Source organism: Paractinoplanes lichenicola, from assembly GCF_016785085.1.
In the GTDB taxonomy this organism is placed as follows: domain Bacteria; phylum Actinomycetota; class Actinomycetes; order Mycobacteriales; family Micromonosporaceae; genus Actinoplanes; species Actinoplanes lichenicola.
This window is the reverse complement of record NZ_JAENHO010000021.1, coordinates 57672-109985: the sequence shown is the minus strand read 5'-3', so window position 1 is coordinate 109985 and position 52314 is coordinate 57672. Positions and strand designations below refer to the sequence as shown.

Genomic DNA, 52314 nt, shown 5'->3' with positions numbered 1-52314 from the left:
TCAAACTCGGTTCTGCGGCCATCGCAGGTCTCTCCTTCGTGATCTTCAAGCAATCCGAAGGATCTGCGATGGCCGCTCTCGCGCGCCGGGAAAGCCCAGCTCATACACCACTTCGGTGGACGTGACCAACATGACCCGCCGGAGCGGGGCCGGCCGGGCCAGCAGCGTCTGGCACCCAGCCGACAGCCCCAACCCAGTAAGTAAGCACTCACAACCCCCACAACTTCGTAAGTGAGTACTCACAAACATGACCCGCCGGAACGGGGCCGGCCAGGCCAGCCGCGACTGACCCCCAGCCGATAGCCCCCAACCCAGTAAGTAAGCACTCACAACCCCCACGACTCCGTAAGTGAGTACTCACAAACATGACCCGCCGGAACGAGGCCGACCGGGCCAGCCGCGACTGACCCCCAGCCGATAGCCCCAACCCAGTAAGTAAGCACTCACAACCCCCACGACTCCGTAAGTGAGTACTCACAAACACTCGGCGGTTGGCAGGCGGGGCGCGGGACTCGGGGCGCGGGACTCGGGACTCGGGGCGCGGGACTCGGGACTCGGGGCGCGGGACTCGGGACTCGGGGCGCGGGACTCGGGGCGCGGGGCGCGGGACTCGGGGCGCGGGGCTCGGGGCGCGGGGCGCGGGACTCGGGACTCGGGGCGCGGGGCTCGGGGCGCGGGGCGCGGGACTCGGGGCGCGGGGCGCGGGACTCGGGGCGCGGGGCTCGGGGCGCGGGGCGCGGGACTCGGGGCTCGGGGCGCGGGGCTCGGGGCGCGGGGCTCGGGGCGCGGGGCTCGAACCTGAACCTGCGTCAGGCGCCGGTGCCCGGGTCCGAGTCAGTCGGGGTGCCGCGGTCGGGGTCGGGCCGAGTGTCGGAATTGGGCTCGGGTGGCGCGACCGAACCAGGCACTGCCGGCGGAGGTTCGGGTGAGGCCGGCGGCGTGGGCGGGGTGAACGGCGCGGCCGGTGGCGGGAAGGGCGAAGGTGCGGCCCAGGCGGCGGGATAGGGGTAGGGGTATGGGTATGGGTACGAGGTGGTGGGTGGGGGATACATCGGGGCGGGGGCGTACGGGCCTGCGGCCGGGTAGTACGGGGCGGGCGGGGTGGCGTACGGGAAAGCGGGCCGAAGGGGGCGGCGCTCGGGCTCGCCGCGGCGGAACCAGCGGGCGGCCGGGGACGTCGCGAGCAGGACCACCACGGCGACCGCCAGCAGCAGGATCAGGACGAAGCCGACGGCGGTGATGATGTCGTAGGCGAGGGACCAGCCGCCGTCGTCCAGGTTGTAGACGGTGTCGGAGAAGGCGAAGTCGTCGCCGGTGAAGTCCGGGTCGTCCTCGTAGACCGACGGGTCCTCGAACGGGATCGCAATCATGGCGAATGCGAAGACGCCGAGCAGGCCCAGCAAGCAGGACAGCAGCATCAGCAGCGCCGGCGCGCCCACCCCGACCCAGGTCAACACCCGGCCGACGTTGCTGCCGCGGCGCACGAAGATCGCGCTCACGCCGAGCCAGACGGCCAGCACGAACATCGGTACGGCGACGAACAGCAGGCCCGCGATGTTGTCCTCGCGTTCCCAGCTAATCGACGTCATGTCGGGGGTGCTGGTCGTGCGGACAGCTTCGTCGATCAGGCCGTTGTAGTGGACGGTGTCGGCGATCGACACCGCGACCACGAGCACCAGGGTCGCGACCAGGGCGACCTGGAGCCAGAAGGCGACGGTGACCACCGTGGGCCGGGCGGGTGGAGGGGTGGGTGCCGAAGTCACGAGCGCACGGTACGGCCCTCGCGACGCTGGCGGCAGAGCCGGACGGTCAGTTGATCTGCGACTGCATCTGCTTGACGGCCGCGGTGACGGTGTCGGCCGGGATGGCGAAGCCGACGCCGATGCTGCCCGTCGAGGACTCGCTGGCGGTGGCGATGGCGACGTTGATGCCGACGACGTGGCCGGACAGGTCGACCAGCGCGCCGCCGGAGTTGCCCTGGTTGATGGCGGCGTCGGTCTGCAGCAGGCCGGTCAGCTGCTCGCTGCCGGAGCCGGTGGCCGACTCGGTGGCCGTGCTGATGCTGCGGTCGAGGGCGGAGACGATGCCCGACGTGACCGTGTTCTCGAGGCCGAGCGGCGCGCCGAAGGCCAGCACGGTGTCACCCACGGCGACGCTGTCGTCGGTGCCGAACGTGACCGGGGTCAGGCCGGTGAGCCCGGTCGCCTGCACCAGGGCCAGGTCGTGAGCAGTGTCGGTGGCGACCACCCGGGCCGGTACGGTCTGGCCGGTCGACAGGCGCACGCTCACCGTGCCGTCGCTCTCGATGACGTGGTTGTTGGTCAGCACCAGGCCGTCCGAGCTGAGCACCACGCCCGAGCCGAGCGACGACGACTGGTTGCCGTCGACGAGCACGGTCACCACGCTCGGCTGCACCTGCTTGACGACGGCGGCGAGGTCGTCGCCCTCGGTGACCGTGGCGGCCGCGGTCGAGCTCGTCGTGGCGGTGGTCGCGGTGGCAGCGTGGTCGACTAGGTAGCGCTCGGCAACCACTCCCCCGGCGGTGCCGCCGGCGGCGATCAACGCGAGCACGGCGGCCCCACCGGCCACACGGCGCGGCCACCGGCGGTCACCCGGCGAAGCCGGTACGAACGGGGGCGCGGGCGGCGGGGGCGGCGTCACGTAGTCGTAGTGGCCGTAACCCTGGGAGTGGTCGGGCCGGGTCATCAGGTCGGTCATGGCGACGCCTCACTTCATTGGCTGATGAGCCAACAGTGACCCCGAACCTTGTCGGCTACCGGTGAGACGTCTGTGGGTTCGCTGTACGCCGCCGCTCACTCGTCCGGGTCGGGTCGCCACCCGTCGGTGGGCGCGCCGGGGCATGTGCGGGGGCGGCGCGCCTACGGTCGTCGCGTGCGTATTCGGCCTGTTTTCTCCGCTTCCCTGACTGCCGCGGCTCTGTTCGGGGTGCTGACCGGCTGCTCCGACCCCGAGCCGCCCACCCCGGTAGCGCCGGCGCCGCCACCGGCCATCGTCGAGGAGTCGCCGTCGCCTCTGACCTCCGTACGAGAAAGGGAACCGCAAGCCTCCGTACGGGAAAGGGAACCGCATGCCTCCGTACGGGAAACGGAACCGCAAGCGAAGGCACCCACCCGGACCACAGCGCGGGACATCGACGCGTTTGTCGCGTTGATGCGGGAGAAGCTGCCGGAGGTGGTGGTCGATCGACGGGACGAGGAGGTCGCCGCGCTCGGTGAGCAGACGTGCGCCGAGCTCAAGCGGGGGCGCAAGGACACCGCGGTGATCGCCGGGATGACCGATCAGGGATTCACGACTCCCGATGCGAAGACGGTGCTGACGCTGGCCAGGACGTCGGCCTGCCCGACCTGAGCCCCACCGCGGGGTCGGCCGAAAGTCGGATCGGGGCTCAGGGTTACGAGACGCCGGTCCGATGTTGTTCACAGGCCGCCGCCCGATGCTGGAGACACCCCCACAATCCAGCAGGAGGCACGAGATGTCCGCACGAGGATTCCTCTCAGTGGTCGGCACCGCGGTCGGCGGCGTGATCGGCCTGGGCACTCCCCCGCCGCCCGACCCCGAGTGCGTGCGCGAGCTGCTCGCCGAGCTCGACATGCTGCCCGGCGCGGGCGACGAGGAGCTGACCGAGGCCGTACGGGCGTTTCAGGCTCGCACCGGTCTCGTCGAGGACGGCGTCGCGGGGCCGCACACGGTGCACTTGTTGACCCGCTACGCGGCGCAGCGCCGGTTCTACCTCGCGGCGTAGCCTTGCCCGGATGACGGCCGGCGACCTCATCACCTACTACGACGACCGGACCGGTGAGCGTTTCGGCCTCACCGCGGGCGAGCTCGGCGGCTGGACGGCGGCGACATCCGCGCTGCTCACCGAGGGTTGCGGGCTCGGACCGGGCGACACCGCGGCGGTGCTGCTGCCGCCGCACTGGCAGACCGCGGCCGTGCTGCTCGGCGCGTGGTCGGCCGGCATCGAGTTGTCGATCCGCGGCTGGGCGACGGCCGGCCTCACTCCCGCGGGTGACCCGCTCGACGTCACGTTCGTGGAGCGACGCCGCATCGGCAACTGGCTCGACGAGGTGCCCAGCGGCCGGCACCAGTTCGTGCTCGGCCTGGCGCCGCACGGCGAGGCGACCGGCGACGTGCCGGACGGCTATCGCGACTACACCAGTGCGCTGCGGCCCCATCTGGGTGTGCACCCGCCGCGGCATCAGTTCCAGGAGCACCTGCCGGCGGTGACCGACGGCACCAGCTATCGGGAGTACGCGCAGATCGCGGCCGCTCTCGCCGAGCGCAACGGCATCCGGGCCGGCGATCGGGTGCTGATCGACACGACGTCGCAGGAGCAGCCGCTGATCTGGCTGCTGGGCCCGCTGTCGGTGGGCGCGTCGATCGTGCTCTGCGCCAACCTCGACGCCACCCGTCTCGACCAGCGGATCGCCCACGAAGGCGTCACAAAAGTCCTCTAGCCGCTTCGCCACCGGTCGCCACGCCGCCGGTCGCCACGCCGCCGGTCGCCACGCCGCCGGTCGCCAGTCGTTTTCAGCTGCGTCAGCTGCGTCAGCCGCCTCAGTCGTCGAAGCTCACCGTCACCTTCTCCGACACCGGCGTCGACTGGCAGGTCAGGACAAATCCGGCATCGACCTCGGCTTGCTCCAGGGCGAAGTTGCGCCGCATGGTCACCTCGCCCTCGACGACCCGGGCCCGGCAGGTGCCGCAGACCCCACCCTTGCAGGCGAACGGCAGGTCGGGGCGGCTGCGCTGGGCGCCGTCGAGCACGGTGTCGCCCGTCGTCACCGTCACGGTGGTCGAGCGGCCGTCGAGCAGCACCGTCACCTCGCTGCCCTCGCGAGGACCAAGATCATCCCGTACGGGTTCCGGTGGCGCCTCGTCGACCCAGAAGAGCTCGCGGTGGATCCGCTCGGGCGCCACCCCGGCCTCGGCCAGCACCTCGGTGGCGTCCATGACCATCCCGTACGGGCCGCACAGCCACCAGTGGTCGACGGCCGGCACGTCGAGCAGCACCGGAAGCAGGGTGCGCAGCTTCGGTCCGTCGAGCCGGCCGCTGAGCAGGTCGACCTCGCGCGCCTCGCGGGAGAGCAGATGCACCAGCTCGAGCCGGGACGGGTGCCGGTCCTTGAGGTCGGCCAGCTCCTCGGCGAACATCACCGTGTCGGCCCGCCGGTTGCCGTAGAGCACCGCGACCTGGGCGGCCGGGTTGCGCAGCAGCGAGACCGCGATCGACAGCACCGGCGTGATCCCCGAGCCGGCCGCGACCATCACGTGCCGGCCGCCGGCCTCGACGTCGGGCGTGAACGTGCCCGAGGGCGGGGCGACCTCGACCGCGTCGCCGACCCGCACGTCGTGCACGAGCCAGCCCGAGACCACACCGCCGGGCACCTCGCGGACGCCGATGCGCGGGCGGTCGCCGGCCGGGGCGCAGATCGAATACGACCGTCGTTCGTCCCGATCGTCGCCGGGCCGCCGCACGGTCAGCGACTGGCCGGGCCGGAACGCGTAGACGCTTGCCAGGTCGCCGGGGACGTCGAAGGTCACGGCGACGGCGTCGGGACAGAGCCGCTCGACCTCGGCCACCCGCAGCGCGTGGAAGTCCCGCACGTCAGATCTCCTTCACGTGCTCGAAGGGCTCCCGGCAGGCCGGGCAGCGCCGCAGCTCACGGCAGGCGGTCGCACCGAACGCGGCAAGCCGCTCGGTGCTCGGCTCGCCACAGCGTGGGCAGGCGACCTGGTCGTCCCGGATGCCGAGGGTGAGCGGGATCGGCCCCGATCGCCGGGGCGCGGGGCCGGGCGGGGCGATGCCGGCCGCCGCCAGCTTGGCCTTGCCCTCGGCCGAGATCCAGTCGGTGGTCCACGCCGGGGCGAGCGAGGTCCGTACGCTCGTGCGCTCGTATCCGGCGCGGTGCAGCGCCCGCCGCAGGTCGGACTCGATGGCCTCCAGAGCCGGGCAGCCCGAATAGGTGGGGGTGATGGTGACCTCGACGCCGTCGCCGGTCTCGCGCACCTCGCGCAGGATGCCCAGGTCGGCCAGCGTGAGGAAGGGCAGCTCGGGGTCGGTGACCGCCGCCGCCACCTCGGCCGCGCTGATCACCAGACACCGCCGGGGGTCGCGCGGGCCAGGCCCTGCAGCTCGTCGAGGATCTCGGTCAGCTCCTCGCCGTGCACGCCGTCGCGGCCCGCTGTGGCGCCGGGCGTCGATTCCGGGCTGCGCAGGGTGGCCACGCGCAACACCTCGTCGAAGACGGCGTCGCACTCCTCGCGCAGCCCGGCCGGGTCGACGCCCACGCGCAGCTCGACCTCGTGCGCGGCGAACAGCTCGCCGGTCAGCGGCCACACCGCGTCGACCGCCTCCTGCATGCGCCGGTGTGACAGCTCGGTGCCGTCGCCCAGGCGCACGACCCAACCGGCCGCGTAGTCGCGGTGGTAGGCGACCTCCTTGACCCCCTTGGCCCCGATCGCGGCCAGCACCGGATCGGGGTTCGCGGCCAGCCGGTCGAGCAGCGCCAGGCGCCACGTCGCGAAGACGAGCAGCCGGGCGATCAGGTGGGCGAAGTCGGCGTCGGTGCGCTCGGCCAGCCGCACGTGCCGGAAGTCTTCCGGCCCGCGGAGGTAGGCCAGGTCGTCCTCGTTCTTCTTGTCACCGGCCCCTGCCTCCGCCGCCCGGGTCAGCAGGAGGCGGGCCTGGCCGAGCAGGTCGAGCGCGATGTTGGCCAGCGCCATCTCGTCCTCGAGCTCGGGTGCGCGGGTCACCCACTGCTGCAGCCGGTGCGACATGATCAGCGCGTCGTCGCCCAGCATGAGGCAGTACGCGGCCAGGTCGGCGGGGTCGACGCCCGCGGGCAGGGCGGTCGGCACCCCGGCCAGCGGGTCGGCGAAACCCGTCCCGTACGCCCAGCGGGCGTCGTCGTCGTGATCGGTGAGGGCCTGATAGGCATCGTCGAAGGACATGGCGGCCTCAGATGTGCGGGACCGAGTCGGGAATGGCGTAATACGTCGGGTGGCGGTAGACCTTGTCGCCGCTGGGCGCGAAGAACGCGTCCTTCTCGTCCGGGCCGGAGGCCACCACGTCGTCAGAGCGCACCACCCAGATGCTCACGCCCTCGTTGCGCCGCGTGTAGAGATCGCGCGCGTGATGCACCGCCATCTCGTGGTCGGCGGCCCGCAGGGACCCCACATGCACGTGGTTGAGGCCGCGCTTGGCCCGCACGAACACCTCGAACAGCGGCCACTCGTGCCGGACCTCGCCGCTCATGCGCGCACCTCCCGTGTCTTGGCCGCGTGGGCCGCGGCCGCTTCCCGCACCCAGGCGCCGTCCTCGTCGGCCCGCCGCCGGTGGGCGATCCGCTCGGCGTTCATCGGGCCGTCGCCCGCGATCACGCGCTTGAGCTCCGACCAGTCGATCGCGCCGAAGTCGTAGTGCCCGCGGTCGGCGTTCCACCGCAGGTCGTCGTCGGGCAGCCGGACCCCGAGCGCGTCGGCCTGGGGCACGCTCATGTCGACGAACCGCTGCCGGAGCTCGTCGTTGGTGTGCCGCTTGATCTTCCAGGCCATCGACCGGGCCGTGTTGGGCGAGTCGCCGTCGGGCGGGCCGAACATCATCAGCGACGGCCACCACCAGCGATTGACCGCGTCCTGCACCATCTCGCGCTGGGCCTCGGTGCCGCGCATCATCGTCATCAGCAGCTCGTAGCCCTGCCGCTGATGGAACGACTCCTCCTTGCAGATCCGGATCATCGCCCGCGCGTACGGCCCGTACGAGCTGCGGCAGAGCGGCACCTGGTTGCAGATCGCGGCCCCGTCGACGAGCCAGCCGATCACCCCGACGTCGGCGAACGTCAGCGTCGGATAGTTGAAGATCGACGAGTACTTCTGGCGGCCCTCGATGAGCCGGCGGGTCAGGTCGCCCCGGTCGGCGCCCAGCGTCTCGGCCGCCGAATACAGATAGAGCCCGTGGCCGGCCTCGTCCTGCACCTTGGCCAGCAGGATCGCCTTGCGCCGCAACGACGGGGCCCGGGTGATCCAGGCCCCCTCGGGCTGCATCCCGATGATCTCGGAGTGGGCGTGCTGCGCGATCTGCCGGATCATCGTCGCGCGATAGCCGTCGGGCATCCAGTCGCGGGGCTCGATCCGCTGATCCTTCTCGATCGTCGCGGTAAATGCCTGCTCACCACTCATGACGCCTCCCAGCTGAAGAAGCCCTGACCCGCCTTGCGGCCCAGCTCGCCGCGGGCCACCTTGTCGCGCAGCAGCCGCGGCGGGGCGAAACGCTCCCCCAGCTCGCGGTGCAGATGCTCGGCGATGGCCAGCCGCACGTCGAGCCCGACCAGGTCGGTGGAGCGCAGCGGGCCCATCGGGTGGCGATAGCCCAGTTCCATCGCCCGGTCGATCGAGGCGGCGTCGGCCACGCCCTCCTCGAGCATGCGGATCGCCTCGAGGCCGAGCAGCACCCCGAGCCGGCTGGTGGCGAACCCAGGCGAATCCCGGACGACGACCTCGCTCTTGCCGAGCCCGGCCACCCACGAGCGGGCCGCCTCGCGCGCGGCATCACCGGTGAGCGAGCTGGTGACGATCTCGACGAGCTTGCTGGCCGGCACCGGGTTGAAGAAGTGCATGCCCACGAAGCGCTCGGGCCGTCGCAGCCCGTCGGCCAGGCCGGTGATCGACAGCGAACTGGTGTTGCTGGCCAGCACCGTCTGCTCGCCCAGGACCCGCTCGGCCGCCGCCAGCACCTTGACCTTGAGGGCGGCGTCCTCCGGCACGGCCTCGACCACCAGATCGGTGTCGGGGCTCAGCCCGCTCACGTCGTCGACCAGCCGCAGCCGTTCGAGCACCGCGTCGGCGGATTCGTCGAGAACGCCCTTCTCCGCGGCCCGCAGCAGGCCCATGGCCACCCTGTCGCGGGCCGCCGCGGCCGCCGCGGGATCGCGCTCGACCAGGCCCACCATCGAGCCCGCGACGGCGAAGACCTGCGCGATCCCCGCCCCCATCCGCCCGCCGCCGATCACGGCGACGAGCTTCGGCACCACCGCCACCGGCGCGCTCATGACCGACCACCGGCGAGGAAGGCGTCCATCCGCGCGCGCTTCTCGTCGGACTCGAACAGGATCGCCTGGGCCAGGTCGTCGGTCAGCGGGTGCCCGCCCCCGTCGGCGACCAGCTTGGTGAGGCGCAGAGCCAGAGCCCCCGTACGGGCCATCCGATCGAGCACGGCATGCGCGCGCTCGAGCAGCTTCTCGGCCGGCACCACCTCGGCCACCAGCCCGAACCGCAGCGCGTCGTCGGCGTCGAGCCGCCGCCCGGCCAGCAGCACCTGCTTGGCGACCGAGGCGCCGAGCAGCTCACGCAGCCGCCAGCAGGCGCCCGCCGCGGCCAGGATGCCCAGTCCCGGTTCCGGATTGCCGAAGACGGCGGCCGGCGAGGCCAGGCGCACATCGCACGCGTACGCCAGCTCGGCGCCCCCGCCCAGCGCGTAGCCGTCCACCGCGGCCACGACCGGCAGCGGCAGCTTGGCGATCCGGTCGAAGACCCCCCGGTTGATGCCCAGCAGGGCCTGCTCGCGGCCGCGGTCGCGCAGCTCGCCGATGTCGGCCCCGGCGGCGAACGTGCCCCCGGCGCCGGTGATCAGCAGCAGCCGGGGCTTCGCCTCCAGGGCCGCGCACACGTCGTGCAGCTCGCCGACCATGGCCGCGTTGATGGCGTTGCGGGCCTCGGGCCGCTGCAACGTCACCACCACGCGGTCGTCGAGCTCCTCGACGGCGAGTGTCGTCACGGCCGTTCCAGCAGCATCGCGACGCCCTGGCCGACACCGACGCACAGGGTGGCCAGGCCGCGGCGGGCGTTCTCGCGCTCCATGCGGCCCAGCAGCGTGACCGTGATGCGCGCGCCCGAGCAGCCCAGCGGGTGGCCGAGCGCGATCGCGCCGCCGTCGGCGTTGACCCGCTCCTCGTCGAGCTTGAGCCGGCGGATCACCGCGAGGGACTGCACCGCGAACGCCTCGTTGAGCTCGACCGCGTCGAGGTCGGTCGTCGCCCAGCCCACCCGGTCGAGCGCCTTCTCGGTGGCGGGCACCGGGCCCAGACCCATGAGCTGCGGCGGCACCCCGGCGCTGGCCGCGGTGACCACGCGGGCGCGCGGGGTCAGGCCGTAGCGCTCGACGGCGGCCCGGCTGGCCACGACCAGCGCGGCGGCGCCGTCGCTGAGCGGGGACGACGACCCGGCCGTGACGACGCCACCGGCTCGGAAGACCGTCTTGAGGCCGCCCAGCTTTTCCAGCGTGGAACCGCGGCGCGGGATCTCGTCGGTGCTCGCGTCGCCGACCGGCACGATCTCGCCGGCGAAGCGGCCCGCGTCGATCGCCGCGATCGCCCGGTCGTGGCTGCGCAGCGCGAACGCGTCGCTCTCGGCCCGGGTGATGCCGTCGAGCGCGGCCACCTCCTCGGCCGTCTCGCCCATGCTGAGCGTGATCCGGCGATCCTCCGGGCCGCGACCGGCGCCCTTGTCGTGCTCCTTGAACACCGGGTTGGTGAAACGCCAGCCCAGCGACGTGTCGACCACCTCGCCGGGACGGGCCCACGGGGTGCCCGGCTTCTGCATCACCCACGGCGCCCGGGTCATCGACTCGACGCCGCCGGCCACGATCAGGTCGGCCTCGCCGGCCCGGATCTGGTTGGCCGCCGACACGATCGCGGTCAGGCCGCTGGCGCAGAGCCGGTTGACCGTGTAACCCGGGACCGTGTCGGGCAGGCCCGCGAGCAGCGCCGCCATGCGGGCCACGTTGCGGTTGTCCTCCCCCGCCTGGTTCGCCGCGCCCAGCACGACCTCGTCGATCTCGTCGGCGGGCACCCCGGCGCGGGCCACCGCCTGCCGGACGACCAGCCCGGCGAGATCGTCGGGGCGCACACCGGCGAGCGCGCCGCCGTATTTGCCCTGGGGGGTGCGGACGCCGCCGACGAGGAAGGCCTCAGCCATCGTGGATCCTCCGGTGCTCAGATGTGGTGGCGGGACTGCAGGGTGAAGAACCGGCCGGTGACGAAGTGGTCGTCGCTCAGCGAGGCCGTGGCGGCCGGGTTGGCCCCCGAGCCGTGCAGGTCGCTGAACGCGGCAGTCTGATTGACGAACACGCCGCCCGTGAGGTTTTCGGCGAGGTGCACCCCCGCGTCGAGGGCCGCCTCGCGGGCCGCGGCCAGCACCTTGGGCTTGGTCGAGTGGACCAGGGCGGTGAGCGCGCCGTGGGCCCGCACCGTCTCGACCAGGATGCGCAGGCTGTGCTCGGTCGACTCGGTGGTGATCACGAACGAGACCGGACCGAACCACTCCCGCGTGTACGCCTTCTCGTCGGCGGCGTCGAGGCCGACAACCACCGGCGTACGGATTGTGGCTCCGGGGTTTTGCTCGTCGGCGACCTCGGCCGTGGGGTGGATGACGCTGCTCGCGCCGGCCGCCTCGGTGAGCCGGGCCAGCACGCCGTCGTTGACGATCGCGCCGAGCGTGCCGGCCGCGCGCGCCGGGTCGCCGAGCAGCTTGTCGAGCGCCGCGGCCAGGTCGGCCCCGAACTCCTCGACGCTGCGGTGACCGGCGTCGGTCTCGATGCCTGCCGCCGGGACCAGGATGTTTTGCGGGGTCGTGCACATCTGGCCGCTGTAGAGCGAGAGCGAGAAGGACAGGTTGCGCAGCAATCCCTTGTAGTCGTCGGTGGAGTCGACGACGACCGTGTTGAGCCCGGCCTTCTCGGTGTAGACCACGGCCTGGCGGGCGTTCGCCTCGAGCCAGTTGCCGAACTCGCTCGAGCCGGTGAAGTCGACGATGCGGACGTCGGGGTGGGTGGCCAGCGTGGCCGCGATGCCGTCGCCGGGCTGCTCGACGGCCAGGCTGACCAGGTCGGGGCTCTGGCCCGCCTCGGCCAGCACCTCGCGGCAGATCTGCACGGTGATGGCGAGCGGCAGCACGGCGCCCGGGTGCGGCTTGACGATCACCGGGTTGCCCGTGACGAGGCTGGCGAACAGGCCGGGATAGCTGTTCCACGTCGGGAAGGTGGTGCAGCCGACGACCAGGGAGACGCCGCGGCCGACGACCGTGCTGGTCTTGGTCAGGCGCAGCGGGTCGCCGCCACGCTGAGGCTTGCTCCACTCGGAGGTGGCCGGGATGCTGCTCGTGGCGGCCAGCGCGTAGGCCACCGCCTCGAGCGCGCGATCCTGCGCGTGGGGGCCACCGGCCTGGAACGCCATGACGAAGGCCTGGCCCGTGGTGTGCTGCACGGCGTGCGCGAGCTCGAAGCTGCGCGCGTTGATCCTCTTGATGATCTCGGCGGCGACCCCGGCCCGGCCCTGCGGCCCGACGGCGCGCCAGGCCGGGGTGGCGGCGCGGGCCGCGGCGATCAGGGCCAGGGGGTCGGCCTTGGGATAGCTGACGCCCAGCTCGAGACCCCACGGCGAGCGCTCGGTGGAGACGCTGCCCTCGGCGCCGGGCACCTCGATCGGGAACGGCTCGCCGAGCAGGGCCTGGAAGGCGCGCTGGCCCTCGGCGGCGGCGGTCTCGCCGTAGACCGACTTGCTGGGCGACTCGGGGAAGGCCGACCAGTAGTCGCGGGCGGTGGTCGCCTTCACGGCCTGGTCGAGCAGTTCGGCATGCGTCTCGTAGAACTCGGCGGGGGTGGTCATCCTGCGCTCCCTTGCGCTCGCGTGCCTATTTATCTACCGTCCGTTCGGTAGGTAAATCAACCCCGGGAGCGACAATGGCATCTTCTGCTGCGCCCCGCCGGCGCGGACGCCCCGGTCATGACCAGGATGCCGTGCTGGCCGTCGCGGTGCGGCTGTTCAACGAGCGCGGCTACGACTACACGAGCATGTACGACCTCGCGGTGGCGCTCGGGATCACCAAATCGAGCGTCTATCACCACATCGCCAGCAAGGAGCAGCTGCTGCAGATGGCGATGGACCGGGCACTCGACGGCCTGTTCGAGGCGGCCGACGAGGTGCGCGCGCTCGACGTCCCCGCCCTCGAACGACTCGAGCAGCTGATCCGGCGCAGCGTGATCGTGCTGTCCGACCGCTTCGAGTACGTGACGGTGCTGCTGCGCGTGCGCGGCAACACCGAGGCCGAGCAGCACGCCCTGGCCCGCCGGCGCGAGTTCGACGGGCTGGTCACCGAGCTCGTCAAGCAGGCTCAGGCCGAGGGGGACGTACGGCCCGATGTTGACCCGCCGACCGCGGCGCGCCTGCTGCTCGGCATGGTCAACTCCCTCACCGAGTGGTATCGGCCCCGGCCCGGTGGCGCCGAGGCGATCGCCGACGCGGTGACCGTGCTGGCCTTCGACGGCCTGCGCACCTGATCTTCACAACTCCTCCCCCGGCCGGGCACGCCGGGTTGCGGGAGTGCCCGGATTGGCTAGCGTGGGCGCCGATGAAGCGAAGCCTGGCCGTCGCCGCGGTCGTCCTCCTCGGCGCTTGTTCCCCCGGCGATCCCCCGGCCGCCGCGCCCGCACCCTCTTCCGCGGCGCCCGCGCCCTCCTCCGCCGCGCCTTTGCCCTCCTCCGCCGCGCCTCCACCCGCTTCCGTTGCGCCTCCGCCCGCGGACTGCGTCACCACGACCCTGGACGGGCTCGACCTGGCCGAACGCGTCGGCCAGCTGCTCATGATCGGCGTCGCGGTGAACGCGCCCAGCGGCGCCGGTGACACGCTGCGGCGCTATCACGTCGGCGGGGCCTTCCTGCGCGGCCGCAGCACGCACACCGCCGCCCAGCTCAAGTCGGACATCGCCGGCCTGCAGAAAGGCTCGGCCGTGCCGATGCTCGTGGCCGTCGACCAGGAGGGCGGCAGCGTGCAGACCCTCAAGGGCCCCGACTTCCCGCGGCTGCCGTCGGCCTTCCGGCTCGGCCCCGGCTCGCCGGCGACGCTGCGCGACACCACCCGCGCGAGCGCCCGCCGCCTGACCGGCATCGGCGTGAACCTCAACCTGGCCCCGGTCGCCGACACCGTCCCGAAGAGCATCGGCGAGGGCAACCCGCCGATCGGGGCGTTCCGCCGGGAGTTCGGCTCCGACCCGGCCCGGGTGGCCGCGGCCATCCGCACGGTCGTTCCCGCCTCGCAGGACGCCGGCGTGCTGACGACGCTCAAGCACTTCCCGGGGCTGGGCCGCGTCCGCGTCAACACCGACGTCTCGACGGGCGCGACCGACAACGTCGCGACGGTCGACGATCCTTACATGGCCCCGTTCAAGGCGGGCATCGACGCCGGTTCGGCCGCCGTGATGATCTCGTCGGCGCGCTATCCGAAGCTCGACCCCGCCGCGGTCGCCGCCTTCTCGAAGCCGATCATCACCGGCCTGCTCCGGGAGAGGATCGGCTTCGACGGCCTGGTGATCTCGGACGACCTCGGGGCGGCGCGGGCCGTCACCGGCGTCTCCCCGGCCCAGCGCGCGACCCGGTTCGTCGCCGCAGGGGGCGACATGGTGCTGACGATCGTCGCCTCCGACGCCGCCCCGATGGCCGGCGCTCTCATCAACAAGGCCGAAACCGATCAGTCCTTCCGCTCCCGGGTGGACGACGCCGCCCGCCACGTCCTGCAGACGAAGGAGAAGGCCGGCCTCCTCCGCTGCGGCTGACGGCGCCACCCGTTCCCGGTCAGGCTTTACGTAGCGCGAACACCAGGCCGATCGACTCGTCGGCGAACTGCTGGGCGCCGGGCCAGCCGGCCTCGCCCTCCGCATAGGACGTGGCCAGCACCTCGTCGGCCACCAGGGCGGCGTGCTCGGTCAGGGCCTGGGCCGTCTCGCCCTCGGCCGACCAGCGCAGCTCGATGCGGTCGGAGACCTCCAGGCCGCTCGCCTTGCGGGCCTCCTGGATCTGGCGGACCGCGTCGCGGGCGATGCCGGCCCGGCGCAGCTCAGGGGTGAGCGACAGGTCGAGCGCCACAGTGGCGCCCGAGTCGGAGGCCACGGCCCAGCCGGCCCGCGGGGTCTCGGTGATGACGACCTCGTCGGGACCCAGCGCGATCTGCTCGCCGTCGACCTCGAGCGACGCCGTGCCCGTGGCCCGCAGCGCGTCCTTCAGCTCGGCGGCGTCGGCCGCGGCGATGGCCTGCGCGACCACCTGCACCTTCTTGCCGAACCGCCGGCCCAGCGTACGGAAGTTGGCCTTGGCGGTGGTGTCGACGAAGGAACCGGCGACCGAGCCGACCTCGCCCACGTTGAGCTCCGCGGCGATCTCGGCGCGCAGGCCGGCCGGCAGGGTGTCGAAGCCGGCGGCCGAGGCGAGGGCGCGCGACAGCGGCTGGCGCACCTTCATGCCCGACTCGGCGCGGGCCGCCCGGCCCAGCTCGACCAGCCGCCGGACCAGCGCCATCTGCGTCGACAGGGCCGGGTCGACCAGCGACTCGTCGGGCTCCGGGAACGCGGCCAGGTGCACCGACTCGGGCGCCTGCGGGTCGACCTCGACGACCAGGTCGCGCCACACGCGCTCGGTCACGAACGGCGTCAGCGGCGCCATCAGCAGCGTCACCGTGCGCAGGGCCTCGTGCAGCGTGGCCAGCGCGGCCGGGTCACCGCGCCAGAACCGGCGGCGGCTGCGGCGCACGTACCAGTTGGACAGGTCGTCGACGAACGCGGCCAGCAGCCGGCCCGCCTCCTGGGTGTCAAAGCCCGCGAACGCCGCGTCGACCTTGCGAACCAGGTCGTTCAGCTCGGACAGCACCCAGCGGTCGAGCAGCGTGCGCTCGGCCGGCGCGGGGTCGGCGGCCGACGGCGTCCAGCCCGAGGACCGGCCGTAGAGCACCTGGAACGCGACGGTGTTCCAATACGTCAGCAGCGTCTTGCGGACGACCTCCTGCAGCGTGTTGTGCCCGACCCGGCGGGCCGACCAGGGCGAGCCGACGCAGGCCATGAACCAGCGGACCGCGTCGGCGCCGTGCGTGTCCATCAGCGGGATCGGCTCGAGGATGTTGCCGAGGTGCTTGGACATCTTGCGGCCGTCCTCGGCGAGGATGTGGCCCAGGCAGACGACGGTCTCGTAGGACGAACGGTCGAAGACCAGCGTGTTCACCGCCATCAGCGTGTAGAACCAGCCGCGGGTCTGGTCGATCGCCTCGGAGATGAACTGCGCGGGGAAGCGCTGCTCGAAGAGCTCCTTGTTCTTGTACGGATAGCCGAACTGGGCGAACGGCATCGAACCCGAGTCGTACCAGGCGTCGATGACCTCGGGCACGCGGGTCGCCGTCGCCGCGCACTGCGGGCAGGCGAAGGTCACCTCGTCGATGAACGGCCGGTGCGGGTCGAGCCCGGCGAGGTCGCGGCCGGCCTTCTCACCGAGCTCGGCCAGCGAGCCGATGCAGGTCAGGTGGCCCTCGGGGCAGCGCCAGATGGGCAGCGGCGTGCCCCAGTAGCGGTTGCGGGACAGCGCCCAGTCGACGTTGTTGTTGAGCCAGTCGCCGTAGCGGCCGTGCTTGACCGTCTCCGGCTGCCAGGTCGTCTTCTCGTTCTCCCGCAACAGCGCATCCCGTACGGCGGTGGTGCGCACGTACCACGACGGCTGGGCGTAGTAGATCAGCGCGGTGTGGCAGCGCCAGCAGTGCGGATACTGGTGCTCGTACGGGTCGAGGCGGAACAGCAGGCCGGTGCGCCGCAGCTCCTCGACCAGCGGCTCATTGGCCGTACGGAAGAAGAGGCCGCCCACCATCGGCAACTCGGCCTCGAACGTGCCGTCGCGCCGCACCGGATTGACCATGGGCAGCCCGTACGCCCGGCAACTGGCGAGGTCGTCCGCGCCGAAGGCCGGGGACTGGTGCACGAGGCCGGTGCCGCTGTCGGTCGTCACGTAGTTCGCCAGGATGACGATGTGCGCGTCGGGCACCTCGACCAGCTGGAAGGGCGGCTTGTACGTCCAGCGTTCGAGCTCGGCGCCGGTGAACGTCTCGCCGGTGGCCGTCCAGCCCTCGCCCAGCACCTGGCTCGCGAGCGGCTCGGCGAGCACCAGCCGCTCGTCGCCGTCGGTCATCACCACGTACGAGACGGTGGGGTTGACTGCGACGGCCGTGTTCGAGACCAAGGTCCACGGCGTGGTCGTCCAGACCAGCAGCGACGTGGTGCCGGCGAGCGGGCCCGAGGTGAGGGGGAACCGGACGTAGACGGCGGGGTCGACGTCGGTCTCGTAGCCCTGGGCGAGCTCGTGGTCGGAGAGCGTCGTCTGGTCGCGCGGGCACCAGGGGGCGACGCGGAAGTCCTCGACCAGCAGGCCCTTGTCGAAGATCTGCTGCAGCGACCACCAGACCGACTCGATGTAGTCCGGATCCATCGTGCGATACGCGTCGGCCATGTCGACCCAGTAGCCCATGCGCTCGGTGAGCTCGGCGAACGCGTCGGTGTGGCGGGTGACGGAGGCGCGGCAGCGGGCGTTGAACTCGGCCACCCCGTACGCCTCGATGTCCTGCTTGCCGCTGAAGCCGAGCTCCTTCTCCACCGCGAGCTCGACCGGGAGCCCGTGGCAGTCCCACCCGGCCTTGCGGGCGACGTGGAAGCCCTTCATCGTGCGATAGCGCGGGAAGACGTCTTTGAAGACGCGCGCCTCGATGTGGTGGGCCCCGGGCATGCCGTTGGCGGTGGGCGGGCCCTCGTAGAAGACCCACTCCGGGCGGCCCGCGGACTGCTCGAGGCTGCGCGCGAAGATCTTGTTGTCCTGCCAGAAGCGCAGGACGTCGTGGTCGAGGGCGGGCAGGTCGACCTGCGCGGGCACCGGGCGATACAAGGCATTCCTCCGTCGGACGTGTCGTGTCATACGTCATCAACAGAGGGACGAGTTTTACCCCGCGGTACCACCCTCTTTGACCGCGGCGGTCGTGCCCGCGGCCCACTCGAAGTGGATTGCTGCCGGTTCTACTCGGCCCTGCGGCCTTTCCTCCGGCGGCTCCGGGGTGATCTTCGGGCCGCGCACACCCCCGGGCTTCCACCGTCCCCGGGTCTCTCCTGGCTGCGTGCGGTCCTACTCGTCCCCATCAGTGCCCTGCGCCGATGATGCTACCGGGCTCGGCCGGCGGGCTGCCATGAGGTTTTCCGCAGTGCTTCCGCGGATCACCAGACGGGGGACCAGAACCATCTCGCTCGCCGTCGTGCGGCCGCCGTCGAGGCGCGAGACCGCGGCCCGCACGGCGTCGCGGGCCTGGGCCGGGGCGTCCTGGTTGACCGAGGTCAGGTCGATGTGGGCCAGCCGGGCCAGGCTGCTGTCGTCGTAGCCGACCACCGAGACGTCGCCGGGCACGTCGACGCCGGCCCGGAGCAGCGCGTCCATCAGGCCCACGGCGAGCCGGTCGTTGGAGGTGACGACCGCGGTCGGCCGGTCGGGGGCGGCGGCGAGCAGCCGGCCCACCCGTACGCCGCCCTCCTCGGTGTGATCGCCGTGGAGCACCGCCGCCTCGAGCCCGGCCCGGCGCATCGCCCGCCGATATCCGCGCCGCCGGGCGGAGGCCACCGCACCCCGCCCACCGTCGACGAACGCGATCCGGGTGTGTCCGAGATCGATCAGGTGGTCGAGCGCGGCGTCGACCCCCACGTCGTCGGCCGGGCGCACCACGTCGACGTCGAGCCCGCGCGCCATGCGGCCGACCACGACACAGGGCACCTGGGCCGCCAGCGCGGCCAGGGCGGCATCGGGCGCGTCGGGGCCGAGCAGGATGAGGGCCTCGCACCGGAAGTCGAGCAGGGTCTCGAGGGCGCGGGCCTCGTCGCGGGCCCGGGTGAGCGTGGAGAGCACCACCTCGTAGCCGGCCTGATCGGCCTCGACCTGGATCTCCTCGACCAGCTCGGCGTGGAACGGGTTGCGCACGTCGAGCAGCACGCCCAGCAGGTGGCGCCGGCGGCGGGCGAGCAGGCTGGCCGTGCGATCAGCGCGATAGCCCAGCTCGGCCGCGGCGGCCAGCACCCGCTCGCGGGTCTCGGCGCTCGGGCCGGGGGCGCCGCGCAGCACGAGCGAGACCGAGGCGGGCGAGACGCCGACGCGGGCCGCCACGTCGGACAGCCGCGGTCGCTGATCCACTATTTCACTCCTTGCACACGACTTGACACCCAGCGAGATCAACATCGATATTACAGGCGTCCTTAAAGCGCTTTAAAGAGGTGCCCATGACAGTCGGAGTCGCAGTCATCGGCGCGGGCATGGTCGGCCGCGCTCACGCCAACGCCTATCGCCAGGCCGCCACCGTCTTCGGCCTGGACCAGCCCGCCCCGCGCCTGGTCGCGATCGCCGACCTGCACGAGCCGTTCGCCGCCGACGCCGCCGCGCGCTACGGCTACGAGCGCGCCGAGACCGACTGGCGCGCCGTCGTCGACGCGCCCGACGTCCACGCGGTCAGCGTCGCCGTGGCCAACAGCCTGCATCGCGAGATCGTCGAGGCCGCGCTGGCCGCGGGCAAACACGTGCTCTGCGAGAAGCCGCTGGCCCCGAACGTGGCCGACGGCGAGGCGATGGTGGCCGCGGCCGCCGCCGCTCCCGGCCAGGTCGGCGCGACCGGGTTCACGTTCCGCCGCTCCCCCGCCCTCAATGCGCTCAAGGAGCAGGTCGAGGGTGCGCTCGGCCCGGTCCGCCACTTCGTCGGCAACTACTGGTGCGACTACGGCTTCGACCCGCAGCGCCCGATGAGCTGGCGTTATCAGGGCGGCCCGGGCTCGGGCGTGCTGGCCGACATCGGCAGCCACATGACCGACCTGGCCGAGTTCTTCTGCGGCGACACCACCGACGTCCACGGCACGACCATGGCCACCCTGATCAAGGATCGGCCCAAGCCCATCGGGGTCGCCGTGGGCCACGCCGGTGGCGTCCAGCTCAGCGACGAGCGCGCCCCCGTGGAGAACGAAGACGTCTGCACGTTCACCGCCGGCTATGCGAGCGGCGCGGTCGGCACGTTCTCGCTGTCGCGGGTCGCGTTCGGCCACGCCAACACCCTGCGCGTCGACCTCTTCTGCGAGAACGGCACGGCCTCGTTCGACCTGACCCGCCCGGCCGAGTTCAGCATCATCGACGGCGGTCCCGACATCGCGGTCAACGGCGCCCGCACGGTCCTCATCGGCCCCTGGCATCCGTACGTCGCGCGGGGCCTGCCCATGGATTTCCCCACCGTCGGCCACGGGCAGAACGACTTCTTCGTCTATCAGGCCCGCGCGTTCCTCGACCAGATCGCCGGCGTCAAGGGGCTGCCACCCTGCCCCGACCTGGCCCACGGCCTGCACAACTTGCGCGTCCTCGAGGCGGTCGTGTCCGCCGCCCAATCCTGAAAGGACCCCGCCCATGCGCCTCGGTGCCTACACCGCCTGCCTGCACGACCGCCCCCTCGACGAGACCCTCAAGATCCTCGGCGAGATGGGCCTGACCAGTGCCGAGATCAACACCGGTGGCTTCATCGCCGCGCCCCACATCCCGATCGACGACCTGCTGGCCAGCGCGGGCGCCCGCGAGGAATACCTGGGCCGCTACACCCAGGCCGGCATCACGCTGACCGGGCTCAACTGCAACGGCAACCCGCTCAACCCCGACCCGCTGGTCGGCCCGCGTCACGCGGAAGACCTGCGCCGCAGCATCGAACTGGCCGCCCAGCTCGGGGTCAAGCGCGTGGTCACCATGTCGGGCCTGCCCGGCGGCGAACCCGGCGCCACGGTGGCGAACTGGGTGGTCAACCCGTGGGACAGCCAGTGGCTCGACGTGCTCGACTACCAGTGGCAGCAGGTCGCCGTCCCGTTCTGGCGCGACATCCAGGCCCGGGCGGCCGACGCCGACGTCAAGGTCTGCATCGAGATGCACCCGCACAATCTGGTGTTCAACCCGCCCACGTTGCTGCGCCTGATCGAGCAGACGAACGCCACGCACGTGGGCGCCGAGATGGACCCGAGCCACCTGTTCTGGCAGGGCATGGATCCGGTGGCCGCCATCGAGTTCCTGGGCGACCGGGTCTTCCACGCCGCCGCGAAAGACACGCGCATCAACGAGGCCAACGCGCGCCGCTTCGGGGTTCTCGACGACCGCTTCTCCCGTACGCCGGAGGATCAGAACCCGCTCAACCTCGGCGGCCGCAACACGCTCAACCAGTGGCCGTCCGAGCCGGCGTGGCAGTTCGTCGCCGTGGGCCGCGGGCACGGCGACGAGTTCTGGGTGCCGTTCCTGCAGGCGTTGCACCGCATCGACCCCGACATGGCCGTCAACATCGAGCATGAGGACACCGAGCTCGACCAGATCGAGGGCCTGCGACAGGCCGCCGAAAACCTGATCGCCGCAGGCCGCAAGGCAGGCATCTGACACACGGGACCCCGCCCCGCGAGGGTCGGCGGGACGGGGTCCGATGAGAGATCAAGCGCGACACCGAGTTGGCTCAGCGCTGACGGCTGCGGCTTGTGCGCGGCTCTTGCTCAGCGCAGCGCTCGGCTTTGCGCAGCGCTGCGCTCGACTCTTGCTTAGCGCGGCACTCGGCTCTTTGCTCGGCGCGGCGCTCGGCTCTTGGTCAGCGCAGCGCTCGGCGGCCGCGGCGGCCGGCCGTGCCTGCGACGATGGCCACACCCACGGCGGCCACGACCACCTGGATGACGAGTTCCAGCACGCTGAATCCGGAGGTGTTGACCCCAGCGGCACGGGCGATCACGGTGCCCAGCAGGGCCGCGACGACACCGATGAGCATCGTCAGCCAGATCGGGATGTTCTGCCGGCCGGGCACGACCAACCGGCCCAGCGCTCCGACGATCAGACCCACGATGAGCGCGGTGATGATTCCGGTGACGGTCATGTGACTTGCTCCCTCGAATCGACGTTGCCTCATCAATCCCCAGGGGCTCCGCCGGCTACCCATGACAATTGTGTGTCAACTGACCAACGCGTAATTCGTCACCCCTTCATCCCGCCCCTTCTCCCTATCCGCTCCTTACCTTCTCCTGACTCGTGCCGCTCTTCGGGCCGTTCGTCGGTCAGCTCGGGAGGGCGAGCAGACTCTCGGCGGTGTCGACGATCGTGTCCTCGATCGGGCGGGTCTTCCAGCCCAGCAGTCGTTCGGCTTTGGCCGAGGACGCGTCGAGGTTGCGGCCGATCAGCGCGCGCAGGTTCCGCATCTGCGGATTGACCTTGGCCAGCCCGCGCGCCACCAGCAGCGGCATCTCCCGGGTCGGCACCTTGGCCGCGCGCTCGCCGAGCCGGTCGCGCAGCACGGCGGCGACCTCGCGCAACCACAAACTGTGCCCCGCGGTGGCGATGAACCGTTCACCCGCCGCGGCCGGCTCGGTCATGGCGAGCAGGTGCAGCGCGGCCACGTCACGGACGTCGACGTAGCCGGTCGCGAACGGCAGCAGGGCCGGCATCGAACCGTCGAGCATCTGCGCGATCGCGTTGAGCGAAGGCGAGTAGTCGGGCCCGAGCACCGGACCGAGCACGGCGGTGGGGTTGACCGTGGCCAGTTCGAGGCCGCTGCCCGCTGCGTAATCCCAGGCGGCGCGCTCGGCCAGGGTCTTCGATTTCTGGTACGGCGCGATGTCGGCGTCGACGTTCGTCCAGTCCCGCTCGGTGAACGGGGTGTCCCGCCGGTCATGCCCGTACGCGATGGCGCCGATCGCGGAGGTCAGCACCACCCGCCGCACGCCCGCCGCCCGGGCCGCCCGCAAGACTCGCAAGGCACCGTCGACGGCCGGCCGAACCATCTCGTCGTCGCTGCGCGGCACCTGAGTCAACGTGGGCGAGGCGACGTGCAGCACGTAGTCGCAGCCGTCGACCGCCTCCCGCCAGCCCTCGTCGCTCCGCAAGTCGGCACGAAACACCCGCAGCCTGTCAGCACTCTCGGCCCCGCCGTGCCCCGGCATGTCGCTGGGCCCCGTGCTGCTCCGTCGAAGCGATTCGCGCAGCTGTGGTTCGCGGGCCAGATCGCGCACCGTCGTGCGGACCGAGTGCCCCGCGTCGAGCAGGGCCAGCATGCACCAGCCGGCGATGTAGCCTGTGCCGCCGGTCACCAATACGTTCGCCATCGTCTTCTCCCAGCCGTTCGGTCGTCTCCGCTCGAAGTTAACGGAGACCTCTCCGCTTGCGCAACGGCTATCCGGAGATTTCTCCACTTGCACGTCATGGTGATCCGGAGATATCTCCGCTAATGTCGTGAGGTACCCGTCCGGCAGGGGAGACATGGTTCGCTCAGACGCCCGCGAGAACCGCGCTCGCATCCTCGCGGCCGCCCGCGAGGCGTTCACCGAGGACGGCGACACCTCGATGAACCAGATCGCCCAGCGGGCCGGGGTCGGCCCCGGCACCCTCTACCGCAACTATCCCAACCGCGAAGCCCTCATCCTCGACATCTACCAAGAGGAGATCGACAAACTGGCCGACACGGTCACCGCCCTGCTCGAAGCCCAGACCCCGCTGGAGGCACTCCGCCTCTGGACCCTCGATCTGGTCGACGCCATGCGCAAGAAGCACGGCCTCGGCGGCGCCCTCAGCGCGACCGCCCACGCATCGATCACCGAACGCTCCTACGGCCCGGTCATCACCGCGATCACCCACCTGCTCGACGCCGGCAAGCAAAACAACACAATCCGCCCCGACGCCGAACCCGCCGACTTCCTCCAACTCACCGGAGCCCTCTGGCGCGCCGCCCCCGACCGCACAGAGCCGATTCTCACTCTGATCCTGGACGGCCTGAGCTCTCACTCCACTCGCTGATCACCCGTCACGTGGACAGGTTCGTGCCGGATCGTTCGCCGCGATGGTCGTCAACGGCGCCGAGGGGCGACCAGGCAGAAGGCAAAGAGTGGATAGGGAGAAGGGGCGAGAGCGACCAGGTAGAAGGTCAAGAGTGGGCGGAAAAAGGGGGCGGGGCGTCAGAGGGCGGTGCGGGCGGCGTCGAGGAATGCTCTATGCGGCTCCTCGATTGCGTTGGCCACGGTGCGGCCTTCGGGTAGGCCCTCCCAGACGGCGCCGTTGAGCACGAGGAAGTAGGCGCGCGCGGCGTCGTGGACCGGCGGGGGGAACAGGACGCGGATCATGCGTTCCTCGACCCAGAAGCGGTTCATCACGGCCTGGGTGGGCGTGTGCCACTCATCGCCCTCCACCCAATCCGGCGGGCGGCTGAAGGCGCATCGTTCCGCGTCCGCGGCGACGGTGATGAAGCGTTCCAGCAGGGCCAGGCGCTCGGCCCGACGCGCCTCGGTCCGTACGGCCTCCTGTTTGGACTGTTCCAGCCGAGCTGCCGTCTGCTGAGTGGTGCGCTGCACCAGAAACGACAGCCCGCCGCCCAGGGCGACCCCGCCCAGCGACGTCAACGCCGCCCACGCTTCCCCCGCCACGCACGGCATGCTGCCGGAGATGTGTCGCCGCTGTCGACCCCGGGACGCTTGACGGCGGCTTTGGTAAGTCGTAGCTTACCGTTCGTGGGTACTTACCAAAGGCCCGACGGGTGGGAGATTCTCGGGGATCCGAGCCGGCGCGCCATCGTGGAGTGCCTGGCCGAGCGGCCCCGGGCCGTGGGCGAGCTCGCCGACACGTTGCCGATCAGCCGGCCCGCCGTGTCCCAGCACCTCAAGGTGCTCAAGGACGCGGGGCTGGTGGACGACGAGGCGGCGGGCACGCGGCGGGTCTATCGGCTCAACCCGGCGGGGGTTTCCGCGCTCCGCGACCAGCTCGACATGTTCTGGAAGCGGACGCTGCAGGGTTTCGAGGAGATCGTCGAGGACGACGAGAGGAATGCCGTGACCGAGGCACCGGAGCAGGACGAGGGGAAGTCATGACCGAGGCAACCGAGCAGGTCGTGCTGCGGCACGTCGTCGTGAAGGCGTCGCGCGAGCGGGCGTTCGAGCTGTTCACGACGCGGTTCGGCGACATCAAGCCGCGCGATCACAACCTGCTGGATTCACCGATCAAGGAGACGGTGCTCGAGCCGTACGTGGGTGGCCGCATCTACGACGTCGTGGAGGACGGCCGCGTCTGGTCGTGGGCGCGGGTGCTGGCCTACGATCCGCCGGACCGGGTGGTCTTCAGCTGGGACATCGGGGTGCAGTGGACCCTCGAGACCGACCTGGAGAACACGAGCGAGGTCGAGGTCCGCTTCATCGCCGAGACCCCCGACCGTACGCGGGTCGAACTGGAACACCGCAACCTCGACCGCCACGGCCCGGGCTGGGAATCGCTGCGCGACGGCGTCGCCGACGACCAGGGCTGGCCGCTCTACCTGCAGCGCTTCGTCGCGCTGACCGAAGCCTGAGATGGGGGGCCGCCCACCCGGCGGCCCCCTGATCTAAGAATGCCTCTGCTGATACTGGTTGATCTGGCTCAGGTTGTAGCGGGCGCTGTCCTCGGCCCGCTCCTCCCAGGCGAAGACGCACACGGTGGCGATGCCGTCGAAGCCGACCTCGTTGAGCGAACCGAAGAACCCATCCCAGTCGACCTCGCCCTGTCCGATGTCGAGATGCTGGTGAATACGGGCGGTGGAGCCGGGCGGGTTGACGATGTAGCGCAGGCCCGACGAGGCGCGGAAGTCGAACGAGTCGGCGATGTGCACCTGCGTGAGCAGCGGACCGGCGTACCGGATGATCTCGGCCAGATTGCCGCCCTGGTGGAACGTGTGGGGGCAGCAGTAGAGGAAGCTGACCAGCTCGGAGTTGATGCCGCGGATCAGGTTGACCGCCCCGATGCCGTCCTCGAGGAAGTCGTCGGGGTGCGGTTCGAGCACGAGCCGCACGCCCTCGCGCTCGAAGATCGGCAGCAGCTCCTCCATCGAACGCCAGAACTGCGCCTCCGACTCGGCCGCCCGCTCCGGACGGCCGTTGAACTCGGAGTTCATCACGTCGACGCCGAGATCGACGGTGATCTCGATGGCCCGCTTCCAATACCGTACGGCGGCCTGCCGCTCGTCCTCGTCCGGTCCGGACCACTTATAGAGCGGCAGCACCGACGCCACTTCTACGCCGGCGGAAGCGAGGGCCTTCCGGAACGCCGCTACGCCCGATTTGTCCACGCGCGGGTGGAGGAAGAACGGAAGAAAGTCGTCGCGGGGTGAGAGTTCGATGTGGTGATAGCCAAGGTCGGCCACGGCACGTGGCAGTTCGAGCAGGGGTGTGCGCCGGAGCATGTAGGGGTCGAGCGCAATCTTCATGCGGGGACCTCCGTGGCGTACAGCTTGGGGCGTTCGGTCAGGAGGACGGGGACGCGGTCGCCTGTGCGGAGGGCGGCCACCCCGGCGTCGGAGACCACGGCGGCCGCGTAGCCGTCCCAGGCGCTCGGGCCGATCGGCCGCCCCACGGTGCGCAGCGAGTCGATCCATTCCTGGAATTCCACGTCGTACGCGGTGAGGAAGCGTTCCCGCCAGTCGGCCGGGACCGGGTCGGACGTCTTGCCGGCCACCCGCACCTGGACGGGGCTGAGCGAGCCGAGCGCCGCCGTGCCGTTCTCGCCCACGATCTCGCCGCGGATGTCGTAGCCGTACCGGATGTTGACCGAGGTTTCCACGTCGACCAGCGCGCCGTTCTCCATCTCGAACAGCAGCATCAGCGGGTCCTGCAGGTCGCCGCCGTTGGCGCTGCGGCGGGGGCGGAGCACCCGTACGGCGGTGATCTCCTCGCCGAACATCCAGCGGACCATGTCGATCTCGTGGACGGCCGTGTCGGTGATCGCCATCTCCTTCTCGTAGAAGCCGGGCACGCTCGCGTTGCGGTGGGCGCAATGCATCATCAGCGGCGCCCCGAGCTCGCCCGTACGCAGCACCGCCTTGAGCGCCCGGTACGACGCGTCGTAGCGCCGCATGTAGCCGACCTGCACGAGCCGGCTGCCGTGCGCGACCTCCGCCTCGAGGATCCGCAGGCACGCCTCCTGCGTCGTGGCCAGGGGCTTCTCGCAGAACACGGGCTTGCCCGCCGCGATCGCCGCCAGCACGTACTGCTCGTGGGTCGGCCCCCACGAGCAGACCACCACGGCCTCGACCGATGAATCCGAAATAAGCGATTCGCCCGATTTGTGCACAGAAGCGCCCAACGGGCCGGCAACAGAGTCGGCAATCGCAAGATCCACGTCGGAGACCGCGACAACCCGGACCCCGGCCAGCACCGAGGTCATCCGCCGAATGTGATCCTGTCCGATCATGCCGGTGCCGATAACCCCGACCTGCAACATCGTATTCACCGCTTCAACTCGTGGGACAGCTCGGCCAGCTCGTCCCCGCCCGCCATCTGCTGGGTGAGCTGGTCGATCCCGACCTCGTTACGGTTCTTGTCGAGCGCCATCCGCCCCAGCTTCAAAATCACGAAGTGGTCGCCGACCAGATAGGCGTGGTGCGGGTTGTGCGTGATGAAGACGACGCCCAGCCCCGCGTCCCGGGCCGCGGCGACGTACTTCAGCACCACGCCGGACTGCTTGACACCCAGGGCCGCGGTCGGCTCGTCGAGAATGAGCACACGCGCGCCGAAATAGACGGCCCGCGCGATCGCCACACACTGCCGCTGACCGCCGGAGAGCGTACCGATGGGCTGGTTGATGTCTTTGACGACGATGCCCATTTTCCGCAGTTCGTTGTCGGCGATCTCCTTCATCTGCCTGACCTTGAGCCCGGCCAGCGGATAGCGGCCGGCGGTCAGCTCGGAGCCGAGGAAGAAGTTGCGCCACACCTCCATCAGCGACACCACCGCGAGGTCCTGATAGACCGTGGCGATGCCGTGACCGAGCGCCTCACGCGGCGACGAGAACGACACCTCTTTACCGTCGACGCGCAGGCTGCCCTCGTTGTGCGGGTGCAGGCCCGACATGATTTTGATCAGCGTGGACTTGCCGGCGCCGTTGTCGCCGAGCACGCAGGTCACCTCGCCCGCGCCGACGCGCAGATTGATTCCCCGCAAAGCCCGAATTGCCCCGTACGACTTCCCGACGTCCTCCATCTCGATCAGCGGCTCGCTTTTGTGCAGCGTCTGATCGGCATGCGAGGCCAGAGTGTCAGTCATGCCTAACCCACCTTCCTGGCGGTGGCCATGCGTTTCACATAAAGGTTGACCAGCACGGCGAGCAGCAGCATGACGCCGAGGAAGGCCTTGAACCAGTTCGGGTCCCAGCCCGCATAGACGATGCCGAGGCTGGTCATGCCGAAGATGAACGCGCCAATGGCGACGCCGATCGCGTTGCCGAAGCCGCCGGTCAGCAGGGTGCCACCGACGACCGCGGCGATGATGTAGAGGAACTCGTTGCCGACGCCGCTGCCGGACTGCAGCGTGTTGAAGCGGTAGAGCTGGTGCATGCCGATGAACCAGCCCAGGAACGAGACCGTCATGAAGAGCCCGATCTTCGTACGCACCACTGGCACACCGACCGCACGGGCGCTGTCCGCGTTGCCGCCGACCGCGAAGATCCAGTTGCCGATCCGGGTGCGTTGCAGGGTCCAGGCGGCGAGGCCGACGAAGAGGACCCACCAGAGCACCGAGCCCCAGACCGTCACGGAACCGATCTTGAAGTTGGACGAGAAGACTTTGGCCAGCGAGTCGAAGCCGGCGATCTGGCTGACGTCCGGAGTGGACACCGTGCCGGTGACCAGCTTGGTGACGCCGAGGTTGGCCCCCTGCAGCACGAAGAAGGTGCCCAGCGTGATGAGGAAGCTGGGAATGCCGGTACGCATCACCAGATAGCCGTTGAGGAAGCCGATCGCCAAGCAGAACAGCAGCGACAGGAATGCGCCGACCCACATGTTGACGCCGAAATACCAGCAGAACATGGAGTTGGCCAGGCCGGCCGTGTAGACGATGACGCCGGCCGACAGGTCGAACTCGCCGCCGATCATCAGCAGGCCGACGCCGACCGCGACGATGCCGATCACCGAGGACTGGTAGAGCACGGTGAAGAAGGACTCGGCCGAGCGGAACGACGGCGCCAGCGCGAGGAAGAACACGAAGATGATGATCGCCGCGACGAGGGCACCGATCTCCGGCCGCGACAGCAGCCGTTGTCCCAGGCCCATCCGTACGCGATTCGAGGGTTCGGACGGCGCCGGCGCGGGCGCCTCGAGTGTCTGGCTCATGACTGCACCCCCGGCTACCGCGTGTTGTTCTTCGTGAACGGGACGATCTTGTCGATGTTCGACGCGTCGACGAACGAGGGCCCGGTCAGCACGGCCTTGCCGCCGCCGATGTCGTTGCCGTTCTTGATGTTCAGGTAGAGCGACGTGACGGCCATGTAGCCCTGCACGTACGGCTGCTGGTCGATCGAGAACTCGATCTTCTTGTCCTTGATGTCCTGCGCGGCCTCGGCGTTGAGGTCGAAGGTGATCAGCTTGGCCGAGCTGCCGGCCTGGTCCATGGCCTTGAGGGCGTCGATGGCGATCGGGGCGCCGAGCGTGACGATGTAGTCGATCGACTTGTCCTGGGCCAGCTTGGCCTGCAGGGTCGACACGACCGAGGCGTCGTCGGCCCCGTTGACCTGGATGTTCTCGGTGCCGGGGACGGCGCTCTTGACGCCTGCGCAGCGCGCCTCGAGGGCGACCGAGCCCTGCGCCTGGATCACGCAGAGGGGGTGCTTGGCGCCCGCGTCGCCGATCCGCTTGCCGGCGGTGGTGCCGGCCAGGGTCTCGTCGGAGCCGAAATACATCAGCGCGCCGAGCTTCTGGTAGTCGTCGATGCCGGAGTTGAAGCCGACCACCGGGATCCCGGCCTCGGTCGCCGCCTTGACCGAGCCGGCCAGCGCGTCCGGGGTGACCAGCGTGGTGGCGATGCCGTTGACCTTGGAGTCGACGGCGTTCTGGATCAGGACCGCCTGCTTGGTCGCCTCCGGGTCGTTCGAGTATTTCAGCGTCACGCCGGTGTCCTTGGCGGCCTGCTGCGCCCCGTTTTTGATCTTGTCCCAGAAGGTGTCGCCAGGGGTCTCGTGCGTGATCATCGCGATCGTGTAGCCCGAGCTGCCGGCCGCGTTGCCGCCCGACGTACCGGAGTCTTCGGTCTTCTCACGACCGCCGCCGCTGCACGCGGCCGCGGCCAGCATCACCGCCGCACCGGCGGCGAGTATCCGGAAGGTGCGGGTCCGAGGGGTCATATTTTCTCTCCTGCTGAGTTGGGACGGGAGTGCAGGCCGACGGAGTTGAGATAGGTGCGGGTGCGCTGCGCGATCGGCAGCGGCACGTCGAACTCGACCGGATACATGTCCTGTTCGACGACGACGAACAGCTCGGCGTCGAGCTCGCTGAGGGCGTCGAGCACGGCAGGCACGTTCGGCTCGCCGGCCGGGGGCTCGACGCTCGCGCCCTGGGCCACGGCCTTGCCGAACGCGAGGTCCTCCTTGACGGCGCGCTCGGCGATGACCGGGTCCATCTGCTTGATGTGCACGTAGCCGATCCGGTCCGGGTATTTGCGGATGATCCCGGGCACGTCGGCCTTCCGGTACGCGAGATGCCCGGTGTCCAGGCACAGCGAGACGTACCGGGGGTCGGTGTCGGCGAGGAAGCGCTCGGTCTGGGCCTGCGTCTCCACCTGGTAGTCGGCGTGCGGGTGGAACCGCATGTGGACGCCGTACTCCTCGAGCAGGATCTTGCCGAGGGTGTTGCTGTTGCGCACCAAGGCCTGCCAGGCGTCCGGGTCGAGCTCGGCCGGCTCCAGATAGGCGTTGGTCACGTCGTCGCGATAGCCTGGCACGGGAACAAATACGACGTTTTCCCCACCCACCGCGGCGGTCAGAGCAGCGACATCGCGAGCGGCGGAAAGAACCGCGTCGAAGTCCTTGTGCGGCCCACCGGCGCCGGCCACTGTGCCACCGGCGACGCTGAGTCCCCGCTGCCCGAGTTCGTCGCGCAACTGCGCAGGATCGGTCGGCAGATACCCGTACGGGCCCAGCTCCAGCCACGAATAGCCCGACGCGACCATCTCGTCGAGGAACCGCGCCCACGGAGTCTGCCGTGGGTCGTCGGCGAACCACACCCCCCACGAGTCGGGGCAGCTACCGAGTTGCAGGTGACGAATTTCCATGAACAGACTCCGGTTCAGCTAGCCGTAGGGAAGTGCAGGGAGGCGTCGTACGCGTGGGAGACGTGCGGCCAGCGCGACGTGACGACCTTGCCGCGCGTGTAGAACGAGACGCCCTCGGGACCGTGGATGTGCTTGTCGCCGAAGAGCGAGTCCTTCCAGCCGCCGAAGCTGTAATAGGCCATCGGCACCGGGATCGGCACGTTGATGCCGATCATCCCGACCCGCACCCCGCGCTGGAACCGCCGCGCGGCCTCCCCGCTCGACGTGAAGATCGCAGTCCCATTCCCGTACGGGTTGCTGTTGATCAGCTCGATGGCCGCGTCGACGGTGTCGGCCCGCACGACCGAGAGCACCGGCCCGAAGATCTCCTCCCGATACACCTCCATCGACGGCTCGACCTGGTCGATCACGGTCGGCCCGACGAAGAACCCCTCCTCGAAGCCCGGCACAGTCAGCCCGCGCCCGTCCACCGTGACCTTGGCGCCCTCGCGCTCGCCGCTCTCGATCAGCCCCTCGATCCGCTGCTTGGCCGCGGCCGTCACCACGGGACCCATCTCGCTCGCCGGGTCCCGCCCGTTGCCCACCACGACCTCGCCCGCCTTGCGGTTGACCAGGTCGACCAGCGTGTCCCCGGCCGCGCCGACGGCCACCGCGGCCGAGATCGCCATGCACCGCTCGCCGGCCGAGCCGAACGCGGCCGCGGTCAAGTGACGGGCGGCGAACTCGAGGTCGGCGTCGGGCAGGATGATGGCGTGATTCTTGGCCCCGCCGAGGGCCTGCACCCGCTTGCCGCGCTTGCTCGCCTCGTCGTGGATGTAGCGGGCGATCGGGGTCGAGCCGACGAACGAGACGGCCGCCACGTCCGGGTGCCGCAGCAGGCCGTCGACCGCGGTCTTGTCGCCGTGCAGCACATTGAAGACGCCGTCGGGCAGCCCGGCCTCGCGCCACAACTGGGCCACGAAGTTCGACGCCGACGGGTCGCGCTCGCTGGGCTTGAGCACAAAGGTGTTGCCGCAGGCGATCGCCACCGGGTGCATCCACATCGGCACCATGGCCGGGAAGTTGAACGGTGTGATCCCGGCGCACACCCCGAGCGGCTCGCGGAAGCTGAACACGTCGACGCCGGTCGAGGCCTGGTCGCTGTATTCGCCCTTGAGCAGTTGCGGGATCCCGCAGGCGAACTCGATCACCTCGAGCCCGCGCTGCACCTCGCCGGCCGCGTCCGAGAGCACCTTGCCGTGCTCGTCCGACACGATCTCGGCCAGCGGCTTGACCCGGGCGTTGACCAGCTCCCGGAAGTTGAACAGGATCTTTGTGCGCTTGCTCAGCGAGGCCTGGCTCCACTCGTCGAACGCCGTACGGGCCGCGGCCACGGCGGCGTCGACGTCGTCAGAAGAGGCCAGCACGACGTCGTGCTGCTTCTGCCCGGTGGCCGGGTTGAAAACCGGGCCGGTGCGCGAGGAACGGCCCGAGGTGAACTCGCCGCCGATCCAATGCTCGATCGTTGCCATGACAGTCCTTACAGATAGGGGCGTTGGAGACGCTTGGCGGCGTCATAAGCCGTCCGCGCATCCTGAGTGGAGGTCAGCGAAGAAACCGCGGGAACCGGCACGTCCCACCAGGATTCGGAGGACGGCACCGGGGCGAGCGGGTCGGTCTCGATGTGCACGACGGTCAGGCGATCGGCCTCCCGCGCGCGCTTGAGCCCGTCGGCCAGGTCGGCGATCGTGCGGCAGCGGATGACGTTCGCGCCCAGCGACTCGGCGTTCGCGGCCAGGTCGACGGGCAGGTGTCCGCCGTCGTAGTCGCCGCTCGCCCCGCGGTAGCGGTAGCTGGTGCCGAACCGCTGCGAGCCGAGCGACTCCGACAGCGACCCGATCGAGGCGAAACCGTGATTCTGGATGAGGACGATGACGAGCTTGATGCCGTCGGCCACGGCGGTAACGATCTCCTGCGCCATCATCAGGTACGAGCCGTCGCCAACCATCGCGAAGACCTCGCGGCTGGGGTCGGCCAGCTTGATGCCGAGCGCCCCGGCGATCTCGAAGCCCATGCACGAGTAGCCGTACTCGACGTGATACTGCTTCGGGTCGCGGGCCCGCCACAGCATTTGCAGGTCGCCGGGCAGGCTGCCGGCCGCCTGCACGACCACGTCCCGGGCGCCGCAGGCGTCGTTGACGGCCCCGATCACCTCGGGCTGGGACGGCAGCGGCCCGTGCCCCAGGTGATAGGCGTGGTCGACCGTGGCCTGCCAGGCCGCGACCTCAGCCGCATGATCAAGTTCCCAGGAAGAGCCGTCCAATGCCCCGAGCAGCGCGGACAACCCGGCCCGGGCATCGGCGACGATGGGGTACGCGGACTGCTTGGCGGCGTCGAACCCGGCCACGTTGATGTTCACGAACTTCACGTCCGGGTGCTGGAATGCCGTACGGGAAGCGGTGGTGAAGTCGCTGTAGCGGGTGCCGACCCCGATGATCACGTCGGCCTCGCGGGCCAGGCGGTTGGCGACCGGGCTGCCGGTGGAGCCGACGCCGCCCACCGACTGCGGATGGTCCCAGCTCAGCGCGCCCTTGCCGGCCTGGGTGTCGGCCACCGGGATGCCGGTCTCGCGGGCGAACTGGTCGAGCTCGCCCGACGCCTCCGAGTAGATGACGCCGCCACCCGCGATGATCAACGGGCGCTGCGCTGTTTTGACAACGGCGGCTGCCCGGGACACGAAGGACGCCTCGGCCGGCGGGCGGACGACGTGCCAGACCCGCTTGGCGAACAACGCGTCGGGGAACTCGTACGCCTCGGCCTGAAGGTCTTGGGGAAGACAAACGGTGACCGCGCCTGTCTCGGCCGGGTCGGTCAGCACCCGCATGGCGCCCAGCAGGGCCGACGGCAGCTGCTCGGGACGCCACACCCGGTCGAAGAAGCGCGACAGCGGGCGGAACGCGTCGTTGACCGAGACGTCGTAACCGGTCGGATCCTCGAGCTCCTGCAGCACCGGCGCCGCGACCCGGGTGGCGAAGATGTCGGACGGCAGCAGCAGCACCGGCAGCCGGTTGACCGTGGCCAGGGCCGCGCCGGTCAGCATGTTGGTCGAGCCGGGACCGATCGAGGCGGTGCACGCGTACGCCTGCAGCCGGTTGCTCATCCGGGCGAACCCGGCCGCCGCGTGCACCATGGCCTGCTCGTTGCGGGCCAGCCGGTACGGCAAGTCGGCCTCGCCGGTGCGCTGGGCCTGCAAGAGGGCCTGGCCCAGACCGGCGACGTTGCCGTGCCCGAAGATCCCGAAGCAGCCCGCGATCGCCCGGCGCTCGACCCCGTCCCGCTCGGTCCACTGGTTGGCCAGGAACCGCACCACGGCCTGCCCTACGGTGAGTCTCACGAACGCGTCCTTTCCTTGCTGGAGGTCAGGGGCAGGCGCGGGTCGACGTCGACGCCGTCCCAGGCGGCCCGCACCCAGCCGTGCGCCGGGTCGTCGCGCACGAGCCATTCGCGCTCGCCGGGGCCGGCCATCACGTTGAGGTAGTAGAGGTCGTAGCCGGGCGCGGCCATCGACGGCCCGTGCCACCCGTACGGGATGAGCACCACGTCGCCGCTCTTCACCTCGGCGCACACGTCGATCGGCCGGTCGGGATGCCCGTACACCCGTTGATAGGCGCTGCCCGGGGTGCCCGACGGCGACGGGGCGACCTCGAAGTAGTAGATCTCCTCGAGCGACGACTCCCCCTCGCCCGGCTCGTCGTGCTTGTGCGGCGGATACGACGACCAGTTGCCGCCCGGGGTGAGCACCTCGCACGCGATCAGCCGGTCGGCCTCGAACCGCTCCGGCGTGCAGAAGTTGTTGACCTGCCGGCTGGCCTGCCCCGCGCCGCGCAACTCGACAGCGACGTCGTCGGCGGATCCGTACCGGAAGGGCAGTCGTCTGGTCGCCCGCGCCGAGGGCAGCGCGAATCGGCCCCCGTTGGGCGCCCGTACGGTCACCGTGGCGTCGCGCGGCACGTAGGCGAAATCGGTCACCCGGGTGAAGACCGAGCGCCGGCCGGTCAGCGTCATCCGCTCGTCGTCGCAGGTCACGTCGCAGCCCCCGGCCAGCGGCAGCACGAGCATCTCGTCGTCGCCGGTCGAGAACTTGGCCCGCGCGCCCACCGGCAGGTCGAGGATGCGCAGCCCGCTGTAGTCCCAGCCGGCATTCTCGGGCGTGACGACCACGTCGAACGGCTTGTCGGCGGTGCTGCCGCTGGGCATCAGCGGATTCACGAAAGGCCTCACAGCAGACTCACCGCCCGGTCGACGGCGTCGCTGACCGAGCCGGCCGCCGGATAGAGCAGCGACCGCCCGATCACGAGCCCCTGCACGGTCGGCAGGTCAAGAGCCTTACGCCATTCCCCGTACGCCGCCTCGCCCTCCCCGCCCAGGATCAGCGCGGGCAGCGTGGTCGACGCCATGACGCGTTCCATGTCGCGCACCACCGGCACCTTGAGCCAGGTGTAGGCGGACGTGGTGCCCAGGCCGGCCGCCACGGTCATCGCGCGCATCATCGCCTCGGCGGTCAGCTCGTTGCGGACCCGCCCGTCGACGCGGTGTGAGATGAACGGCTCGACCATCGCCATCCGCCGCCGGGCCGCCAGCTCGCTGACCGCCGCGCCGCACGACTCCAGCGTCGTCACCGTGCCCGGGTCGGCCGGGTCGATCCGCAGCAGCATCTTGCCGCCCTCGAACCCGGCCGTCGTGATGCTCTCGGCGTCGTACGCGGTGAACCGGTCGTCGATCTCGAACGACGTGCCGGCCAGCCCGCCCCGGTTCATCGAGCCGATCACGACCTTGTCGTCGAGCGCGCCCAGCAGCAGCAGGTCCTCGAGGATGTCGGGGGTGCCGAGCACGCCGTTCACGCCGGGCCGCGACAACGCCGTACGGATGCGGTCGAGCAGGTCGGCCCGGTTGGCCATCGCGAGGGGGTCGTCGCCGGCCCGCAACGCGCCGCGGGCCGGGTGGTCGGCCGCGATGATCATCAGCTTGCCGTGCGGGCCGAACAGCGACGTGGGCCGGCGCCGGGCCGAGGTGGCGGCGGCGATCGCGGCCGGGCGGCGGGTGCGGATGTCCAGGAGGTCGTCGAGATCAGGCATTCGTGGACTCCCCCATCAGGGCACGGACTTCGGCTTCGGTCGGCATGGCGTCGGCGCAGGACAGGCGCGAGGCGACGATGGCTCCGGCGGCGTTGGCGAAGCGCATCGTCGCCTCGAGCTCCCAGCCGGCCAGCAGGCCGTGGCAGAGGGCGCCCCCGAAGGCGTCACCGGCGCCGAGGCCGTTCACGACGTCGACCGGCACCGGCGGCACCTCTGTCCGATTTGCTCCGTCGGAGGCGAGGACGCCGGCCGGTCCCTGCTTGATGACAGCCAGCTCGATGCCGGCCTCGTGCAGTTTTTGTGCGGCCTCGTCCGGTTTGCGCGCGGCCACCGCCGTGTCAGCCTCGTCGAGATTGCCGACGGCGACCGTGGCGTAGGGCAGCGCGTGCGCATACCAGTGCCGGGCTTCCTCCCGGGACTGCCAGAACATGGGCCGATAGTCGAGGTCGAAGACGGTGATGCCTTTCTTGGCGCGATGCCTGAGTGCGGTCAGGGTGGCCGTACGGGAAGGCTCTTGGGAAAGCCCCGTCCCGGTGACCCAGAAGATGTCGGCCTCGTGGATCGCGTCGTAGTCCAGTTCGGACGGGTGGATCTCGAGGTCGGGCGCCTTGGGGAACCGGTAGAAGTAGAGCGGGAAGTCGTCCGGCGGGAAGATCTCGCAGAACGTCACCGGGGTCGGCAGCGAGGCCACCGGCGTCACGAAGCGATCGTCCACCCCGAACCCGCGCAGGGCGTCGTGCAGGAACTCGCCGAACGGGTCGTCGCCGGTCCGCGTGATCACCGCCGAGCGCCGGCCGTAACGCGCCGCGGCCACGGCCACATTGGACGCGCTGCCACCGAGGAACTTCTCGAAGGTCCGGACCTCCCGCAGCGACACCCCGGTCTGCTGCGGGTACAGGTCGACGCCTATGCGTCCCATTGTCAGTACCTCGTCGGCGGGCATGCGTCAGCCTCCGGCCTGCTGCTTGATTACGGCTCAGTGACGATTGGGTGACACTAGGTTTGCTGCCTTCGATGTAATAACTTCGACCCGCGTACGTCAATACTTTGTCATGACAAACTGAGGTAGTTTGTTAGGACAAACCCGGGGAGCGAGGGGTCGCGGTGCCGTCCGATCTGCAAGGTCGTATTCGTCCGGTCGAGGTCGACCGGAGCAGCCCTGTGCCGCTGTATTTCCAGGTGGCGACGCGTCTGCAAGAGTTGATCGAGAAGGGCGAGATCGGCGTCGGCGCCCGCATCGAGAACGAAGTGGATCTCGCCGAGCGGCTCGGGGTGTCCCGCCCGACGACCCGCCGCGCCATCCAATATCTGGTCGAACGCGGCATGCTCGTCCGCAAACGCGGCGTCGGCACCCAGGTCGTGCACCCCAAGGTCCGCCGCCCGGTCGAGCTGTCCAGCCTCTACGACGACCTGGTCGCCGGCGACCGCGCCCCCCGTACGGAGGTGCTGCGCCTCGAAGTGATGCCCGCCTCCGACACGGTCGCCACGGCGCTCGAGATCGCCCCCGGCACACCCGTCACGTGGATCGAACGCCTCCGCTACGCCGGCGGCGAGCCCCTGGCCCTCATGCACAACGCCATCCCGCTCGACGTCCTCCCCCTGACCGGCGACGACCTGGCCGGCCACGGGCTTTACGAACTGCTGCGCTCGGGCGGCCTAACCCCGCGCATCGCCACCCAGGTCATCGGAGCCCGCTCTGCTACCTCAGCCGAAGCCAAGGTCCTACAGGAAAAGCGCGGCGCCTCCCTGCTCACCATGACCCGCACAGCCTGGGACGCGGGCGGCCGCGCCCTCGAATACGGCAGCCACGTCTACCGCGCGAGTCGCTACAGCTTCGAGATCAACCTCAGCGCCGGCTGAGTTCAAGGCAGCGCTAGTTTCATGGGCGTGAAGTCCGTGCTGGCGTTGTCTGTGGAGAGCCTCCGGGTGATCGTGCGGATCGACGGCGTCGACATCAGCCGGGCTGACGGCAACGGCGGCGTCGACCCGTGGCACGTGCTGGTGCCGGTGAATCGTTTCGTGGCTACGGGCGAGCCGACGAGCGCCTTGATCGCCTGCTGCCCGAGTTGCGGCCCGGATTGCGTCGCCGTCGAGGCCCGGATCCGCCGCGAGGGCGACGCAGTGCGCTGGGAATGGAGCGGCCGCGCGACGCTGTTCGACGCCGAGGCTTATGACGCCGAGGTGTCCCGCCTCGACGCCGAACGTGATTGGGAGACGCCCGAGCGCCGGGCCGGGCGGCTCATCCTCGCCGATCTTGCCCTGCCCCCGGGACTCGAGGGACTCAGGGTCAGCGTGAGGAGCGCCGGCGAGCTCGAGGTGTGGCTCGAGGCACCGGGCGAGTATCAGATCTTCGTACGAGCGCCTTGGGACGAGAACCAGCCCGACAAGAGCGCCACCGCGATCCGGGCCGTGCTCGCCGGCCCGCCCCCGCAATGGCCCGCGGAGTGGCACGCCATCAAGGCGGACCAGGAAACCCCACCGCCATACGCGGGTCCCTCCTGGCGGCGCCTGGACCTTTCCTGACCTCTTGATAGGCAAGTGGCGGCTTGCCTATCATGGCGGGGTGAGCGAGTCGGCGGCGGAGGAGAGCGTGTTCAAGGCGCTGGCCGATCCGACGCGGCGCAAGATTCTGGATGAGCTGGCCGAGCGGGACGGGCAGACGTTGTTCGAGATCTGTTCGCGGCTGGCCATGAAATATCAGCTGCAGTCGTCCCGGCAGGCGATCTCGCAGCATCTCGACACGCTCGCCGCGGCCGGGCTGGTGAGCAGCCGCAAGGACGGGCGTTACAAGTTCCACTACCTCGACACCACTCCCCTACAGCGTCTCACCGAGAGATGGCACAAGGAGAACTGATGCGGATCACCATCACCAGCGTCATCGTGGACGACCAGGCCAAGGCCGAGCGGTTCTACGTCGACGTGCTCGGCTTCGTCAAGAAGCACGACGTGCCGACCGGCGACGCGCGCTGGCTGACCGTCGTCTCCCCCGAGGATCCGGAGGGCTGCGAACTGCTGCTCGAGCCCGAGGGCCACCCGGCCGCCAAGCCGTTCAAGGCCGCCCTGGTCGCCGACGGTGTGCCGTACACGCAGTTCACGGTCAAGGACGTGCCCGCCGAGTTCGAGCGGCTGCGCGGCCTCGGCGTCCGGTTCACCCAGGAGCCGGCCGACCTCGGCCCGCTCTGGACCGCGGTGCTCGACGACACGTGCGGCAACCTGATCCAGATCGTGCAGATGAAGTAAGAGAGGAACGAGTCACTCACGGTGAGGTGACGGCTTCCGGACGTGACTCGCCATCCATGACAGATCGGGCATCGAAAGGTTGCCTCAATACGGATCGATCCGGACGATCGTCGTCGCCAGACACCGATCGGAAGGATTCGACGTCACGTGCGGTCACTCCCCTCCATGACTGACGGCATCCCCGACGGGGCGGCCACGGCCGATCTCAGCGGCCGCCTCGTCGGCAACTCGTACGTCCTGGTCTGCCCGGTGGGTCATGGCGCCACCGGCACGGTCTGGCGCGGCATCGACCGGTCGTCGGGCGCCGACGTCGCGGTCAAGCTGCTGCACGAGGGCCTATTGCGTCAGCCCAAGCTGGTCATCCGGTTCGTGCAGGAGCGCACGATCCTGATGATGATGCGCCACGAGAACATCGTCGGCGTCCGCGACCTGTTCAGCGCGGGCGGGTCGCTGGCCCTGGTCATGGATTACGTCTCGGGCGGCAGCCTGCGCACCCACCTGCGCGCCGAGGGCACTTTGGCCCCGGCCGACGCCGCCGACCTGCTGGCCCAGGTCGCCGCCGCCCTCACCCAGGCCCACGAGCTGGGGGTGGTGCACCGCGACGTCAAGCCCGACAACATCCTGCTGCAGGACGACGGTGGCCGGCTCGCGGTGCGCCTGACCGATTTCGGCATCGCCCGGGTGCTCGACACCGCCGGTCTCACCACCCCGCAGGCCATCGTGGGCACGCCGCATTACATGGCGCCCGAGGCGATCCAGGGCGAGGCGGTGCCCGCGTCCGACGTCTACTCGGCCGGGGTCGTCCTCTTCGAGCTGGTCACAGGCTTTCCCCCGTACGCGGGAGAGCCGCTCGCGGTGCTCCGCGGGCATCTCGACGAGACCCCGCAACGCCCGCCCGGCCTGCCGCACCCGGTGTGGGAACTGATCACGTGGTGCCTGACCAAGGACCCGGACCGCCGCCCGACCGCCGCCGAGCTGGGCGCCGCGCTGCGCGAGCTGGCCCGCGCGACGGCCGGGGTGCCCGCGCTGCCCGTCCCCGAGCCGGAACGGGAGGAAGTCCTCACCGCCACGCCTCACCTCGGCGTGCGCGCGGTGCCGCACCCGTCGGTCCGCCGCACCCCCGCCCGCAAGCGGCCGCGCAACGGCCCCCGCTCGTGGATGTGGCGGCGGCCGTGGGCGATGGTCGCGCTGATGGCCGGAATCCTGGCCATGTCCGGCGTGAGCGGCTTCAACGCGTGGCAGTTGCTGCGTGACAGCGGCGGCGACCCGGCCGTGGCCGCCCCGCAGTCCGCGCCGAAGTCAGGACCGAGCGGGCAGAGCCGGTTGGGCCCCAGCGGCGCGGCCGGGGCGAGCGGCAACCCGTCCGCGGCGGCGGCCGCCGGGCTGCCGGCGCTCGCGGCCGTGGCCCCGAGTCCCCCACCGGCGCTGCCCGAGGCGGCGGCCACGCCCACGGTCACGCCGACCCGAATCGCGAAGCCGGGCGGCGGGGGCGTCGGCGTGGGAGTGGGGGTGGGCGCCTCGGCCGGGCCGGGCGGCGCGCGGGCCGAGGCGACGTTCGGCCCGTGGCAGTGCGGCGACCAGTACGACTGGGATCTGGGCCACCCGGTGCTGGCGCGGCCCTGTCATGCGCTGGGTGGCGGCGTACGGGTGGTGGGTCAGATGGAGGCGATGCCGGGCGTGCAGGCCGACATCGCGCTGACCCTGCGGGACGCCTCGAGCAACGAGGTGCTGGCCGGACCGTACAAGTGCGAGGGTTTGATGTTCACCGACTTCGCGCTGAAGCACTCGTGCGGACCGGTCGACCTGAATCCCCCGCACGGGCGGCGGCTGGTGCTGGTGCAGACGTGGGAATACACGTCCCGGCCGCTGCTCCCGGGCGGCACCGCACGCGGGCCGGAGTTCAGCTGGTGAGCGGGGCGCGGCCGGACGGTGGCCGCGCCCCCGCACAGCACCGTCAGGCGCGCCACATGCGATAGAAGGGAGTGCCGTCGGGCAGCAGCATCTCGAACGGGTCCATGTCGGCATACCCGACCCGGTGGTAGAGGCGCACGTTGTTGTGGTTCGTGGCCTCCAGATAGGCCGGGACGCCGGCCTTGTCGAGCTCCTCGTGGGTGCGGGCCATCAGCTTGCTGCCGAGGCCGTGCTCCTGGTGGTCGGGGTGGACGGCCAGGAACGCGAGGTGCCAGTGCGCGTCGTGCGGGTGGTGCTTCTCGAACAGCAGGTCCAGCGCGACGAACCGGTCGATGTACTCGCCGGCCAGGGCGTTCAGCCTTTCCTCGTACGCCTCGGGGTCGGGCGCCTCGCGGGTGTAGTCGAACCACACCGCGGTCGCGGCCAGTCCGCCCCCGTCGGGCAGGTCGATCACGTCGACCCGGCCGTACTTCTGGGCGTGCTCGGTCAGCAGCGTGAAGAAGTCGGCCATCACCTTCAACCGGTCGTCGAGCGGCGGCACCAGGTAGGCGTTCGCGTCGAGGTCGAAGAAGGAGTGGCTGATCAGGTGGCCGACGGCGGGGATCTCCTCGTCGCGGGCCGGGCGGATCTCGGGGTACGTCACTGGTGGTCCTTAGCGTCGGTGGAAGCCAGGGCGGCCGAGAAGCCGCCGGTCGAGGAGGCACTGCGGGCGCCCAGGCCGATGCCCGCGTACACCTGGGGACGGGTGCTGCGCAGGATCAGCGCCCAGGCGACGCCCGCGACCAGCAGGACGGCGAACGCGAGCGGCACGACCCAGGTCGGCTTGCTGCCCTCCTCGACACCGAACAGCGTGGCGATGTTGCTCAGCGCCAGGTACGACATGATCAGCAGCAGGACCGTGCCCAGGACGGGCGCGCCGAGGCGGTGCCAGAAGTCCTCGCCCTCGGGGTGCTTGACGAAGTAGCCGATGACCGCGATCGAGGTCAGCGTGATCAGCAGGAGCACGCCGATGCCGCCGCCGCTGCCGCCCCAGAAGAACAGGTTGACCAGCGGGTCCCAGCCCGCGACGGCGTAGACGACGATGACGGCCAGGCCGAGCGCGCTCTGGATCAGCGAGCCGTTCTTGGGGGCGCCGGTTCCGGGCACCGTACGGCCGAAGGCGCGCGGCAGCACGCCCTCGCGGCCGAGCGAGAACATGTAGCGGGCGATGATGTTGTGGAACGAGATCATCGCGGCGATCAGCGACGTCAGGAAGAGCGCGTAGCCGAGGTCGACGGCGCGCCCGCCGAGCTGGTCGGAGGCGACGTTGAAGAACAGGTCGGGGCCCTCGGCGCCGGCCCGGCCGACGACGTCGTCACCGGCGCCCGAGATCATCGCCCAGGCCGCGAAGCCGTAGAGCACGGCGATCAGCGAGATGGCGATGTAGGTGGCGCGAGGCACCGTACGGCGCGGGTCGCGCGACTCCTCGCTGAACACCACGGACTGCTCGAAGCCGACGAAGCCGGTGATCGCCATGGCCAGCAGCGCGCCCGAGCCGGCGCCGGCCAGGCTGGTCACGTCGACGGGGGCCGAGGAGGCCTGGAAGTTCGGCGAGAAGATGTCGGCGATGCTGAACGCGAAGACGACGATGATCTCGGCGACCAGCAGGGTGGCCAGGACCTTGCCGTTGACGGCGACGTCGCGGACGCCGAGGACGGCGGTCAGCGCCCACACGACGAGCGCGAGCACCCACCACGAGACGTCCAGGCCGAACCACTTGTCGAACAGCGGGGACGCGATCGCGCCGAAGCCGCCGTACGCGGCGATCTGGAACATGTTGTAGGCGAGCAGCGCCACCCAGGACGCGCCGACGCCGAGCGGGCGGCCGATGCCCTGCGAGATGTAGGCGTAGAACGCGCCGGCGTTGGCGATGTGCCGGGCCATGGCGACGTAGCCGACCGCGAAGATCGCGAGCACGACGGCGACCGCCACGAAGGCGATGGAGATGCTCGTCAGCCCCGTGACGGCGAGGCCGGTCGGCACGACACCGGCGACGACGGTGAGCGGCGCGGCGGCCGACATGACGAAGAAGACCACCGCGGCGACGCCGAGGCGGTCGCGAGCCAAAGCTGTCGAGAGCTGGCTCTGGGGCGGTTTGGTAGTGGTGGCGGACACGCGTTCTCCAGGAGGGGTTGAGAAGGGGGTTTGAGAAGGGTTCGGGGAGGGTCAGGCGCGCCGGGCCATCACGGCGTCGCCCACCGCGGCCTCGGCCTGGCCCACGAGCTCGAGCAGCATGGCCGGCAGCCTGCGCTTGAGCTGGTCGAACAGCGCCGTGCGGTCACGGGTGTCGAGGGTGAGGAAGACGTGCTGGTCGAGACCGGTGGCCAGGATCAGCCCGGTGAGGACCAGGTCGGGGATGTCGAGCAGCTCGCCGCGGCCGACGAACGTGCGGATCCGGGTGGCGGGCCAGCCGGCGATCATCGAGTCGGAGGGCACGAAGGAGACCTTGCTGCCGAACAGGCCCCGCTTCTCCTGCCGCTGCACGAGGGCAGCCCGGGCGAGCCGGCGTTCGACCAGGTCGGTCGCGACGCCGGTGGCGAGGAACGAGATCCAGTCCCGGACGAGCCGGTGGTGGCCCTCGCGCAGCAGCTGGTCGAGAACGGCGTTCGCGGCGGGATCGCCGGTGGGTCGGTCGTCGATGATCTGGAGTTTTCCGTCCACCACGTCGAGGCGGCGCCAGAGCACGAGCTCTCCGATGAGGGCGGCGGCCATGCCGAGGCCGAGCGTCGCCGGGGAGAGCAGGCACTTGCCCTTGACCGTGTCGTGCGCGGTGAGGAAGAGATCGTCGGCGAGGGGTAGCTGTGCCGATGCCGTCACGGCACTTCTCCTCTCCACTCCGGTACTCACGCGGGGTGACGCGCGCTAACCTCGCCCCGCGATTACCGAAAGTGATGCTTACAGCTATGAACCAACGTTACGGTCTGCGTCCCCCAGAACGACATCGCGTAGCATGCCAGCGAGGTCAACGTCGCGCAACGTCCTCTTGGGACCCAATTTTGGTCCGATGTGGGCAGATCGAGAATGCATTCTGCATCATGTCTCTGACCAGGTATCTTTTGCTTCCAAACGAGTTGAGCGCGAATCAGAAAAAACTGTTTGATGCACGTCGGTCGATGCATTTGGCGTACCGCCGGAGCGGGACGGCCGAAGCCTCAAGTAACGATGACGGACAGTGGTGAAAAGAATGCAGCAGCACTGAGGGTAGTCATCGACCGTTTGATCGGCCGCCCCGGCGAGCATGGCCGCGGGAAACTGCCGTTCCGAGTGGCGCGATTCCCTTCGGAAGCTAAAATCCCAGCTAGACAGGGTCGCCTTCAGCAAGCTCCCAGGTCAACCGAGGACGATCAACAGGTTGCCCCCCGCTTATCGCCCGGAGGTTCCTTCCCCATGCTTGAGGTCAACGCGCTCGGCTGGACGCTGACCATCGGGGTCATCGTCGCCCTGCTCGCCCTCGACCTGACTCTCGGCGTGCTCAGGCCGCACGCCGTCGGCTTCCGCGAGGCGGCAGTCTGGTCCGTCTTCTACATCGCCGTCGCGGTCGCGTTCGGCATCGTCTTCGGCCAGGTAGCCGGCTGGGACTTCGGCGCTCAGTATTTCGCCGGCTACATCGTCGAGAAGAGCCTGTCGGTCGACAACCTCTTCGTCTTCGTGATCATCATGACCACGTTCGCCGTGCCCGAGAAGTATCAGCAGGAGGTCCTGACCTTCGGCATCATCATCGCGCTGATTCTGCGGGTCATCTTCATCGCCCTCGGCGCGACGCTGCTCAACGCCTTCTCGTTCATGTTCCTGCTCTTCGGCCTGTTGCTGATCTTCACGGCGGTGCAGCTGTTCCGGCATCGCGACGAGGATCCCGACGTCGAGGACAACGCCCTGGTCAAGGCCAGCAAGCGGTTCCTGCCGGTCACCGACGACTACATCGGCGGCAAGATGATCACCAAGGTGGACGGCCGCCGGGTCGTCACGCCGATGTTCATCGTGCTGATCGCGATCGGCAGCTCCGACCTGCTGTTCGCGCTCGACTCCATCCCGGCCGTGTTCGGCGTGACCAACGAGGCGTTCATCGTCTTCGCGGCCAACGCCTTCGCCCTGCTCGGCCTGCGAGCGCTGTTCTTCCTCGTCAAGGGCCTGCTCGACCGCCTGGTCTACCTCTCGGCGGGCCTGTCGGTCATCCTGGCCTTCATCGGCGTCAAGCTGATCCTGCACTGGCTGCACGAGGACATCACCAAGTCGGCGCCGGAGATCCCGACCTCGCTCTCGCTCATCGTCATCATCGGCGTCCTGGCCGTCACGACCGTGGCCAGCCTGATGAAGTCGCGCAAGGATCCGGACACCAAGGCCCACGCCGGCAGCCTGCGCGCCTCCGACAAGGAACGCCGCGGCTGACCCGGAAACGAGAAAGCCGGCCCCGGAGCGATCTCCGGGGCCGGCTTCGTGTGCGCTTGTGGGTCAGCCCAGGTATCCACCCAGGCCGGCGGTCTGGCGCCCGCTGCTCTGCTGGCGCGCCACGTCCTGGCGGTAGAGGATCTCGCGGATCTGCTCGGTCTCCTCGGCGGTGTGCCGGCTGAGGAGCTCGTCGAGCTCGGCGCGCTCGGCGGTGGAACGGAACGACGACAGCTCCTCGGCGAGCCGGCGGTGGGCGACGCGCATGGTGCGGCGGTTCGCCAGCGCGGTGCGTGCGTCGCGAAGCGTGGTCGTGAACTGCATGGCCGTCTCCTTACGGATCGTCATGGCGATAGGCCTCGTCGCCTTCCTGTACAACGATCCGCGAGCCGCGCTTCATACCCAAATCAAGCAGGTAAAACTTGCGAGACGGAAGTGATGGCGGCCACCGGATTCCTGTTGCCGGGGTCACTCCGAGTAGCGAAGTGGCTGGTCAGACACTAGTGGTGACTTCGGACACCACAGTGGGCAGCCGGGACGAGAGTTGCGTCCGCGAGCGCACCCCCAGCTTGCGATAGATCCGGGTCAGCGTCGCCTCCACCGTCTTCACGCTCAGATAGAGGCGGCCCGCGATCTCCCGGTTGCTCGCGCCGTCGCGCACCAGCACCGCGATGCGCAGCTCGGTCGAGGTCAGGCCCAGGTCGATCGGGGTGCCCGCGGCCGACGTGCCGGCCAGCGCGCGCTCGGTCTGCTCGGCCCACGGCTTGGCGTCGGCGGCCAGGAAGATCGCCAGCGCGGCGCCGATGGCCAGGCGGGCGGCCGCGTACCGGCGGCGGCGCCGCTCGGCGCTGCCCTGCACGAGCAGCGCGTGGGCCTGCTCGATAGGCTGGTGCAGCTGCTCGAAATGCTGGGCCGCCGACGCCGACAGCAGCACGGCCGAGTCGGCCTGGCCGCTCTCGGAGAGCACCACCGCGGCCGCCCGGTCGAGATAGCCGGCCAGGCCCGGGTTCTCGCCCAGGCGCTCGGCGGCGGCCCGCCCGGCGACCAGCGTGGCCACCGCCTCGCTGTGCTCGCCCAGCGCGGCCAGCCCGCCGGCCAGGTCGCCGTGCCAGCGCACGATCATCGGGTCGGCCCCGGCGAACCCGGAGTCGAGGTCGCGCAGCCGCCGCAGCGCCGCCACGCCGGCCCGGGTCTCGCCCGCCCGCAACTCGGCCTGGCCCAGCGCGTGCAGGTTGCGGCGCAGATAGAGGGTGTCGCCCTCCTGCTCGGAGGCGCGCACGCCCCGGCGGGCGAACCCGGCCGCCGCGGCCAGGCTGCCCCCGGCCAGCTCGGCGATCGCCGCCGTGTACCAGGTCGGCCCCGGGCTCAGGCCGGCCCGCTGGGCGGCGCGGACGGCCCGGTGCGCGTAGCTGAGCGCCTCGCGGCACCGCCCGGCCCGGGTGGCCACCTCGGACAGGCTGCGCAGCACCTCGACCCGGGCCTCGCCGATGCGGTCCTGCTCGGCCGTCACCAGCAGGCCGAGCAGCGCGGCGCGGGCCTCGTCGAGCCGGTCGTCCATCATGGCGAAGCGGGCCGCCACGTAGCGCGGGCCGTAGTGCAGCCAGTCCGGGGCCGGGGTGGCCGGCAGCACCAGAGCCTGGGTCAGGGTGTCGGCCCAGCCGGGCTCGCCGCGCAGCCGCTCGATCTGGGCCAGCACGCTCAACGCCATCGCCTCGGTGGTCGGGTCGCCGGCGCGGCGGGCGGCCAGGGCCGTCTTCGCCGCCTCGTCGGCCGCGCGGTCCGGGTCGCCGGTGAGCAGCGCGGCCCACGTGCGGCGCAACCGCACCGGGGCGCTCAGGGCCGGGTCGTCGCCCGCCTCGGCCAGGGCGGCCGCGAACATCTCACCCATCTCGGCCAGCCCCTGCCCGGCCAGGTCGATCAGCACCAGGCGGGCCCGCACCCGGTGACCGGCGGGCGCGCCGGGCGCGGCCAGCACGGCCTCGGCGGCCCGGCCGGCCAGGGCGGCCGCTCCCCCGGCGAGCCCGTCGCGGGCCGCCGCGACCAGCCAGTCGAGCCGCCGGTCGGCGTGCGTGCGCGGTTCCTGGCCGACGTGCTGGGCCGGCGCGGGGCTGCGGCCGGCGGCCGGCGGCCGGCCCGGGGGAAGAGCCGGCGCCGGGCAGCGGTCGGCGGCCAGCAGATAGAGCTCGGCGGCCAGCCGGCCGGACACGCGCCCGGCTGCCTCGGCCAGCGAGCGGGCCACCGCGGCGTCCGGAACCGAACTGCACAGAGCCTGGTGGCGCAGTGCCTGCACAGGGTCGACGGCCCCGGCGGCCAGCGCGGTGTGCGCCTCGGCGCGGTCGCCGGCCGGCGCGTCCTCGGCGATCACGGTGGCCAGCAGGGGCGGGGTGAACCGGACCCGCTCACCGGCGACCGCGACGACACCGGCCGCGGCGGCCACCCGCAGATCCCGTACGGCGTCCTCGCGGCCCGCCCGGCGCAGCAGCGTGACCGTGGGCTCGGCGGCCAGCGCGGCGACCAGCAAGGTGCGCGCCACGTCGGCGGGCAGGACAGCCAGCCAGTCGCGCAGCAGCTCACGAGCGGCCTCGGGCAGCGGCACCGGCCGCCACGCCTCCCCCGGCGGCTGGGCGGCCCCGATCGCGAGCGCCAGGTAGGGGTTGCCCGCGCTGATCTCGTGCAGCCGGCTCGCCGTCCGGCAGGGCAGACCGCGGGCCTCGAGCAGCTCGGTCAGATCGTCGGCCGCGAGCGGCGGAACGGCCAGCTCCAGGGCCGGCGCCGGGCAGAGCCGCACGGCCCGGCGCCGGCCGGACGAGGAAGACGCCGTGAGCCGAGGGTCCGCCGCCGATCCCGAGCTGCCCGTCGATGAGGCCGAGCCGGTCGGCGAGTCGATCGCGTGCGGGCGGCGCTCGGCGGCGATCACGCGGACGCGGGGGCCGGGCCGGCGGCGCATGGCGAAGGCGATCAGCTCGGCCGACTCGGCGTCGAGCCACTGGCAGTCGTCCAGCACGAGCAGCACGGGCCGGCGGCGGGCGCTGTGGGCGAGCAGCAGCGGCAGCACGAGACGGCGGGCCAGGGCGGGGGCGCCGGCGCGCGGGGCCAGTCCCTGCCGCAAAGCGGCGAGAGCGGCGCGCTGGGCGCGGGGCAGGGCGTCGTGGGCCGGCTGCGGCAGCTGCGTGATCAGGTCGGCCAGACCCGCGTACGGCAGGGATCGCTCGGAGCGCACGGGACGCAGCCGGACGACCAGCTCACCCCGGGCGCACGCGGCCGCGGCCGCCGCATCGAGCAGGGCTGTCTTGCCGATGCCGGCCGGGCCGTGCAGGGCGACCCCGCCGCCCGCGCCGAGGCGGCTCTCGATCGTCGCGAGAAGCTCGCCTCGGCCTCGCAGGGCACTCACGTCGGACTGCACGTCGCCCTCCCAGGTCCGAGCCCGACTCAGACTAAGAAGCGGCGGGGCAATTCATCAATGGATTCACATATGACGACGTCATATCAGTCGTCACCTATCACCGCGATAGCGCGGCCTCAGTCGTCGTCCCCGCCGTCGTCGTCATCGTCGTCGTCACCGTCGTCGCCGCCCGGGCAGCCGGACAGGGTGAGCACGGTCGCCGCGCCACCCGCCAGCAGCAGCGCCCGGCCGAAGAAGGCCCGCCGGCCGATGCCGGCCTCGCGGGTCGGGGTTTCCTCAGTCGCTTCGTCCATGGCCGCATTCTGTCAGCGACCCGACGTATCCGGGAGATCGTTCACCCGCTCTTCAGCGCAGACCCGAAAACAGACACACGCGAGGTGACCCATGTCGAATTGGATCGTCGTGCCCTGCCTGCTCCGGCTGCGGGACGAGTTCGACGAGCTCTCACCGGGCCGGCGCCGGGGCGCGGAGGGGACGATCGGCGACGCCGAGCACGAGCCGACGTCCGACCACACGCCGGACGAGGACTCGCCGTTCCTGCGCACCAAGGACGCCGACGACGTCAACGAGGTGCACGCCCTCGACATCGACGCCGACCTGCGGCTGCCCGGCCTGAGCATGGAACAGGTCGTGCAGTTCCTGCTGGGACGCTGCCGTTCCGGCGCCGAGCGGCGGCTGCGCTACATCATCTTCAACCGCCGCATCTGGGAGGCGTCGAACGACTGGCGCCGGGCCGACTACACCGGCGACAACCCGCACACCGATCACGCGCACTTCTCCGCTTCCTACAAGACCGAGCACGAGGCCTCGACGGCCTCCTGGCACCTGGAGGACATTCCCGTGGCACTGACCGACGACGACAAGAAGTGGCTCTCCGCCGAGATCGCCAAGCAGGTGCGAGGCTGCGTCGACGACATCTGGCAGCACAACATCGGCCGCGCGACCGGCGGCGCCGACCTGACCGCGATGGGCGCCCTGATCACCGCCAACGTGCGGGCCGGCACCCTGGCCAACCGGCAGATCCCCGACCTCGCCGACAGCGTCGGCCGGGTCGCCACATCGGTCACCCAGCTGAAGACCTCCCTGGCCGCCGTCCCGCAGTAGTTCGCATGAGAAAGGGGCGCGGCCTCGCCTCCGCGCCCCTTCCGCCTGTGCCGGCGACCACCGCGTCACCTCGCCGCGGTCACCTTCTCGCGGTCACTCCGCCGCGGTCACCTCGCCGCGGTCACCTCGCCACGGTCACTTCGCCGCGGTCACCGACGTCGCCGTGACCGTGCCGTCCGAGCCCGCGCTGCCTTGGATCGTCACCGACTGGCCCGCCTTCACGTCGGAGACCTTGCCCTTCGTGGCCGTCGAGACGCTGGTCTTGCCGTCCGTCTTCACGGTCACGACCTGACCGTCCGACGTCTCCACATAGATCGTCGTGCCGTTGACCAGCTTGACCTTGCCCGTGGTGGCCGTAGTCGCGGTCGACGCCCCGCCCGGCACGCCGCCCTGAGCCTGCCCACCTGGCGCGCCGCCCTGGGCCTGGCCGCCGCCGAAGTTCGGCATGCCGCCCGCGCCGCCGTAGCCGGCCCGGTTCTGCCCGCCGCCGAAGCCCCGCCCCGCGGCGGCCGGCGTGTCGGCACTCCCCCACTGCTTCTGCGCCTGCAGGCCGCCGGCGAACCCGCCCACCAGCAGCACGATCCCGGCCAGCACCAGGGTGCCCCGATTCCACCAGCGACGCGGGGCAGCCCGGGCCAGCTCGGCCGCGAGCCCATCATCCTGCGACCCGGGGATGTCCGGGCCGGAGGAGGGCGAGCCGGAGGAGGCCGAGCCAGAAGAGGCCGAGCCGGCAGAAGGGGAGCCGGGAGAGGCGGAGCCGGTGGGCACGGTCGGGATCACCGCGGTGTCGTCGTGCAACGGGTTCACAGCAGGGGTCCTCACTCGTAGCGCAGCGCGTCGATGGGCCGCAGGCGGGCGGCGCGCCCCGCGGGCAGGCCGCCGAAGAACAGTCCGATCGCGATCGACACGCCCAGGGCGAGCCCGACCGAGCTCGGCACGATAACCGGTTTCACCCCGACGATCTCGAAGCTGCTGCCGATCAGCGCGGCCGCCACCCCGAGGGCGCCGCCGAGCACGCTGAGCAGGGTGGCCTCGATCAGGAACTGGGTCAGGATCGTGCGCCGGGGTGCGCCCAGCGCCTTGCGGATGCCGATCTCGCGGGTCCGCTCGGTCACCGTGACCAGCATGATGTTGGTGATCCCGATGCCGCCGACGAGCAGGCTGATCGCGGCCACCGCGCCGAGCAGCGTGGTGAAGGTGTCGGCTGTCTCGGTCTGGGTCTCGAGCAGCTGCGAGGCGTTCTGGATCCGGTACGGCGTGGTGGTCGAGCCGTCGGCCACGGACATCTTCTGGTTCAGGATCGCCGACACCTGCGACTGCACGGCGTCGACCTGATCGGGGGCCGCCGCCTCGACCAGGATCGAGGTGAGCGAGCCGTAGCCGGTGAGCACCTGCCGCACGGCGGTCAGCGGCGCTATCGCGGTGTCGTTGGCGTCCTGGAAGCCGGTCGAGCTCTTCTCGTCGAGCACGCCGACCACGGTGAACAGCGCGCCGCCCACGGTCACCTGCTGGTCGATTGGGTCGACGCCGGGGAACAGCTCCTCGGCCACGGTCGACCCGATCACCACCACCCGCCGGCCCTGGGCCTCGTCGTCGGCGGTGAAGGCGGCCCCACGACCGACCGGCGTGTTGGAGGCGGTGAACCAGCCCGGCGTGGTGCCGACGAACGAGTTGACGTCGTGGTCGGTGCCCTCGTACGTGACCGTGGCCGCCGCGCTGACCACCGGCGACACCGACCGTACGTCCGGCGCGAGCACCGGGTCGGCCAACGCGTCCGCCATCTCCTTGGTGATCGCGGTGCTGGTCGAGCCGCCGCGCCCGGTGCTCATCACGGTGATGGTGTTGGTGCCCAGGGCCTCGATCCGGTCGCTGATCGCCTTGGCCGAGCCGTTGCCCACCGCGACCAGCAGGATCACCGCCGCCACACCGATCAGGATCCCCAGCATGGTCAGGGCTGACCGCAGCTTGTTGGCCGACAGCCCGCGCAGGGCGAACCGGACGATCTCGTAGAAGGTCATACCGTCACCGGGGCCTGCCGGGCGTCATGCACGATCCGGCCGTCGACCAGGCGGATCAGCCGCTTCGTGCGATCGCCCACCTCGGGCTCGTGCGTGATCAGCACGATCGTGCGGCCGGCCGCGTTGAGCTCGTCGAAGACCGTGAGCACGTCCTCGGTCG

53 protein-coding genes (1 of these 53 cut by a window edge) are annotated in these 52314 nt (G+C 70.8%); 17 read left to right on the top strand and 36 right to left on the bottom strand.

All coding sequences use genetic code 11. The features are described from left to right. Positions 1-809: 809 nt before the first annotated feature. Both JKJ07_RS46390 and JKJ07_RS46385 read right to left on the bottom strand, forming a co-directional pair. The gene (locus JKJ07_RS46390; protein ID WP_203078184.1) at positions 810-1763 is read right to left on the bottom strand and encodes a hypothetical protein; all 954 of its coding nucleotides are present in this window, start codon (positions 1761-1763) and stop codon (positions 810-812) included. A 46-nt stretch (positions 1764-1809) separates the two neighbouring features. After that, on the bottom strand, positions 1810-2718 hold the full coding sequence (locus JKJ07_RS46385; protein ID WP_203078183.1) for a S1C family serine protease: 909 nt from the start codon (positions 2716-2718) through the stop codon (positions 1810-1812). Between the two features lie 174 nt (positions 2719-2892). On the opposite strand from JKJ07_RS46385, the gene JKJ07_RS51435 reads away from it, so the two are divergent. The 3 genes from JKJ07_RS51435 to JKJ07_RS46370 all read left to right on the top strand — a co-directional run bounded on the left by JKJ07_RS51435 (position 2893) and on the right by JKJ07_RS46370 (position 4478). Further along, positions 2893-3369, top strand: coding sequence for a DUF732 domain-containing protein (locus JKJ07_RS51435; RefSeq protein ID WP_203078182.1), 477 nt, complete (start codon positions 2893-2895; stop codon positions 3367-3369). Positions 3370-3493: 124 nt separating this feature from the next. After that, positions 3494-3763 carry a peptidoglycan-binding protein gene (locus JKJ07_RS46375; protein ID WP_203078181.1) on the top strand — a complete coding sequence of 90 codons (270 nt, stop codon included), beginning with the start codon at positions 3494-3496 and terminating at the stop codon, positions 3761-3763. Between the two features lie 10 nt (positions 3764-3773). Further along, positions 3774-4478, top strand: coding sequence for a TIGR03089 family protein (locus tag JKJ07_RS46370; RefSeq protein WP_203078180.1), 705 nt, complete (start codon positions 3774-3776; stop codon positions 4476-4478). A 100-nt stretch (positions 4479-4578) separates the two neighbouring features. Here JKJ07_RS46370 and paaE read toward each other — a convergent pair whose 3' ends face one another. The 9 genes from paaE to paaN are packed head-to-tail and all read right to left on the bottom strand — an operon-like array spanning position 4579 to position 12683. Then, positions 4579-5628, bottom strand: coding sequence for a 1,2-phenylacetyl-CoA epoxidase subunit PaaE (gene paaE / locus JKJ07_RS46365; protein WP_203078179.1), 1050 nt, complete (start codon positions 5626-5628; stop codon positions 4579-4581). Between the two features lies 1 nt (position 5629). Then, positions 5630-6118: a 1,2-phenylacetyl-CoA epoxidase subunit PaaD gene (gene paaD, locus JKJ07_RS46360; RefSeq protein ID WP_203078178.1), complete on the bottom strand. Its 489-nt coding sequence runs from the start codon at positions 6116-6118 to the stop codon at positions 5630-5632. After that, positions 6115-6975 carry a 1,2-phenylacetyl-CoA epoxidase subunit PaaC gene (gene paaC / locus JKJ07_RS46355; RefSeq protein ID WP_203078177.1) on the bottom strand — a complete coding sequence of 287 codons (861 nt, stop codon included), beginning with the start codon at positions 6973-6975 and terminating at the stop codon, positions 6115-6117. Before paaC ends, paaD begins: the two co-directional genes overlap by 4 nt. A gap of 7 nt (positions 6976-6982) precedes the next feature. Continuing rightward, positions 6983-7279 carry a 1,2-phenylacetyl-CoA epoxidase subunit PaaB gene (gene paaB / locus JKJ07_RS46350; protein WP_203078176.1) on the bottom strand — a complete coding sequence of 99 codons (297 nt, stop codon included), beginning with the start codon at positions 7277-7279 and terminating at the stop codon, positions 6983-6985. Then, the gene (gene paaA, locus JKJ07_RS46345) at positions 7276-8202 is read right to left on the bottom strand and encodes a 1,2-phenylacetyl-CoA epoxidase subunit PaaA (protein ID WP_203078175.1); all 927 of its coding nucleotides are present in this window, start codon (positions 8200-8202) and stop codon (positions 7276-7278) included. Before paaA ends, paaB begins: the two co-directional genes overlap by 4 nt. After that, entirely contained in the window at positions 8199-9071 is an 873-nt protein-coding gene (locus tag JKJ07_RS46340) for a 3-hydroxyacyl-CoA dehydrogenase family protein (RefSeq protein WP_203078174.1), read from the bottom strand. Before JKJ07_RS46340 ends, paaA begins: the two co-directional genes overlap by 4 nt. Continuing rightward, entirely contained in the window at positions 9068-9796 is a 729-nt protein-coding gene (locus JKJ07_RS46335; protein ID WP_203078173.1) for an enoyl-CoA hydratase/isomerase family protein, read from the bottom strand. The genes JKJ07_RS46340 and JKJ07_RS46335 overlap by 4 nt, the downstream gene beginning before the upstream one ends. Next, positions 9793-10995, bottom strand: a complete 1203-nt coding sequence (locus JKJ07_RS46330) for a thiolase family protein (protein ID WP_203078172.1) — start codon at positions 10993-10995, stop codon at positions 9793-9795. The genes JKJ07_RS46335 and JKJ07_RS46330 overlap by 4 nt, the downstream gene beginning before the upstream one ends. 17 nt (positions 10996-11012) lie before the next feature. Next, complete coding sequence (gene paaN / locus JKJ07_RS46325; protein ID WP_203078171.1) at positions 11013-12683, bottom strand: phenylacetic acid degradation protein PaaN; 1671 nt, start codon at positions 12681-12683, stop codon at positions 11013-11015. Between the two features lie 74 nt (positions 12684-12757). Between paaN and JKJ07_RS46320 the strand changes: the two genes are divergently transcribed. Together JKJ07_RS46320 and JKJ07_RS46315 are read left to right on the top strand one after the other, a co-directional pair. Then, entirely contained in the window at positions 12758-13354 is a 597-nt protein-coding gene (locus JKJ07_RS46320) for a TetR/AcrR family transcriptional regulator (RefSeq protein WP_203078170.1), read from the top strand. A 71-nt stretch (positions 13355-13425) separates the two neighbouring features. Further along, positions 13426-14625 (top strand): glycoside hydrolase family 3 N-terminal domain-containing protein, encoded by a 1200-nt coding sequence (locus JKJ07_RS46315; protein WP_203078169.1) that lies wholly within the window; start codon positions 13426-13428, stop codon positions 14623-14625. 19 nt (positions 14626-14644) lie between these two features. On the opposite strand, the gene ileS is transcribed toward JKJ07_RS46315, so the two are convergent. Further along, positions 14645-17758, bottom strand: coding sequence for an isoleucine--tRNA ligase (gene ileS / locus JKJ07_RS46310; protein ID WP_203078168.1), 3114 nt, complete (start codon positions 17756-17758; stop codon positions 14645-14647). Between the two features lie 234 nt (positions 17759-17992). After that, positions 17993-19042: a LacI family DNA-binding transcriptional regulator gene (locus JKJ07_RS46305; RefSeq protein WP_203078167.1), complete on the bottom strand. Its 1050-nt coding sequence runs from the start codon at positions 19040-19042 to the stop codon at positions 17993-17995. 86 nt (positions 19043-19128) lie between these two features. On the opposite strand from JKJ07_RS46305, the gene JKJ07_RS46300 reads away from it, so the two are divergent. Beyond that, positions 19129-20277, top strand: a complete 1149-nt coding sequence (locus JKJ07_RS46300; RefSeq protein WP_203078166.1) for a Gfo/Idh/MocA family protein — start codon at positions 19129-19131, stop codon at positions 20275-20277. Between the two features lie 13 nt (positions 20278-20290). Next, positions 20291-21292: a sugar phosphate isomerase/epimerase family protein gene (locus JKJ07_RS46295; protein ID WP_203078165.1), complete on the top strand. Its 1002-nt coding sequence runs from the start codon at positions 20291-20293 to the stop codon at positions 21290-21292. 202 nt (positions 21293-21494) lie between these two features. Here JKJ07_RS46295 and JKJ07_RS46290 read toward each other — a convergent pair whose 3' ends face one another. After that, positions 21495-21773 (bottom strand): GlsB/YeaQ/YmgE family stress response membrane protein, encoded by a 279-nt coding sequence (locus JKJ07_RS46290; protein WP_203078164.1) that lies wholly within the window; start codon positions 21771-21773, stop codon positions 21495-21497. A 178-nt stretch (positions 21774-21951) separates the two neighbouring features. Continuing rightward, on the bottom strand, positions 21952-22995 hold the full coding sequence (locus JKJ07_RS46285; protein ID WP_203078163.1) for an NAD-dependent epimerase/dehydratase family protein: 1044 nt from the start codon (positions 22993-22995) through the stop codon (positions 21952-21954). Positions 22996-23149: 154 nt separating this feature from the next. Between JKJ07_RS46285 and JKJ07_RS46280 the strand changes: the two genes are divergently transcribed. After that, on the top strand, positions 23150-23683 hold the full coding sequence (locus JKJ07_RS46280; RefSeq protein ID WP_203078162.1) for a TetR/AcrR family transcriptional regulator: 534 nt from the start codon (positions 23150-23152) through the stop codon (positions 23681-23683). Between the two features lie 158 nt (positions 23684-23841). Here the strand turns inward: JKJ07_RS46280 and JKJ07_RS46275 are convergent, their stop codons facing one another. Next, a complete protein-coding gene (locus tag JKJ07_RS46275; RefSeq protein ID WP_203078161.1) occupies positions 23842-24306 on the bottom strand; it encodes a hypothetical protein in 465 nt (154 codons plus the stop codon). Positions 24307-24390: 84 nt separating this feature from the next. Here JKJ07_RS46275 and JKJ07_RS46270 point away from each other — a divergent pair, with 84 nt between their 5' ends. Beyond that, positions 24391-24747: an ArsR/SmtB family transcription factor gene (locus tag JKJ07_RS46270; RefSeq protein WP_203078160.1), complete on the top strand. Its 357-nt coding sequence runs from the start codon at positions 24391-24393 to the stop codon at positions 24745-24747. Continuing rightward, positions 24744-25220, top strand: a complete 477-nt coding sequence (locus JKJ07_RS46265) for an SRPBCC family protein (protein ID WP_203078159.1) — start codon at positions 24744-24746, stop codon at positions 25218-25220. The genes JKJ07_RS46270 and JKJ07_RS46265 overlap by 4 nt, the downstream gene beginning before the upstream one ends. Before the next feature lie 33 nt (positions 25221-25253). On the opposite strand, the gene JKJ07_RS46260 is transcribed toward JKJ07_RS46265, so the two are convergent. Genes JKJ07_RS46260 through iolC form a run of 11 tightly spaced genes read right to left on the bottom strand, consistent with a single transcriptional unit; the run spans position 25254 to position 36975 of the window. Next, positions 25254-26111, bottom strand: coding sequence for a sugar phosphate isomerase/epimerase family protein (locus JKJ07_RS46260; protein ID WP_203078158.1), 858 nt, complete (start codon positions 26109-26111; stop codon positions 25254-25256). Then, positions 26108-27124: a Gfo/Idh/MocA family protein gene (locus JKJ07_RS46255; protein ID WP_203078157.1), complete on the bottom strand. Its 1017-nt coding sequence runs from the start codon at positions 27122-27124 to the stop codon at positions 26108-26110. The genes JKJ07_RS46260 and JKJ07_RS46255 overlap by 4 nt, the downstream gene beginning before the upstream one ends. A gap of 5 nt (positions 27125-27129) precedes the next feature. Beyond that, on the bottom strand, positions 27130-27945 hold the full coding sequence (locus tag JKJ07_RS46250; protein WP_203078156.1) for an ATP-binding cassette domain-containing protein: 816 nt from the start codon (positions 27943-27945) through the stop codon (positions 27130-27132). 2 nt (positions 27946-27947) lie between these two features. Next, positions 27948-29009 (bottom strand): ABC transporter permease, encoded by a 1062-nt coding sequence (locus tag JKJ07_RS46245; RefSeq protein WP_203078155.1) that lies wholly within the window; start codon positions 29007-29009, stop codon positions 27948-27950. Between the two features lie 14 nt (positions 29010-29023). Next, on the bottom strand, positions 29024-30016 hold the full coding sequence (locus tag JKJ07_RS46240; protein WP_203078154.1) for a sugar ABC transporter substrate-binding protein: 993 nt from the start codon (positions 30014-30016) through the stop codon (positions 29024-29026). Further along, positions 30013-30942 carry a TIM barrel protein gene (locus JKJ07_RS46235; RefSeq protein WP_203078153.1) on the bottom strand — a complete coding sequence of 310 codons (930 nt, stop codon included), beginning with the start codon at positions 30940-30942 and terminating at the stop codon, positions 30013-30015. The genes JKJ07_RS46240 and JKJ07_RS46235 overlap by 4 nt, the downstream gene beginning before the upstream one ends. A gap of 14 nt (positions 30943-30956) precedes the next feature. After that, positions 30957-32453, bottom strand: coding sequence for a CoA-acylating methylmalonate-semialdehyde dehydrogenase (locus tag JKJ07_RS46230; RefSeq protein ID WP_203078152.1), 1497 nt, complete (start codon positions 32451-32453; stop codon positions 30957-30959). An 8-nt stretch (positions 32454-32461) separates the two neighbouring features. Then, complete coding sequence (gene iolD, locus JKJ07_RS46225; RefSeq protein WP_203078151.1) at positions 32462-34315, bottom strand: 3D-(3,5/4)-trihydroxycyclohexane-1,2-dione acylhydrolase (decyclizing); 1854 nt, start codon at positions 34313-34315, stop codon at positions 32462-32464. After that, entirely contained in the window at positions 34312-35202 is an 891-nt protein-coding gene (gene iolB / locus JKJ07_RS46220) for a 5-deoxy-glucuronate isomerase (protein WP_307834795.1), read from the bottom strand. Before iolB ends, iolD begins: the two co-directional genes overlap by 4 nt. Beyond that, positions 35199-36056, bottom strand: coding sequence for a Cgl0159 family (beta/alpha)8-fold protein (locus JKJ07_RS46215; RefSeq protein ID WP_203078150.1), 858 nt, complete (start codon positions 36054-36056; stop codon positions 35199-35201). The genes iolB and JKJ07_RS46215 overlap by 4 nt, the downstream gene beginning before the upstream one ends. Beyond that, entirely contained in the window at positions 36049-36975 is a 927-nt protein-coding gene (gene iolC, locus JKJ07_RS46210) for a 5-dehydro-2-deoxygluconokinase (protein ID WP_236031297.1), read from the bottom strand. Before iolC ends, JKJ07_RS46215 begins: the two co-directional genes overlap by 8 nt. A gap of 185 nt (positions 36976-37160) precedes the next feature. Between iolC and JKJ07_RS46205 the strand changes: the two genes are divergently transcribed. The 5 genes from JKJ07_RS46205 to JKJ07_RS46185 all read left to right on the top strand — a co-directional run bounded on the left by JKJ07_RS46205 (position 37161) and on the right by JKJ07_RS46185 (position 41207). Beyond that, positions 37161-37916, top strand: coding sequence for a GntR family transcriptional regulator (locus JKJ07_RS46205; RefSeq protein ID WP_203078148.1), 756 nt, complete (start codon positions 37161-37163; stop codon positions 37914-37916). A 27-nt stretch (positions 37917-37943) separates the two neighbouring features. Continuing rightward, complete coding sequence (locus JKJ07_RS46200) at positions 37944-38579, top strand: hypothetical protein (RefSeq protein ID WP_203078147.1); 636 nt, start codon at positions 37944-37946, stop codon at positions 38577-38579. Between the two features lie 40 nt (positions 38580-38619). After that, positions 38620-38910, top strand: a complete 291-nt coding sequence (locus JKJ07_RS46195) for an ArsR/SmtB family transcription factor (protein WP_203078146.1) — start codon at positions 38620-38622, stop codon at positions 38908-38910. After that, complete coding sequence (locus JKJ07_RS46190; protein ID WP_203078145.1) at positions 38910-39296, top strand: VOC family protein; 387 nt, start codon at positions 38910-38912, stop codon at positions 39294-39296. Before JKJ07_RS46195 ends, JKJ07_RS46190 begins: the two co-directional genes overlap by 1 nt. Before the next feature lie 165 nt (positions 39297-39461). Beyond that, positions 39462-41207: a serine/threonine-protein kinase gene (locus tag JKJ07_RS46185; protein WP_203078144.1), complete on the top strand. Its 1746-nt coding sequence runs from the start codon at positions 39462-39464 to the stop codon at positions 41205-41207. A gap of 43 nt (positions 41208-41250) precedes the next feature. On the opposite strand, the gene JKJ07_RS46180 is transcribed toward JKJ07_RS46185, so the two are convergent. Genes JKJ07_RS46180 through JKJ07_RS46170 form a run of 3 tightly spaced genes read right to left on the bottom strand, consistent with a single transcriptional unit; the run spans position 41251 to position 44063 of the window. Continuing rightward, positions 41251-41850 (bottom strand): GNAT family N-acetyltransferase, encoded by a 600-nt coding sequence (locus JKJ07_RS46180; protein ID WP_203078143.1) that lies wholly within the window; start codon positions 41848-41850, stop codon positions 41251-41253. Beyond that, positions 41847-43361 (bottom strand): APC family permease, encoded by a 1515-nt coding sequence (locus JKJ07_RS46175; RefSeq protein WP_203078142.1) that lies wholly within the window; start codon positions 43359-43361, stop codon positions 41847-41849. The genes JKJ07_RS46180 and JKJ07_RS46175 overlap by 4 nt, the downstream gene beginning before the upstream one ends. A gap of 51 nt (positions 43362-43412) precedes the next feature. Next, positions 43413-44063 carry a GOLPH3/VPS74 family protein gene (locus JKJ07_RS46170; protein ID WP_184949403.1) on the bottom strand — a complete coding sequence of 217 codons (651 nt, stop codon included), beginning with the start codon at positions 44061-44063 and terminating at the stop codon, positions 43413-43415. 570 nt (positions 44064-44633) lie between these two features. Here JKJ07_RS46170 and JKJ07_RS46165 point away from each other — a divergent pair. Beyond that, the gene (locus JKJ07_RS46165) at positions 44634-45632 is read left to right on the top strand and encodes a TerC family protein (protein ID WP_203078141.1); all 999 of its coding nucleotides are present in this window, start codon (positions 44634-44636) and stop codon (positions 45630-45632) included. A gap of 63 nt (positions 45633-45695) precedes the next feature. Here JKJ07_RS46165 and JKJ07_RS46160 read toward each other — a convergent pair whose 3' ends face one another. From JKJ07_RS46160 to JKJ07_RS46150, 3 genes are all read right to left on the bottom strand, one after another. After that, positions 45696-45953 carry a hypothetical protein gene (locus JKJ07_RS46160; protein ID WP_203078140.1) on the bottom strand — a complete coding sequence of 86 codons (258 nt, stop codon included), beginning with the start codon at positions 45951-45953 and terminating at the stop codon, positions 45696-45698. 169 nt (positions 45954-46122) lie between these two features. Continuing rightward, positions 46123-49032, bottom strand: coding sequence for a helix-turn-helix transcriptional regulator (locus tag JKJ07_RS46155; protein ID WP_203078139.1), 2910 nt, complete (start codon positions 49030-49032; stop codon positions 46123-46125). A 116-nt stretch (positions 49033-49148) separates the two neighbouring features. Beyond that, positions 49149-49325, bottom strand: coding sequence for a hypothetical protein (locus tag JKJ07_RS46150; protein WP_203078138.1), 177 nt, complete (start codon positions 49323-49325; stop codon positions 49149-49151). 91 nt (positions 49326-49416) lie between these two features. On the opposite strand from JKJ07_RS46150, the gene JKJ07_RS46145 reads away from it, so the two are divergent. Beyond that, positions 49417-50136, top strand: a complete 720-nt coding sequence (locus tag JKJ07_RS46145) for a hypothetical protein (RefSeq protein WP_203078137.1) — start codon at positions 49417-49419, stop codon at positions 50134-50136. 135 nt (positions 50137-50271) lie between these two features. Here the strand turns inward: JKJ07_RS46145 and JKJ07_RS46140 are convergent, their stop codons facing one another. The 3 genes in view from JKJ07_RS46140 to JKJ07_RS46130 are tightly spaced (at most 11 nt apart) and all read right to left on the bottom strand, a layout consistent with a single transcriptional unit that may run on beyond the window. Beyond that, a complete protein-coding gene (locus tag JKJ07_RS46140; protein ID WP_203078136.1) occupies positions 50272-50943 on the bottom strand; it encodes a hypothetical protein in 672 nt (223 codons plus the stop codon). A gap of 11 nt (positions 50944-50954) precedes the next feature. Next, positions 50955-52154, bottom strand: coding sequence for an ABC transporter permease (locus tag JKJ07_RS46135; RefSeq protein ID WP_203078135.1), 1200 nt, complete (start codon positions 52152-52154; stop codon positions 50955-50957). Beyond that, a protein-coding gene (locus JKJ07_RS46130; RefSeq protein ID WP_203078134.1) for an ABC transporter ATP-binding protein crosses the window boundary here: on the bottom strand, positions 52151-52314 show its final stretch. The gene runs 538 nt beyond the window's last position; only the last 164 of its 702 coding nucleotides appear in the window; its start codon lies beyond the right edge, outside the window; the stop codon is at positions 52151-52153. The genes JKJ07_RS46135 and JKJ07_RS46130 overlap by 4 nt, the downstream gene beginning before the upstream one ends.

What these genes read in the sequence shown, in the direction of transcription:
- JKJ07_RS46385 (WP_203078183.1), bottom strand. Translation starts at nt 2,718, where the DNA reads ATGACCGACCTGATGACCCGGCCCGACCACTCCCAGGGTTACGGCCAC.
- JKJ07_RS46375 (WP_203078181.1), top strand. Translation starts at nt 3,494, where the DNA reads ATGTCCGCACGAGGATTCCTCTCAGTGGTCGGCACCGCGGTCGGCGGC.
- JKJ07_RS46370 (WP_203078180.1), top strand. Translation starts at nt 3,774, where the DNA reads ATGACGGCCGGCGACCTCATCACCTACTACGACGACCGGACCGGTGAG.
- paaC (WP_203078177.1), bottom strand. Translation starts at nt 6,975, where the DNA reads ATGTCCTTCGACGATGCCTATCAGGCCCTCACCGATCACGACGACGAC.
- paaB (WP_203078176.1), bottom strand. Translation starts at nt 7,279, where the DNA reads ATGAGCGGCGAGGTCCGGCACGAGTGGCCGCTGTTCGAGGTGTTCGTG.
- paaA (WP_203078175.1), bottom strand. Translation starts at nt 8,202, where the DNA reads ATGAGTGGTGAGCAGGCATTTACCGCGACGATCGAGAAGGATCAGCGG.
- JKJ07_RS46340 (WP_203078174.1), bottom strand. Translation starts at nt 9,071, where the DNA reads ATGAGCGCGCCGGTGGCGGTGGTGCCGAAGCTCGTCGCCGTGATCGGC.
- JKJ07_RS46330 (WP_203078172.1), bottom strand. Translation starts at nt 10,995, where the DNA reads ATGGCTGAGGCCTTCCTCGTCGGCGGCGTCCGCACCCCCCAGGGCAAA.
- paaN (WP_203078171.1), bottom strand. Translation starts at nt 12,683, where the DNA reads ATGACCACCCCCGCCGAGTTCTACGAGACGCATGCCGAACTGCTCGAC.
- JKJ07_RS46320 (WP_203078170.1), top strand. Translation starts at nt 12,758, where the DNA reads ATGGCATCTTCTGCTGCGCCCCGCCGGCGCGGACGCCCCGGTCATGAC.
- JKJ07_RS46315 (WP_203078169.1), top strand. Translation starts at nt 13,426, where the DNA reads ATGAAGCGAAGCCTGGCCGTCGCCGCGGTCGTCCTCCTCGGCGCTTGT.
- JKJ07_RS46300 (WP_203078166.1), top strand. Translation starts at nt 19,129, where the DNA reads ATGACAGTCGGAGTCGCAGTCATCGGCGCGGGCATGGTCGGCCGCGCT.
- JKJ07_RS46295 (WP_203078165.1), top strand. Translation starts at nt 20,291, where the DNA reads ATGCGCCTCGGTGCCTACACCGCCTGCCTGCACGACCGCCCCCTCGAC.
- JKJ07_RS46290 (WP_203078164.1), bottom strand. Translation starts at nt 21,773, where the DNA reads ATGACCGTCACCGGAATCATCACCGCGCTCATCGTGGGTCTGATCGTC.
- JKJ07_RS46285 (WP_203078163.1), bottom strand. Translation starts at nt 22,995, where the DNA reads ATGGCGAACGTATTGGTGACCGGCGGCACAGGCTACATCGCCGGCTGG.
- JKJ07_RS46280 (WP_203078162.1), top strand. Translation starts at nt 23,150, where the DNA reads ATGGTTCGCTCAGACGCCCGCGAGAACCGCGCTCGCATCCTCGCGGCC.
- JKJ07_RS46265 (WP_203078159.1), top strand. Translation starts at nt 24,744, where the DNA reads ATGACCGAGGCAACCGAGCAGGTCGTGCTGCGGCACGTCGTCGTGAAG.
- JKJ07_RS46260 (WP_203078158.1), bottom strand. Translation starts at nt 26,111, where the DNA reads ATGAAGATTGCGCTCGACCCCTACATGCTCCGGCGCACACCCCTGCTC.
- JKJ07_RS46255 (WP_203078157.1), bottom strand. Translation starts at nt 27,124, where the DNA reads ATGTTGCAGGTCGGGGTTATCGGCACCGGCATGATCGGACAGGATCAC.
- JKJ07_RS46250 (WP_203078156.1), bottom strand. Translation starts at nt 27,945, where the DNA reads ATGACTGACACTCTGGCCTCGCATGCCGATCAGACGCTGCACAAAAGC.
- JKJ07_RS46245 (WP_203078155.1), bottom strand. Translation starts at nt 29,009, where the DNA reads ATGAGCCAGACACTCGAGGCGCCCGCGCCGGCGCCGTCCGAACCCTCG.
- JKJ07_RS46240 (WP_203078154.1), bottom strand. Translation starts at nt 30,016, where the DNA reads ATGACCCCTCGGACCCGCACCTTCCGGATACTCGCCGCCGGTGCGGCG.
- JKJ07_RS46235 (WP_203078153.1), bottom strand. Translation starts at nt 30,942, where the DNA reads ATGGAAATTCGTCACCTGCAACTCGGTAGCTGCCCCGACTCGTGGGGG.
- JKJ07_RS46230 (WP_203078152.1), bottom strand. Translation starts at nt 32,453, where the DNA reads ATGGCAACGATCGAGCATTGGATCGGCGGCGAGTTCACCTCGGGCCGT.
- JKJ07_RS46215 (WP_203078150.1), bottom strand. Translation starts at nt 36,056, where the DNA reads ATGCCTGATCTCGACGACCTCCTGGACATCCGCACCCGCCGCCCGGCC.
- iolC (WP_236031297.1), bottom strand. Translation starts at nt 36,975, where the DNA reads ATGGGACGCATAGGCGTCGACCTGTACCCGCAGCAGACCGGGGTGTCG.
- JKJ07_RS46190 (WP_203078145.1), top strand. Translation starts at nt 38,910, where the DNA reads ATGCGGATCACCATCACCAGCGTCATCGTGGACGACCAGGCCAAGGCC.
- JKJ07_RS46185 (WP_203078144.1), top strand. Translation starts at nt 39,462, where the DNA reads ATGACTGACGGCATCCCCGACGGGGCGGCCACGGCCGATCTCAGCGGC.
- JKJ07_RS46165 (WP_203078141.1), top strand. Translation starts at nt 44,634, where the DNA reads ATGCTTGAGGTCAACGCGCTCGGCTGGACGCTGACCATCGGGGTCATC.
- JKJ07_RS46160 (WP_203078140.1), bottom strand. Translation starts at nt 45,953, where the DNA reads ATGCAGTTCACGACCACGCTTCGCGACGCACGCACCGCGCTGGCGAAC.
- JKJ07_RS46150 (WP_203078138.1), bottom strand. Translation starts at nt 49,325, where the DNA reads ATGGACGAAGCGACTGAGGAAACCCCGACCCGCGAGGCCGGCATCGGC.
- JKJ07_RS46145 (WP_203078137.1), top strand. Translation starts at nt 49,417, where the DNA reads ATGTCGAATTGGATCGTCGTGCCCTGCCTGCTCCGGCTGCGGGACGAG.
- JKJ07_RS46135 (WP_203078135.1), bottom strand. Translation starts at nt 52,154, where the DNA reads ATGACCTTCTACGAGATCGTCCGGTTCGCCCTGCGCGGGCTGTCGGCC.